Source organism: Pseudomonas sp. MF6776, from assembly GCF_016613125.1.
GTDB lineage: Bacteria > Pseudomonadota > Gammaproteobacteria > Pseudomonadales > Pseudomonadaceae > Aquipseudomonas > Aquipseudomonas iridis.
The window spans coordinates 1-55,837 of record NZ_JAENSQ010000006.1 but is presented as its reverse complement, the minus strand read 5'-3'; the positions used below and the strand labels follow the sequence as shown (position 1 = coordinate 55,837).

The window sequence follows — 55,837 nt, the reverse complement described above, 5'->3', positions numbered from 1 at the left end:
CAGAGTCTGAAAGCTGCAAGTTTCACCGTTGTAAATTGAAATATGTAATTCCGTGATAGCTCAGTCGGTAGAGCAAATGACTGTTAATCATTGGGTCCCAGGTTCGAGTCCTGGTCACGGAGCCAATTTCAAACCGGGGTATAGCGCAGTCCGGTAGCGCGCCTGCTTTGGGAGCAGGATGTCAGGAGTTCGAATCCCCTTACCCCGACCATTTTTGGGTCGTTAGCTCAGTTGGTAGAGCAGTTGGCTTTTAACCAATTGGTCGTAGGTTCGAATCCCACACGACCCACCATTTTTGAAACCAGTTAACGCTGGGATCGAATCTTAAGATCAGAGGCCAAAAGCGCTGATCGAAGAAGGCGATCGAAAGGTCGCCTTTTTTTTACCGGGGTATAGCGCAGTCCGGTAGCGCGCCTGCTTTGGGAGCAGGATGTCAGGAGTTCGAATCCCCTTACCCCGACCATATTAAAAATCCTCGTATCGAAAGATACGGGGATTTTTTTTGTCCGGCATTTATAAGCCCAACAGCAACAGTGTTTGTTTGGGGCGTAAAAAAGCCGCGTTTTCCAAAGGAAGACGCGGCTTTGTCTTCGGCCGACTCAGGCGCCGTCTTGATCTTTCAGGTGTTCGAACAGACCTTTGGGCATTTTCTTGCCGTTGGCTTCGAAGTTGGCTTTCACGTTGTCATACGCCTCTTGCTCATCGATGAAGCCGTCATGGTTGGTGTCGATCTTGTCGAAGTCGGATTTCGGCGCGACTTTGATGAACTCGGCGCGCGAGACTTTGCCGTCGCCATCGCTGTCAGTCTTGGCCATCGAGGCGTCGCCGCATTTGCCCTCACCGCATTTGCCTTCCGGGGTTTTTACCGAGGTTTCTGCTGAAGCGACCATGTAGCCCTGAGCCAGTGGCTGCGCGGCGAATACCGAGCCGGACAGCATCAGACCTCCCGCCAGTGCAGCGCCGAGCAGGCCAATGGATTTTTTGCCGAGAGTCGAGTGATGGGACATTGCATTCTCCTACGGTTGCACAGCGCAACCACACGTTAAGGGCGATCAGCCGGAGCAGGTTTGCTCAGGTGGGGCCATTAGGCGGTGGCGGTGTATCGCGTCTGTGTCGTGGAGCGGGGCGTTTGTAAGCGAAGGTGGGTAGAGCGGGGCGGGATACAGTCAGACACATCTCTGCAGATCACCCTCAAACCCTGTAGGAGCATTCGAGTGAAACGAGGCTGCGATCTTTTGATCTTGATCTTTAAAAACCAGGTCAAAAGATCGCAGCGTGCCGCATCTCCTACAGGTATTGCATCAGTGCAGCTTCAGACGCGGCTCAGTCCCGCGACCGATCTTGCTGCCCAGCATCAGCATTGCCGTGCGGAAAGGCCCGTACAGCGCCATCTGGTGCATGCGATACAGCGACACGTAAAACATCCGCGCCAGCCAGCCTTCGAGCATCACGCTGCCGGTCAGGTTGCCCATCAGGTTACCCACAGCCGAGAAGCGCGACAGCGAAATCAGCGAGCCGTAGTCGGTGTATTTGTACTCCGGCAGGGTCTTGCCTTCGATGCGCAGTTTCAGCGACTTGGCCAGCAGTGACGCCTGTTGGTGCGCGGCTTGCGCACGCGGCGGCACGTTGCGGTCGGAGCCCGGTTGCGGGCATGCGGCGCAATCGCCGAACGCGAAGATGTTTTCGTCGCGGGTGGTTTGCAGGGTTGGTAGCACTTGCAGTTGATTGATGCGGTTGGTTTCCAGGCCATCGAGATCCTTGAGGAAACCCGGTGCGCGAATGCCCGCTGCCCAGACCTTCAGGCTGGCCTTGATCTCGTTGCCATCGGCGGTAATCAGGCTGTCGGCCGTCACTTCGCTGACCGACGCGTTGGTCATCACGTTGACCCCGAGTTTCTCCAGCGTCTTGTGCACCGGCCCGCTGATGCGCTCCGGCAGGGCAGGCAGCACCCGTGGCCCGGCTTCGATGAGGGTGATGTGCATGTTTTCCGGTTTGATGCGGTCGAGGCCGTACGCCGCCAGTTCATGCGCCGCGTTGTGCAGTTCTGCCGCCAGCTCGACGCCGGTAGCACCGGCGCCGACGATGGCCACGCTGATCTGCTGGATCACATCGGTTTGCCCGGCATGGGCACGCAGATAGTGGTTGAGCAGTTGCTGGTGGAAACGCTCGGCCTGTTTGCGGGTGTCGAGGAACAGACAGTGCTGCGCCGCGCCCTGCGTGCCGAAATCGTTGGTGGTACTGCCGACTGCGATCACCAGCGAGTCATACCCCACTTCGCGGGCGGGCACCAGTTCGACGCCGTTTTCGTCGTAGGTGGCGGCCAGCTGGATTTTCTTCGCGGCACGATCAAGCCCGCTCATGCGCCCCAGCTGGAACTCGAAGTGGTTCCATTTTGCCTGGGCAACATAGTTGAGTTCGTCTTCGGAGGAGTTCAGCGATCCAGCCGCCACTTCGTGCAACAGCGGTTTCCAGATGTGCGTCAGGTTCGCGTCGACCAGCATCACACTGGCCGTGCCGCGCTTGCCCAGAGTCTTACCCAGGCGGGTAGCCAACTCCAGACCGCCGGCGCCGCCGCCGACAATAACAATACGATGGGACATAGGGATAACTCGCAAGGTTTTTAAAAGAAATCGGTGCGATTACCCGAGCGAGCGCGATGCAGCTCATAGCGTCAGGTAACTGATAAATCGGCTCAACAGGCCCAGACCAATGGTCACTGCCAGCACCAGCACCAGGAGCATCCACGGCCGGAAAGGCCGGCGCTCGACGCGGTGTTGGGAAAGTTGCAGGTACTCTTCGACATGCTTTTGGTCTTCGGGTTTCAGGCGGCTGGTCATAAAGGCCTCGTCAGGTAGACGTTGCTGAATGTGCAGAAGCTACAGCGGTTTTCAACCGGGGTTGAACGCAGCATAGCCGCTGTCCGGAACCGGTTCGACACAGAGGCTATCGTCGAGGCGAATGATGCCGCTTTGTAACACCCGCGCGGTGATTCCGCCATGCCCGCGCACCGCTTGAAAGGTGCCGGGGCCGAGGTTGTTCTGCAGGCGTGCGCAGGGCTGGCACCAGCCGGTGGTTTCGAAAATCGCCTGACCGATACGAAAGCGCCTGCCCTTGAGGCTGAACAGGTTGATCCCACTTATAACGAGATTGCGCCGCAGATCTTCAGGTTTTACTGGTTGATCGTGCGGGCGTCCCATCAATGCGCTGATCACGGCCAGATGTTCCCACTGAATCAGCGTCACTTGCCGTGCGTTGCGCACGCCGGGGCGGGCGTGGTCACCGGTCAGTCCGGCTTCAAGGCGTGCTTCAACGGCATCGAGTTCGATCATCGGTCCACGGGATTCGGGGCGCACGCCGATCCAGCGCACGGTGCCGGTTTGCGGGACATCGGCGATCAATTGCTGAAGTGGTGTCACAGGCTGATCCCTACATCGAAGACGATGCTGCGCCCCAGGTTACTGCGCAGAAAGTCCGGTGCATCGGGGTGCGCAAACAGCACGCGGGCGAACGTCGGACCCACGAGGGACAGCGAACGCCAGCCCTGACGCAAATATTCGGTCGGCGGCGGAAAGTGGCTGTTGAGGTCCAGCACTTCGCGCTTGAGGCTGGCGAACGCGATGATGTCCAGCTCGCCCAGATCCATGCCGCGCTCCTTGTAGTTGTGGGCTTTTTTACGCAGCGTCGGCGCGAGGCGCAAGAGGAATTCATTGGCCGGAATCCGCTTCGGCTTGGCTTCGCGGCGCACCAGTTGACTGAGGGAAAACGCGCTGCGCCGACGTTGCAGTTCATCACGCCATTCGTCGTTAAGCCTGCGCCCCTCGTCGAGGACGAAGAATACTTCGAAGTTGGCGTCACGAAACAGCACGTCCGGCGGCTCGCCGGCAGGCGCGAACTCGTCGGCGCGATAAGGAATGTTCAGGCCTTGCAGCAGGCGCTGGCAGACCCAACGCTCACGCTCCCATTTGCGGGCATTGGACAGGAATGCGTTGGCCTGCTCGGCCGCGATGGTCAGCAGGCGTAAGTAATCTGAGTCATCCATAGGCCAAGCTTAGCGTTCAAGTGTGATCGAAGTAGTGGCCAGGAAAACTCTTCCCGGTTACGTCATCCCCAGCCAGTTTGGCAAGGCCAGCGAAATCCACGGTACATAGGTTATCAATATCAGGAACAGTAACAGGATAACCAGCCAAGGCATCGCCGCACGGATGGTGGCACCCAGCGACATGCCTGTCACCGCCGACGTGACGAACAGGTTCAGCCCCACGGGCGGGGTAATCAGTCCGATCTCCAGGTTCACCACCATGATGATGCCCAGGTGGATCGGGTCGATCCCCAACTGCGCGGCAATAGGAAACAGGATCGGCGCCAGGATCAGGATGATTGCCGAAGGCTCCATGAACGCCCCCGCCACCAGTAACACGATGTTCACCACCAGCAGGAAAGTCACCGGCGTCAGCCCCGCGCCGATGACCCAGGCGGTGATCTGTTGCGGAATTTGCTCGGTGGTCAGCACATGAGCGAACAGCATGGCATTGGCGATGATGAACATCAGCATGATGCTCAGCTTGGCGGATTCCAGCAGCACTTTCGGGGTCTCACGGAACGTCATGTCCTTGTAGACGAACAGTGCAATGAATGCCGAGTAGACCGCCGCGACTGCCGCCGCCTCGGTGGGGGTGAACATTCCTGAATAAATGCCGCCCAGGATGATGACCATGAGCAACAGGCCCCAGATGGCTTTGCGTGCTGCCGTAAACCATTCACGAACGGTGGCACGAGGCATGGCAGGCAGGTTTTTCCTGACAGCGACGATATAGATGGCCACCATCAGCACGGTACCCAGCAGCAAACCCGGTACGACACCGGCCATGAACAGCTTGCCGACCGAGGTCTCCGTCGCAGCGGCATACACCACCATGACGATGGAGGGTGGAATGAGAATGCCCAGCGTACCGGCATTGCACACGATGCCGGCACCGAACGCCTGTGGATAACCGGAGCGGACCATGCCCGCAATTGCGATGGAGCCCACGGCCGCGACCGTTGCAGGGCTTGAGCCGGACAGCGCGGCGAACAACATGCACGCGAGGACGGCTGCGATGGCCAGACCGCCGCGAATATGACCGACACACGCATTGGCAAAGTCGATCAGGCGTCGCGCCACGCCGCCAGTGGTCATGAACGCGCCGGCCAGCAAAAAGAACGGGATCGCCAGTAACGTGTAGTGCTCGGATGTCTCGAATAACTTGATGGCCAGTGAGCGCACGGAGTCGGGGCTGAACAGAATGATCGTCATCGAACCGGCCAAACCCAGGGAAATGGCGATCGGTACGCCGATGAACATCAGCACGAACAGGGCGACGAAGAGGAACAGAATGGTCATTTCTTGTCATCCTTATGTTCGGTCAGTTTCATCGCTTCTGCGGCTTCATCGGCCAGGCCCAGACCGGTTTGACGGTGTTGCACGATGCGCACGAGGATTTCGGCAAAGCGAATGAACACCAGAGCGAAACCGACAGGCACGATCAGCCCGATGTGCCACTGCATAATGCCGTAGTGACCGAGATCCTCGGCGCCGATACCGGCGATGAACAACGTCTGAATCCATTCGAAACTGCTGACACTGAGCAGCCCCGCATAGGCAAGACAGCACAGGCAGGCAATGATGGCGATGATGCGCTGAGCCGGTTTGCTGGCCAGCTTCACCAAGGCATCCACGCCGATATGCCCGGCAGTGCGCACGCCATAGGACAAGCCAAAAAAGATCAGCCAGGCAAACAGGGCTTTGGTCAACGCGATGCTCCACGTCATGGCCTGGGCCATCCCCATGATGCTGTCGCCAATCGCGAATAACGGTTCACTTGCGCCTTGCCATTGCTCGGCGAAGCTGTAGAAAACGCTATAGAGGTTGTTCAGGATGACGTAAACGAACGTCACCAGCGTCATTGCCGCCAACAGGAAAACAATGAAGCCTTCCTCGAAGTGGTCCCAGATGCGCCGCAAGGCATTCATGAGTAACTGCTCCCGATCGAGTGAGCACAATGAAACAGGTGCCGCCCTTTTGAGGCGGCACATGCGGGCAGATTTACTGAGCCTGGTTTGAGGCGTCGGCGGCCTTGATCAGGTCGGCGCCGATAGCACCTTCGAACTTCGCCCAGACCGGCTTCATTTTTTCACGCCACTCGCCACGTTGTTCCGGAGTCAGCAGGATGATTTCAGTGGTTTTGGCGTCGACGATATGCTGTTTGGCGTCCTGGTTGAGCTTCTCGGCGTCTTTGTTCACCTGGGCAGTAACCTCGACGATTATTTTGTCCAGTTCGGTTCTCACATCCGGCGGCAGGCCATTCCAGAACTTGGTGTTGGTGATCAGCATGTAGTCGAGCAAGCCATGGTCGGATTCGGTGATGAACTTCTGCACTTCGTGCATTTTCTGACTGAAAATGTTCGAGTAAGGGTTTTCCGCGCCATTCACGACACCGGTCTGCAAGCTCTGATACACCTCGGCGAAGCTCAACTTGCGCGGGTTGGCTTTCACTGCTTTGAATTGTTCATCCAGTACGGCCGACGCCTGTACACGGAATTTCAGACCCCGGGCATCGCCCGGTACAACCAGCTTCTTGTTGGCGGACAGCTGCTTCATGCCGTTGTGCCAATAAGCCAGGCCTGTGATGTTCTTGCTTTCCATCGACTTGAGCAGTTCCTGGCCTTGAGGGCTGCGCTGGAAACGGTCGACGGCCGAGATGTCGTTGAACAGGAACGGCAAGTCGAATAGCTGCAATTTCGGTGTGTATTGTTCGAACTTTGCCAGCGACGGAGCAATGAGTTGCACATCGCCCAACAGCAGCGCCTCCATTTCCTTGCCGTCGCCGAACAATGAAGAGTTCGGGTAGACCTCAACCTTGACCTTGTCCTTCAGGCGTTCTTCGACGAGTTTCTGGAATAACAGGGCGCCTTGACCCTTGGGCGTTTGCTCGGCGACGACATGGGAAAACTTGATAACGATTGGATCGGCCGCCAGCGCCAGGCCCGATACGCCCAGCGCAAGTGCGCAGACGACTGCGTTGCGCAATGATTTAAGCATTGAGATGTTCCTCTTGTTTTAGTTCTCGTGCGGTTCATGGCTGAAAAGCGTTTGCACGGTGGACAAGAGGAGTCTAGGCAATAAATCGCAATTGGTTGTCCAGACTGGTATTTCAAGAAAACCGGTGTGAACAGCACCAGGACGGTGAGTATCTCCAGCCGCCACGCGCAGTAGCGTGACACGGCGAGTCGCAAACGGCGGTATAGACTGAGAACTGTCTCGACGGGAGAACCGCGTGAAAAATATAACAGTGTTGCTGCTCGATCTTTGGCTGGCGCGGCCCCAGGCGTCAGCGAAGGATCACCTATGATCGGCGCCGAACTGCTGTCATCCACAAGCCTGACGCTCGGATGGCTGATCTATCTGCCGGTGCTGTTCTGGGCGATTGTTCGTGCTCCTTGGGTCGAATTGTTCAGTGATAGCCGTCGCCAGCATCTGTTGTTCGGCACGGTGTTCGCGCTGTTTCTGTTGTGGCTGGTGCGCCGCGATTTCGATACCGGGGTGGCTTATCACTTCATCGGCATGACGGCGGTGACATTGCTGCTCGACTGGCCGCTGGCGATTCTCGGCGGGCTGGTGGCGCAAGTTGGTCTGGTGCTGCTCGGGCGCCAGGATCTCGCGGCACTGGGGGTCAACGGTGCACTGTTTATTCTGCTGCCGGTGCTGGTTACCGAGTGCGTGGCGATCCTCGTCGAGCGCGCCCAGCCTCGCAATCCCTTTGTGTACATCTTCTGCTCCGGGTTTCTCGCCGCCGCGCTGTCGGCGCTGTTGTGTCTGCTGCTGAGCCTGACATTGCTCTGGTACGACGGCCTGTTTGCCATGCCCGAATGGCTGGAAGACTTTATCGGCTACCTGTGGCTGATCATATTCCCCGAGGCGTTCATCAACGGCATGGTGGTCAGCGCACTGGTGGTGTTCAGCCCGGAATGGCTGGAGACGTTCAATCGCACGCGCTACCTTTCGGCACCCTGGAAGGACGACGATCCCAAGTCTTGATCCACATCAAACCCGCCACGCGCGCGGCATTTCATGCTCGGCCAAATTCCTTCAGGAGCGGCAGCATGAGTGTTTACGAGTGGGCGCGGCAGGAAACCCGCAAGAGTCTGGAGATGGCGCAAGAGGTGGGGTTCGATCCGGGGTTGAGCCTGCGCGCCTTGCTCAGTGCGGTGGTGCAACAGAGCAAGACCGTGCGCAACGCCGAAGACCTGGCCGACGAGTTGCGCTTTCTGGCGGAAAACCTCGACGACGATCAGGACTACGGCTTCATGCGGCCCTGAAGGGATCAGTGGCGCGGATCGAAATCGCCGGAAAACAGTTCATCCTCGGCGTCCGGTGCGACCGGGATCTTGTGCTCTTCCGAGGCCCAGGCGCCCAAGTCGATCAGTTTGCAGCGATCGGAGCAGAACGGCCGGAATTTGTTATCCGGAGTGAATTCCACGGGGGCGCCACACGTTGGGCATTCTACGGTCGGGATCTGGCTCATGATTGGCCTCCACTTAAAGTCAGGTAAAAGTCATGCAGGCGCTCGACCTCGCTGTGCAGCCAGGCGAGGTCGCGGTCGTTGACCACCACGTCGTCGGCACGGCTCACGCGGTCTTCACGGCTCGACTGGGCCTTGAGGATCGCCTGAACCTGCTGTTCGCTGGTCTGGTCACGCTGCAAGGTGCGTTCGATCTGCAGTTGTTGCGGAGCGTCGATCACCAGGATTCGCTGAGTCATTGCGTATTGCCCGGATTCGATCAGCAGTGGCGAAACAAGAATCGCATAGGGCGATTTTGCCAGCGCCAGATGATGGGCGATTTCCTCGGCGATCAACGGATGCAGCAGGGCTTCGAGCCAGCGGCGCTGCTCCGGGACTTCGAAGATCAGCTTGCGCAGGGCGGCGCGATCCAGCGTGCCGTCAGCCAGTAACACGCCGGCGCCGAAGTGCTCGGCAATCCTGGCCAGCGCCGGGCGACCCGGTTCGACCACCCAGCGTGCTGCGTGATCAGCGTCGACCACATGGACGCCAAGGTCGATGAAGTGCTGGGCCGCGGCGCTTTTGCCGCTGCCGATGCCGCCGGTCAGGCCGAGAATCCAGGGTTTTTCCACAGGGGTATTCATTTCAAACCGACAAACTGCCAATAGAAGTCGGTTATTTGACCACCCCAGAGCAAGGCAATCCAGCCGGCAATTGCCAGATAGGGGCCGAAGGGGATCGGCGTCGAGGTTTTCTGCTCGCGCACACGCAGCAAAATCACCCCGAGAATCGCTCCCACCAGCGAAGACAGCAGGATCGTCAGCGGCAGAATCTGCCAGCCACCCCAGGCGCCGAGCAGCGCCAGCAGCTTGAAATCACCGTGACCGATGCCGTCCTTGCCGGTCAGCAGTTTGAACAGCCAGAAAACCGACCACAGCGCCATATAACCGGCCACCGCGCCCCACATTGCATCGTGCAGCGGCACGAACAGCCCGAAACTGTTGACGATCAGCCCCAGCCACAACAACGGCAGCACCAGCACATCGGGCAGCAATTGATGCTCGGTGTCGATCAGACTCATCGCCAGCAAGCCCCAGGTGAGGAAGATCAACAGACAGGCCGGCCAGCCAAAACCCACCTGCCAGGCGATAAACGCCGAAAGCAGTCCACAACTCAGTTCGGTCAGCGGATAGCGTTTGCTGATCGGCGCTGCACACGCGGAGCAGCGTCCGCGCAGGCACAGATAACTGAGCAGCGGGATGTTTTCCCACGCACGAATTCGATGTGCGCAGTGCGGGCACTCGGAGTGCGGCAGCATCAGGTTGTAGGTCGGCAGCGGCGTTTCGCCGGGCAGACCGAGCACGTCCTGCGCCTGCTGGCGCCAATCGCGCTCGAGCATTTTCGGCAGGCGCCAGACCAGCACATTGAGAAAGCTGCCGACGATAAGACCGAGCAGCAACGCCGTGCAGACGAAGGCCAGTGGGTAAACGGCAAAGAGTTCGTCGATAGGCATGTCAGATCGCTGAGCCGAGTTGGAAGATCGGCAGATACATCGCCACCACCAGACCGCCGACAATCACCCCCAGGACGACCATGATGAACGGCTCCATGAGGCTGGTGAGGTTGTCGACCATATTATCCACTTCGTCCTCGTAAAACCCGGCGACCTTGTCGAGCATCTCGTCCAGCGCGCCGGACTCTTCGCCGATGGCGGTCATCTGCACCGCCATGTTGGGAAAAACCCCGGTGGTGCGCATGGAAAAATTCAGCTGCATACCCGTGGAAACATCCTGGCGGATGCGCAATACCGCGCGCTTGAAAACCACGTTGCCCGTGGCGCCGGCCACCGAGTCGAGCGCTTCCACCAACGGCACGCCGGCAGCAAATGTGGTCGACAGGGTCCGGGCGAAGCGTGCAACGGCTGATTTGTACATCAGCGTGCCCACCAACGGCAGCTTCAATAGCCAGGTGTCTTTGCGATCGCGCATGGCCTGGGATGTTTTCAGCGCACGGCGGGTGCCGAAAAAAGCGGCCACCAGCGCAACGAGTATCGCCCACCACCATTGCTGCATGAATTCCGAGAGGCTGATGACCAGCAGGGTGAAGGCCGGCAACTCGGCGCCAAAACCGGAAAAAACCGACTCGAACTGCGGCACCACTTTCACCAGCAGAATCCCGGTCACCACGGCTGCAACCAGCACCACGGCGGTGGGGTAAGTCATGGCTTTCTTGATTTTGGCCTTGAGGGCTTCGCTTTTTTCCTTGTAGGTCGCGACCCGTTCCAGCAACGTGTCGAGGGCGCCGGACTGTTCGCCGGCATCCACGAGGTTGCAATACAACTCATCGAAATACTGCGGCTTCTTGCGCAGGGCGTTGGCGAAACTGTTACCGGCGGCGATCTCCTGTTTCACCTCGTCGACCAGTTTGCGCATGGCCGGGTTTTCGAAGCCCTCACCGATGATGTCGAACGACTGCAGCAGCGGCACGCCAGCCTTCATCATGGTCGCCATCTGCCGCGTGAACAGGGCGATGTCCCGGGGCTTGATGCGTTTGCCGAAGCTAAAAAGCGAGGCAGTTTTTTTACGCACCTTGCCCGGATTGATCCCTTGCTTGCGCAGTTGAGCCTTGATCAGTGCCGGGTTCTGCCCGCTTAATTCACCGCTGAGTTTGCTGCCTTTCCTGTCCGTGCCTTCCCAGGCGTAGACGCTGATTTTCGCTGCCTTGACCGCCATGTTCAGTCCTTGGTGACCCGGTTGATTTCTTCCAGGCTGGTAATGCCTTGCATGGCTTTGCGCAGGCCTGAGGTACGCAGGTCGTCGAAGCCGTCGCGGCGCATCTGGATGTCGATTTCCAGCGAGTTGCCCTCGGCCATGATCAGTCGTTGCAGGTCTGCTGTGTTCTTCACCACTTCATAAATCCCCACGCGTCCCTTGTAACCGCCATTGCAGTGATCGCAACCGACTGGCTCGTAGATCGTGAAACTGCCGATGCGTTCCTCGGGGAAGCCTTCCTTGATCAGGGTTTCGCGCGGAATCTCGATGGCTCTCTTGCAGTGGCTGCACAACTTGCGCGCCAGCCGCTGGGCGATGATCAGGCTGACCGAAGTGGCGATGTTGAAGCCGGGGATACCCATGTTGTGCAGTCGCGTCAGGGTTTCCGCCGCGCTGTTGGTGTGCAGTGTCGAAAGCACGAGGTGGCCGGTCTGCGCTGCCTTGATCGCGATCTCGGCGGTTTCCAGATCGCGGATCTCGCCGACCATGATCACGTCCGGATCCTGACGCAGAAACGAGCGCAAGGCCTGGGCAAAGTCGAGCCCCTGCCTGGGGTTGACGTTGACCTGGTTGATGCCTTCCATATTGATCTCCACCGGGTCTTCGGCGGTGGATATGTTGATGTCGACCGTGTTGAGAATATTCAGCCCGGTGTACAGCGACACCGTTTTGCCCGAGCCAGTGGGGCCGGTGACCAGAATCATCCCTTGTGGCTGCTTGAGGGCTGCCAAATACAGGTCTTTCTGCTCAGGCTCATAGCCGAGGGCGTCGATGCCCATTTGCGCGCTGGAGGGATCGAGAATCCGGATCACCACTTTCTCGCCCCACAGGGTCGGCAGGGTATTGACCCGGAAGTCGATCGACTTGCTTTTGGACAGGCGCATCTTGATCCGCCCGTCCTGCGGTTTGCGCCGTTCGGAGATGTCGAGGCTGGCCATGACTTTCAAACGTGCGGCGATGCGCCCGGCCAGTTGGATCGGCGGCTTGGCCACCTCGCGCAGAATGCCGTCGGTGCGCACCCGTACCCGGTAGTTTTTTTCGTAAGGCTCGAAATGCAGGTCGGAGGAGCCGCTTTTGATCGCATCGAGCAGCATCTTGTGGACGAAACGCACCACCGGCGCATCGTCGGCGTCTTGTCCGCCGATGGCGTCCTGCTTGTTGTCGTCGATCGATTCGACATCGAGGCCGTCGAGATCGACGTCGGCCATGTCTTCGAGACCGGTGCCGTGAGTGTCGAAGAATTTTTCGATGGCATCGCTGAGCTTGTCGTCCTCCACCAGGATGGCTTCGGTGCTCAACCCGGTGCTGAACTGGATGTCGTTGATTGCCTGATGATTGCTCGGGTCGGAAATTCCCACGAACAGCTTGTTGCCGCGCCGCCACAAGGGCAGGGCATGATGCTGGCGCACCAGTTTTTCACTGACCAGGCCTTTGGGCTGGGTTTCCTTGTCCAGGCAATTAAGGTCGAGGAACGCCATGCCGAAGTGCTCGGAGGCGATCTCGGCGACCTGCGCGCTCTTTACCAGTTTGTTCTGCACCAGATAGCTGACCAGCGACAGCCGATTGCGCTGGGCCTGTTGCCAGGCCTGCTGGGCACTTTTTTCCGTGAGCAGTTCGGCCTGCACCAATTGCTTGGCCAGACCGCTCAGAGCGATGTCATTCATGGGGATTCCGCACGCTTGCAGTTCATGACTTATAGCCTAGTCAAGTGACAGCGCCAAACACGGTCGGCGCAGGTGACAAAAAGTGTCAGATAGTGCGGTTGCGGGCTGTAGGAAACTGCGTAGAGCACTGCTCGCGCTTTGTGAGCAGGGCTTTCAGGCGCTTGGCATGGGCTATGCTCTGCTCTTCTCAGATCATGAGATTTCGACTCATGCATGGAGCATTTCTATGAAAAAACAACAAGGTTTTACGCTGATCGAGCTGCTGATCGTTGTGGCGATCATCGGGATTCTGGCGACTATCGCCCTGCCGCAGTATTCGAAATATCAAGCGCGATCCAAGGTGACGGCGGGGCTGGCAGAAATCAGTGCGATGAAAGTGCCATTCGAGGACGTCATTAACCAAGGTACTGATCCCACACTGACTAACGTGGCGGGCAGTGCGACGGTTACCACCTCAAACTGTTCGGTGACCGCGTCGGGCACCGCTTCTTCGGGTGCCGGGAGTATCGTTTGTACGATCAAAAATGCGCCAGGCCCAGTATTGGACAAAACCATCACGCTCACTCGGTCCTCTGGCACCGGCGCGGGTCTCTGGACTTGCGGCACTACCGTTGCACCTGACTATTCGCCAAAAGGCTGTACTGCTAGCGGTACATAAGGCTTTCATTGTTTTTTGGTTAAGTGCCCCGCAATGCGGGGCATTTTTCATTGCGCAGCGCTTCACAAAAGCTTCAATAATTTCAGCGCCTTAGGAACTTTTCAAAAAGCCGCAACTTGCATGTGAATATTCAGCCACTCATGCATTTTGCATGAATCCGGAAATTTACCTTATTTATAAGTTGTTGATTTATAAGGTTTTTATGTCATCTGAAAAGTTGGCACAGCGTTCGCAATATCTACGGTAACCCTGCTGACAAGACATCCAGCAGACTTTCCAGAAAAACAGGAGTTACTCGTATGAAGAAGTTCGCTATCACTGCCGCTGCTGCAACCGCGCTGACCCTGACCATGGCTTCCGGTGCATTCGCACAATCGGCTCAGGCTACTCAGGCTCCAATGACTCTGGCAGCCGGTGAAGTCACCGAGATGAAACAAGATACTTCCGATACCTGGATCACCACTAAGGTCAAAGCTGACCTGGTCACCGAAAAAGGCATTCCAGGTACCGACATCAAAGTAGAAACCAACAAAGGCGTTGTGTCGCTGTCGTCGACTACTGCTGTAACCGAATCGCAGAAAGACGTAGCTGTTGCCATCGCCAAGAAAATCAAAGGCGTTAAAGCGGTATCCGCTGACGGCCTGAAAGCCGAGTAAGGCATGACTTCTCGCCTGGACCGGGAGAAGGGGCGACAGACGGGCCGAGCAATACGTCTGCCGCAACTTTAGAGTTCATGCGAACGATCACACGGATGTGATCATTACGGGCCCCGACACTTTGTGTCGGGGCCCGTTTTATTTGGCACGCAACAAACAATGTGGGAGCGAGCCTGCTCGCGAAGTGCTCTGTCAGCCGACGAAGATGTCGACTGACGCGTTGCATTCGCGAGCAGGCTCGCTCCCACATGAGTTTGGTGTCGGGTCAATTACCGCGTTTGCTATTGATCTGCTTCAGACGATTGCCTTCAAAGCGCAGGTATTGATACATGCCGTTGTTCGGGCCGTAGGTCCATTCCTCGACCTGAAACTCTTCCCGCCGATTGGCGCTGCGCTTGTAACCCAGTACATCGCGGCTCACGGGCTCGCCACACTTGTTCAGCACCTCGCTTGCGCGGTCGCCAAGGCTGATCAGTTGGCTGCCGCAACGCAATGTATCGGAGGCTGACGCCTGGCCAGCAACGAATGTCAGTGCCATTGCCGCCAGCCATTTACGATGGGTCATTCGGCATCCAGGTGCATTTGCGTCACCACCCGACCGTCGCTTTCAGCCTCGCCCAGATTGGTGTCGATGAAGTACACGCGGTCGTCAGCCAGTTGGCCCTTGTCCACCAGAAAATCCTTGATGCTGCTGGCACGGTCCTGGCCCAACTGACGCAGCAGCACATCGCTGGAACTCCAGAACTGGATTACGCCTTCGCGCATTTTCGCTGTGCGTTCTTCCTTGCCCAGATCCTTCCATTCGGCCGGCGGCTGAGTCTTCAGACGAGTGCGATAGATGCCTTCGAGCAGTGGGCCTTTCTCGCTGTCCGGCACGTCAATCAAGGATGCCTGAGACGGGACTTTATCGCCGCGGCGCTGGAGCATCTTGTAGTAGTTGTATTGGTATTCACGTTCCAGGCGCTGTTCGGCAAGCAATGGGCCGTCGCTGCTTTTGGCGGCGACGCCCTCGATTTCCAGGCGCAGGGCCGGACGCTCCTTGAGTGCCTGGGACAGCTTGATCAGCGCCCCCTCGGCATCCTTGTTCAACTCGCTGGAGCCCGGCGCGAAGGACACCGTGCCGAGATCCTGGGAGCCGCCACCGCTGACCAAACCGCCAATCATTTTGAATGGCGCCGCAGCTGCTTTGACGATCAGATTGCGCAGGGTCTGCCAGACAATCGGCATCACGCTGAATTGCGGATTGTTCAAGTCGCCCGTCACGGGTAACTCTATGGAGATTTTGCCGTCGACGTCTTTGAGCAACGCGATTGCCAGTTTCAACGGCAGGCTTGTCGCGTCCGGACTGTCGACTCTCTCACCCAGTTGCAGTTGCTCGACCACCACTTTGTTCTCGGCCTTCAGTTGGCCCTTGGTGATCAGGTAATGCAGGTCGAGGTTGAGCCGGCCCTTGCGGATGCGGTATCCGGCGAATTTGCCGGAGTAGGGTGTCAGGGTGGTCAGCTCGACCCGTTTGAAACTGGTGGTGATGTCGAGGCTGGCCATCGGGTCGAAAGGATTGACCGCGCCCTTGATGGTCACCGGTGCATAGCGGTCAACCTTGCCTTTGATGTCGACAGTGGCCGGTTTCGACTGTCGACTGTCGATGGTGCCGATCTGGCCGTTGAGTTGCTGGACGGCGGTGGCGAAATTCGGCGTCAGGCTGAAATCGGCGAAGTTGGCCGAGCCGTCGTTGATGGCGATACCGCCGATGCGAATGCCCAATGGTTTGTCTTTGCTGGCCGGTTTGGCGGCGGCGGTTGTCGTGCCGCTGTCGGCAGGCTGCGGAATCAGCAGATCATCGATGTTGGTGGTGCGGTCATCGTTGATCATGAAGCGCACGTACGGCTGTAACAGGTTGACCTTGTCGATCGACAGGCTGTCGCCATGCTGATAGTTCAAGCCTTCCACAACGACTTGCTGCCACTTGAGGAAGTCGCGGGTTTTCAAGGTGTCGAGGGTGTGCAGTTGATCGATCTGCGCGCGGCCGGTCACGCTGAGCGCCAGCGGTTCGGTGCTCTTGAGGTTGACCTTGAGGTCACTGCCGAGCATGCCGCTGCGCAATTCGAGACGAATGAACGGATTGATGTAGGACTGCGCAACACGCAGGTCGATGTCCTGGGTTTTAACGTTGAGCTGGGCGTTGACCGGCGCCAGATTGACCGTGCCATCGGCGAGGATCTTGCCCTGCTTGCCTAACCCGGTATCGAGTTTGAGCTTGAAGGGTGATCCGTTGAGGCTGTCAAAATCCTGCAGGTCGACGTTCAGCGGGGTGACATCCAGTGTCACCGGTGGATTGGCCGACCGGTCAGCCAGATGGACGGTGTAGTTGCGCAGCTGCACATCTTTGAGCAGTACTTGCCATGGCTTGTCCGGCGCGCTCGGTTCAGGTTTTGGCGAGTCGGCGGTCGCAGGCGTGCTGGCCGGTTCGGCGGCGGCTTTGGCGGCGGGTTTCGAAGGCTGGCTGGCGAACAGTTTCTGCCAGTCCAGTTGCCCGTCAGCCTCAAGGGCGGCCCAGGTTTCCAGTTTCTGGCTACGAATCTTGCCAACCACCACTTGCTGTTTCGCCAGGTCCACCGAGGTCTCGCTGACATCAAGGCGTTCAAGTTTCGCCAGTGGGCGCCCGTCGGGTGCCTTGATCGCGAACGGCGCGATGCTCACTGCAACGTTGTTCAGTTGCAGCTCGGTTTGTTTCGACAGATTGAGTTTGTATTCGGTGCTGAGGTTCATCACGCCGTTTTCAAGAACCAGGGGCACCGCGTCTCGTACGTAAGGCCAAAACGCTTTCATATTGCCGTCAGTGATTTTCAGCGTGCCTTCGGAGGTGATCGGGATCAGGCTGAAATTGCCGCTCCAGTCGATTCGGCCACCGTTGGGACCGATCGCGACCAGCGTCATGTCGGCGCTGTCTTCGGGCAGAGTGCTGAGATTTTTCAGCTCGAAGTTGAGATCGTCGTAGAGGAATTCGATGGGTTCGCTCGGGCGCACATCCTCAAAGTGCACGACACCGTTGGCGAGTTTGATCTGGTCGATGCGCAGAGGAAACGGTTTGGCATCGGGATCGGCGGGTGTCGGTTCACTGGCAGGTATGTTGAACAGACCGAGCAGGTTGAGCTTGCCGTCTTTGGCGAAGAGGATTTCGGTCTTCGGTTTGTCCAGTTCGATGTTGGACAGATGGACTGCTTTCGTCCACAGGCTATCGAGTTGCAGGTCGGCGTACAGGCGTTCAAAACCGACCTGTTCTTTGCCGGGCTCGCCGATGACCAGGCCCCACAAGGTGACTTCAAGGCTGAACGGATTGAGTTCGATGCGCTGGATATGCGCAGGCACCGCTGCGTAGTTGGCCAGTTGCTGGTTGGCAACACGCAACGCGATGCCCGGTAAAATCAGAAACCCGAGCAAGCTGTAGAGGGCCAGAGCGGTCAACAGTGCGCCAATCGCGCGAATCAATCCTTTGGGCATGTGCGGCTTCATCTGTCGGAAACGGAGTGCCTTGGAGTATGGCACGCGATTCTGGTTCCGAAGTACCTGGTGTAGAACAGGATTGTTCAGATTCTTCGGAAAACATAAAACACTGTGGGAGCTGGCTTGCCAGCGATGACGGCCGATCATTCGACATAGATGTCGCCTGGTCCACCGCAATCGCTGGCAAGCCAGCTCCCACAGGTTGTTCGCCGCAAAGCAATGTGATCAGAGTTGCAGGATCAGGGTTTTCAACGGCGGCTGTTGGTCCAGCGACGGAAAATCCGCGCCCGGGGTCATCACGCTCCATTCGCGCACCGGGCGCCCGGCCTTCTCGGCGCAGCGCAGGACCTGTTCGCGCCAGTCGTCCATGCTGACTTTCGCCAGGTTGTTGCAGCAGATCAGCACGCCGTTGTCGGCGGTGGTCAGCAGGGCCGGTTTGAGCAGGCTTTGATAGTCGCGCAGCAGGTCGACGGTGCCGAACGCGCTCTTGGCCCAGGCCGGCGGATCGAGCAGTACCAGATCGTACTGGCGCTGTTCCAGGCGCTGATAGCTCGGCAGTTTCTGCCCGCGTCGTTGACTGATGGGCAGACCGGCCAGTTGGCGGATGGCCGGAAAGTAGTCGGACTGGACGAACTCCATTTCCGGCAACTGCGGATTGAGCAAACCGTTTTCGCGACCAACGGCGAGGTTGCCTTCGGCAAAATCGAGGTTACACACTTCACGGGCGCCACCGGCCGCGGCACTCAGGCCAACGCCGCAGGTGTAGGCGAACAGGTTGAGCACGCTTTTGCCTTTGGCGTGATCCTTGACCCAGCCGCGGGTGTTGCGCAGGTCGAGGAACAGCAGCGGATCCTGCCCGGCATGGCGTCCGCGTACACGGTAATTGAGGCCCCATTCGTGACCGACCAGATCCGCCAGCGCGGCGTCGTCAGCGCGGTAGACGTGGTCTTCGCGGTCGATACGCGAGTTGCCGCGGGAGCGGTCGTTGTAGACCAGCAAAGTCTCCAGACCCAGAGTCTGGTTGACGATAGCGTGCAGTTGCAGCAACTCGTCACGCTCCAGCGTCTGGTGAAAGCTTTGCACCAGCAATTGCGGGCCGTAACGGTCGATGGTCAGGCCGCCGGCGCCTTCCTGGCTGCCATGGAACAGGCGATAACAATCGGTGCCCTGGCTGTGCAGTACAGAGAGCAAGTCCTGACGTTGATCGAGGGCGGCGCGCAGCGCCTGATTCAAGGAAGACATGCGGGCGCCTTGCTGGAGAGAATTGGGGCGCGGGAGTTTAGCAGTTACTGAGCTGCAAGCTCTAAGCTTCAAGCCTCAAGCTCAAAACTTGCAGCTTGCAGCTTGCAGCTCTGAGCGTCAGCGAAGCAGCCCCATCCGCCGCTTTGCCCGTTGCACCGAGCCATTGCGCATCGCCCAGCGTAGCATCGGCGCGCTGCGCTTGACGCTGGCGCGGATCAGTTGGCGTTGCAGCGGATTCTGTCGGGCGTCGAGCATGTCGCTGGCCCAGTCTGGCAACAGATCGATGCCGGCCTTCATCATCAGATCGCCAAATGGCCGCGCCATCAGGCTGGGGGCCGGGGCTTCGAGCAGCAGGCGCAGGACTTCGCGGCTGCGCTCATCGCAGAGCAACTGCGGGCGCATGCGTTGCAGATAATCCGCCACGGCCTGCCGCGATTTCGGCACATCCCGGGCGCCGAGGCGCTCGGCGACCACGGCGATTTCTGCGTAATACCGGTCCTGATCGGCCAATGACAACTGTGGATTGCGATAACGCAGATGCGCCGCGAGAAAGTTACTGACTTCCGCCACATGCACCCACGTCAGCAAATCCGGATCGCTGGCCGCATAAGGCCGGCCATCTGGCGCCGTGCCGACGACTTGCAGGTGAATGGTGCGGACTTTCTCGATCAACCAGTCGGCGTCGCGGCGTGAACCGAAAGTGGTGCCGGAGACAAACTGACTGGTGCGGCGCAAACGTCCGAGCATGTCTTCACGAAAGTTCGAGTGGTCCCAGACCCCGGCCAGCGCCAGTGGATGCAGCGCCTGCAGCAATAGCGCACTGATGCCGCCGATCAACATGCTGCTGAAGTCGCCGTGCACCTGCCAACTGACCGAGTCGGGGCCAAACAGCCCCGGGTCGCCCTTGGGGTTTTCCAGATCGAGCTGGCCGAGGGACAGACCGGTCAGGCTCATGAGTTGGTTTTCGATACGACTGCGGATGAATTCCATGAGCACTCAGTGAGGGAGTGGGGCGCGCTCGGTTGGCCGCGCCCGCAAGGGTTACTGATTGAGGCGCGTGTCGATCAGGCCTTGCACCACGCTCGGATCGGCCAAGGTCGAAGTGTCACCGAGGCTGTCGAGTTCGTTGCAGGCGATCTTGCGCAATATGCGCCGCATGATCTTGCCTGAGCGGGTTTTCGGCAAGGCCGGCGCCCACTGGATCAGATCCGGTTTGGCGAAGCTGCCGATCTCCTTGCTGACGTGGGCCAACAGTTCTTTTTTCAGCTCATCGCTGGGCTCGGTGCCGTTCATCGGTGTGACGAAGGCGTAAATGCCCTGACCTTTGACGTCATGTGGATAACCGACCACCGCTGCCTCGGCGATGCTGTTGTGCAGCACCAGCGCGCTTTCCACTTCGGCGGTGCCGATACGATGGCCGGAGACGTTGATCACATCGTCGATACGTCCGGTGATCCAGTAATCGCCGTCCTCGTCGCGACGGGCGCCGTCGCCGGTGAAGTAGTAGCCGGGGTAGGGCTTGAAGTAGGTATCGACCATCCGTTGCGGGTCGCCGTAGACACTGCGGATCTGTCCCGGCCAGCTTGATTTTATGGCGAGCACGCCGCTGCCGGCGCCTTTGATCTCTTTGCCGTGTTCATCGAGAAGCACCGGCTGCACGCCGAACATCGGTTGCGTGGCGCAGCCCGGCTTGATCCGCTGCGCACTGACCAAGGGGCTGAGCATGATGCCGCCGGTCTCGGTCTGCCACCAGGTATCGACGATGGGGCAGCGTTGTTCGCCAACCACGTTGAAATACCATTCCCACGCTTCCGGGTTGATCGGCTCACCGACGCTGCCGAGTAATCTGAGGCTCTGTCGGGAAGTTTCCTTCAACGGTTCGGCACCTTCGCGCATCAACGCGCGCAGTGCCGTCGGTGCGGTGTAGAAGATATTGACCTTGTGCTTGTCGATGACCTGCCAGAAGCGCGAGCTGCTCGGATAGCTCGGCACGCCTTCGAACATCAGCGTGGTCGCGCCATTGGCCAGTGGCCCGTAGACAATGTAGCTGTGGCCCGTCACCCAGCCGACGTCGGCCGTGCACCAGAACACTTCGCCGTCGCGGTAATCGAGCACGTATTTGAAGGTCATCGCCGCTTGCAGCAGATAGCCGCCGGTGGTGTGCAGCACCCCTTTGGGCTTGCCGGTGCTGCCGGAGGTATAGAGGATGAACAGCGGGTCTTCGGCGTCCATCGGTTCCGGTGGGCAGTCGTCGCTGACGTCGCGCACAGCCTGGTGATACCAAAGGTCCCGGCCTTCGACCCAATCGACCTTGCCTTGGGTACGCTCGACCACGATGACAGTGCTGACATCCGGGCAACTTTGCAGGGCTTTGTCGACGTTGCTTTTCAGCGGCACGAATTTGCCACCGCGCACGCCTTCATCGGCGGTGATCACGGTACGGCAATCGGCATCAAGGATGCGGTCGCGCATGGAGTCAGGAGAAAAACCGCCAAACACCACCGAATGAACGGCGCCAATTCGGGTGCAGGCGAGCATGGCGTAAGCCGCCTCGGGAATCATCGGCATGTAGATGCACACCCGATCGCCTTTCTTCACGCCACGGCTTTTCAATACGTTGGCCAGTCGGCAGACGTGGTGATGAAGTTTTTTATAGGTGATTTGCGCCGATTCGGCAGGGTCGTCGCCTTCCCAGAGCAGGGCGGTTTGATCGCCGCGCTGTGCTAAGTGACGGTCGATGCAGTTGTAACTGACGTTCAGTTTGCCGCCGGCAAACCAGGCGGCTTCACCGGTTTTCAGGTCGTAGCGCTGAACGGTTTGCCACGGTGTGCTCCAGTCGAGGAAGCGTGTGGCCTGTTCGGCCCAGAAACTGCTGGGGTGTTCAATGGATTCGCGGTACAGGCGCTGATAGTCGTCCTGACTCAACTGAGCAGCCCGGCGGACGGCATCGGCTTGGGGGAACGTGCTGATATCGAACATGACGGTTCCTTATTCTTGTTGTGCGAAGAATAAAGATGCGCCGAGCGGTCAACAGGTTCAAGTCATCCACAAACAACTGTGGGAGCGAGCCTGCTCGCGAATGCGGAGTGTCAGTCAACAAAGAGGCTGAATGACAAACCGCATTCGCGAGCAGGCTCGCTCCCACAGTGGATAAGTGTTGCCCGCAGGATCTGTGGGCAACACAGTCAAATCAACCGCGGTGACGACCGCGGAAGTAGCTGATCAAGCCCTGGGTAGACGGATCGTCAGCGTTGGTTTCGTCGCTGCCGACCAGGCGATTGTAAACGCCCTTGCCCAATTCCTTGCCCAGTTCCACGCCCCACTGGTCAAAGGCATTGATGCCCCAGACCACGCTTTGCACGAACACTTTGTGCTCATACATGGCCACCAGTGCGCCAAGACGACGCGGGCTGATGCGTTCGACCACAAGGGTGTTGCTCGGACGGTTGCCCGGGATCACCTTGTGCGGAGCAAGTTTGTGCACCTGGTCTTCGCTCATGCCCTTTTCGCGCAATTCGGCTTCGGCTTCCGGCAGGGTCTTGCCGAGCATCAGCGCCTGGCTCTGCGACAGGCAGTTGGCGTACAGCCACTGATGGTGGTCGGCCACCGGGTTGAAGCTGACGATTGGCACGATGAAGTCGGCCGGGATCAGTTGGCTGCCTTGATGCAGCAGCTGGTGGTAGGCGTGCTGACCGTTGCAGCCGACGCCGCCCCAGATCACCGGGCCGGTATCTGTCGAGACCGGGGTACCGTCCTGACGCACGCTCTTGCCGTTGGACTCCATGTCCAGTTGCTGCAAGTGCTTGGTGATGTTGCGCAGGTAATGGTCGTACGGCAGGATCGCGTGGCTTTGCGCGCCCCAGAAGTTGCCGTACCACACGCCGAGCAGCGCCAGCAGCACTGGCATGTTCTGTTCGAACGGCGCGGTCTGGAAATGCTGGTCCATGGTGTAGGCACCGGACAGCAGTTCCTTGAAGTTGGACATGCCGATGGCCAGGGCAATAGGCAAACCGATGGCCGACCACAGCGAGTAACGGCCGCCAACCCAGTCCCACATCGGGAAGATGTTTTCTTCACGAATGCCAAACGCCACGGCCGCGGCGTTGTTGCTCGACACAGCGATGAAGTGACGATACAGCTCGGCTTCCGAACCGCCCTGAGCCAGGTACCAGGCGCGTGCGGCCTGAGCGTTCTTCAGGGTTTCGAGGGTGTTGAACGACTTCGACGAGACGATGAACAGCGTGGTTTCGGCGCGCAGCTTTTGTGTCAGTTCATGGAACTCGCTGCCGTCGATGTTTGCCAGGTAGTGGCAGCGCACGCCTTTTTGCGCGTAGGACAGCAAGGCTTCGGACACCAGCTCAGGGCCGAGGAACGAGCCACCGATGCCGATGTTGACCACGTCAGTGATCGGCTTCTCGGTGTAACCACGCCACAGACCGTCGTGGATGCGGCCGACCAGATCGGTGATCTGATTCAGTACCTTGTGCACTTCCGGCATCACGTTGACGCCGTTGACCGACAGCTTGTCGCCGACCGGACGGCGCAGGGCGGTGTGCAGCGCTGGACGCTGTTCGGACGTATTGACGATTTCGCCGTCGAACAACGCTTTGATCGCGCCCTTCAGATCGACTTCATTGGCCAGGTTCACCAGCAGGTCGCGGGTCTGGGCGTTGATCAAATTCTTCGAATAATCGAGAAACAGCCCGCAGCTGCTGAGAGTGAACTGATTGAAGCGCTGCGGATCGGCGTTAAAGGCTTCGCGCATGCTGAAATCCTGCATGGCTTGGCGGTGATCTTTCAACGCTTGCCAGGCGGGCAGAGCGGTAACGTCTTGAGGATTGAGGTAATACGCCATCGCTGCGGTTTTCCTTTTTACTTGAACGGCCTTTTGAACACTGAACAGGCCTGCACGCCATGTTTGGGCGTGGGCCAACTGCGTTGTCACGGTTTCTGGACACAGGGCGAATACAGTAAACCTCGCGCTGCAATCTGTCTTGACTTTGTCTGACCCGATCCCTGTACTTTTTTAACATTGATACCGGGAACGAGGCGACAAACGGCCAATACACACCAGCAGTGGAGCGAAAACAAATGTGGGAGCGAGCCTGCTCGCGAATGCGGTGTGTCAGTCAACAACCAGGCTGAATGACACACCGCCTTCGCGAGCAGGCTCGCTCCCACTGGGTATTGCGGTGATGCTTACGTCGGCGTATCGAGATTCAGGTGCAGGTTATCGATCAACCGCGTAGTGCCGAGGAACGCTGCCACCAGAATCACCAGATCACGGTCTTCAGCCGTCGCCGGACGCAAGGTCACGGCGTGGCGGATATCCAGATAATCCGGGCGCAGGCCAGCGGCTTCGAGCTGCTGCAGTTGCGCGCTGATCAGCGCCGGGAAATCCCGTTCACCTTGCTTGATCGACTCGGCAATCGTGCTCAGGGTGCGATAGACGACCGGGGCTACGGCGCGTTGTTCTTCGCTGAGGAAACCGTTGCGCGACGACAGTGCAAGGCCATCGTCAGCGCGGACTGTCGGTTCGCCGATGATCTGGATCGGCATGTTCAGGTCATGCACCAGCGCGCGGATCACCGCCAGTTGCTGGAAATCCTTCTGACCGAAAATCGCCAGATCCGGCTGAACCATGTTGAACAGTTTGCTGACCACTGTCGCCACACCTTCGAAATGCCCCGGACGGCTGGCGCCACACAGACCTTCGGAAAGTTGCGGCACGCTGACCCGGGTTTGCCCGGCCATGCCATCGGGGTACATTTCTTCGACGGTCGGCGCGAACAGCAGCGAGCAACCGGCTTCCAGCAGTTTTTCCTGATCCGCCGCGAGGGTGCGCGGGTATTTGTCGAGGTCTTCGCCGGCGCCGAACTGCAGCGGGTTGACGAAAATGCTCGCGACCACGAAATCCACGCGTTGCGTGGCTTTGGTCACCAGCGCGACGTGGCCGCTGTGCAGGTTGCCCATGGTCGGCACGAAGCCGATGCGCTTGCCTTCGCTACGGGCGCGGGCTACGGCAGCGCGCAGTTCGCGTACGGTTTTGACGGTGTTCATGCAGAGAATCCGTGTTCGATGCCAGGGAACGTGGTGGCTTTGACTTCGCTGACGTAAGCCTTGAGGGCCGAATCGATACTGTCCTGACCGTGCATGAAGTTTTTCACGAACTTGGGTACGCGGCCGGAGATCGACAGACCGAGCATGTCGTGCAGCACCAGGACCTGACCATCGGTGGCGCTACCAGCGCCGATGCCGATGACCGGAATCTTCACTGCCTGACTGATTTCCGCAGCCAGTTCGCTCGGTACGCATTCGAGCAGCAGCATGGCCGCGCCAGCCTGTTCCAGTGAAATGGCGTCAGCACGCATCTGCCGCGCCTGGTTCTCGTTGCGGCCCTGCACTTTATAGCCACCGAGAATGTTCACCGCTTGCGGGGTCAGGCCCATGTGCGCGCAGACCGGGATACCGCGTTCGGCGAGCAGACGGATCGACTCGGCCAGCCACAATGCACCCTCGACCTTGATCATGTGCGCGCCGGCCTGCATCAGCATGGCGGCGTTGGTCATGGTTTGCTCGAGAGTGGCGTAGGCCATGAACGGCAGGTCGGCCATGATCAGGGCATCGCGGTTGCCGCGTTTGACGCAGGCAGTGTGATAGGCCATTTCTGCGGTGGTCACCGGCAGGGTGCTGTCGTGACCTTGCAGGACCATGCCGAGTGAGTCGCCCACCAGCAACACTTCGACACCGGCCTCGTTGCAGGCGTGGGCGAAAGTCGCGTCATAGCAGGTCAGCATGGTGATCTTTTCACCTTTCTGCTTGAGGCTCTGGAGCGTGGTCAGGGTGATGGCTGGCATGTAAAAAATCCTCGTTCAGGCGCTCTGGAAACTACTGCGAGTAACGCGCGTGATTCTTCATCTACTCAGGCGCACGGTCTTTTGTCGTGCTTATAAGGCCTGGATTGCGCCCGTATGTGCCGGGTTGGCGGCAGCGGGACGCCTATAGTCGTGAGGAGCCAAGCGGAAGTCAATTGTGTGTGTTACCGCGTTGTTACGAGGGGAGTGTTACCGGCGTTACTGATGCGATTCAGCGGCGCGGCGGGGCTGATTCGCGGGGTTTTTGTCGGACAAAAATAGCGATGCCGCACGCTATCCATGTAGGCGCTGCCGAAGGCTGCGATCATTCGATCCTTGGGGTTCTAAAAACAAGAACAAGATCAAAAGATCGCAGCCTGCGGCAGCTCCTACAGGGGGGATTTGTTTCAGGCTTGGGCGAGGCGTTCGAGGCCGACGAACGGGCAGGCGGCCAGCAGACCGGCAAGGCTACGGCCATCGGCAAGAAGCAAATCGGCTGGAGCCAGTTCGGCCATCGGATACAGGACGAACGCGCGTTCCTGAATCTGGTAGTGCGGGACTTTCAGTCGTGGTTCGTCGATCAGTCGATCACCGAACAGCAGAATATCCAGATCCAGCGTGCGCGGACCCCAGCGCTCCAGACGTTCGCGGCCCTGATCGTTTTCGATGGCTTGCAGCGCGTCGAGCAGATCCAGCGGGGCCAGTGCGCTGTCGAGCGCGGCGACCGCATTGGTGTAACGCGGTTGGCCCGGCAGCAGCGAGTCGCTTTGATAGAAGGCGGAAACGCCGACGAGTGCGGTCTGCGGCAATTGCCCCAGCGCGTCGACCGCGCTGCGCAATTGTTCGGCAGGGTCAGCGAGGTTGCTGCCCATGCCGATGTAGATGCGTTCCATGCCTTACTCGCCTGTGGCGCTCGGCGCACCGGCGCGCTTGCGCTTGGAACCGCCGCTGCGACGACGTTTGCGCGGAGCACCGCTGGCATCGTCACCCTTGCCGCTGAGGTCGCGGATCATGTCGCGACGTTCGCTGTCGTTGGCATCCTGATAGTCAGTCCACCATTCGCCCAGGCCGTCGGTCTGCTCGCCAGCGCTTTCACGCAACAGCAGGAAGTCGTAACCGGCGCGGAAGCGCGGGTTGTCGAGCAACAAGTCGGCACGCTTGCCGCTGCGCCGTGGCAGGCGCTCCTGCATGTCCCAGATCTCGCGGATCGGCATGGTGAAGCGCTTTGGAATCGCAATGCGCTGGCACTGTTCGGCGATCAGCTCGTGCGCGGCTTCCTGCATTGCCGGAATCGGCGGCATGCCACGCTCTTGCAGACGCAGAACGCGGGCCGGCAGGGCGGGCCACAGCATCGCGGCAAACAGGAACGCCGGGGTCACCGGTTTGTTCTGCTTGATGCGCAAGTCGGTGTTGGTCAGCGCTTCGCTGATCAGCGTGTGGGTGTAATCCGGGTTGTGATCCAGTGCGTCGGCGCTGGCCGGGAACAGCGGGGCGAACAGTTGCAGATCGACCAGCATCTCGAAGGTGATCGCACCGTGTCCGGAAAGGAACAGCTTGAGCACTTCTTCGAACAGGCGCGCCGAGGGGATCTCGCGCAGCATCGGTGCCAGTTCGCGGATCGGCTGAACGGTGTGTTTTTCGATGCCGAAATTGAGCTTGGCGGCGAAACGCACGGCCCGCAGCATGCGTACCGGGTCTTCCTGGTAACGCTGCTTTGGATCGCCAATCAGGCGGATCAGGTGATTGCGAATGTCGTGTACGCCGTTGGCGTAATCGAGAATGCGTTCGCTGACCGGATCGTAATACAGGGCGTTGATGGTGAAGTCGCGGCGTTGCGCGTCTTCTTCCAGAGTGCCGTAGACGTTGTCGCGCAGAATCCGCCCGCTTTCGTTACGCGAAGACTGATTACTGTCTTCATCGTCTTCGTTTACGGGGTGATTGGCGCGGAAGGTCGCGACTTCAATGATTTCGCGACCGAAATGGATATGCACCAGTTTGAAGCGGCGGCCGATGATCCGCGCATTGCGGAATTCGGCGCGGACTTGCTCGGGCGTGGCGCTGGTGGCGACGTCGAAATCCTTGGGCGTGATACCCAAAAGCATGTCACGCACGCAACCGCCGACCAGATAGGCCTGGTAACCGGCGCCCTGCAAGCGTTCGACAATATTGACCGCGTAGCGGCTGAATTGCGTTTTCTGCAGCGAATGTTGACCGCTGTTGAGCACTTCAGGGGTGCTACGGATGTGTTGCGTACGACGCACGGGAGTTCGGAATGACTGGAACAACTTCTTCAGCATGGGATGCACTGTTTGAAGGAATGTTCGGCCATACCAAAGAATGACCGCATGATGGGCGCAGATTCTAGCATTTAGTCAGGGGATGGTGTAGGAGACAGCAGATTCGAGCTGAAAGCCGCAAGCTACAAGGGTGAAGCGGGAGTAAAAGGGCGATTTTTACAGATGGGAGAAACTACAAGGGGAGCCGAAGCTCCCCAAGAAAGTAGTTGCGTGCTCTTTTTTATTATTGATTCGGGCTTCTTGTTTTTGTTGAGTGCCCTCGCCATGAAGCTTTTCCTTCATGACCCTCCCAATCGGGAGCCAAGAGCAAACGGATTGCTTTGGTCGCTGAATTGCAGTGATCTCTCGATCCAACCAGTACAGGCTCTGTCTTAGGACAGTTTTTGTTGTTCTCGGCCTGGTCGTGGGGCAAGCCCCAAATACAACGCCTCTCCAAAAGAATCAGTTAGCTGCGCCTCTCGCCGTCTTGTTTTTATTGTGCGTGAGTCGATTCGTCTTATTTTTATTGTCTTGTGCATTGCTTGTTATTGTTCTTGTACCAAACATATAGCAGGGGGCGTGCCAACTTTTGCGAGGCCCAATAAAACAAGGGGTTAGGTCGATATAACCGTTTTGTCGGGACGAAAAAAAGCCGGGGTTTCGTTACCGATAACCCCGGCTTCTGTTACGTGAATGGACTGAGGTAACAGTTTTTTCACATCTTTAAACGTTACCCGCACACTCGACAGGTAACGTTCAGCTCTCGCTGGCAACCCCGGTCTTGCGCCGTGGAATGCCCAGACGCTGACGGCGTTCCCACAGGCATTTACGGCTGACGCCCAGTTTGCGCGCCAGTTCGGTCTCGGTCATGTGGTCTTGATGCTCGAGGACGAAGTGCTGGAAGTAGTCCTCCAGCGACAGATCTTCAGTCGGCTCGTGGCTGCTGTTGCTGGCGTTACCGCTCGTTTGCGGTGGCAGGCCGATGAACTCGTCGTCTTCCAGATCGCTCAGCTCGATGTCGATGCCCAGCAGCTCCGCGGAAATCTCCGGACTCTCGCTGAGAATCACCGCGCGCTCCACAGCATTTTCCAACTCACGCACGTTACCCGGCCAGGAATAGTGACGGATGGCCTGTTCGGCATCCGCGGCAAATGTCAGGTCGGTACGGTTGATGCGCGCGCTCTGGCGGGCGAGGAAGGCGCTGGCGATCTCGTTGACGTCAGCACCGCGCTCGCGCAGGGCCGGCAGTTTCAATGCGATCACGTGCAGGCGGTAATAAAGGTCTTCGCGGAACTGGCCGATTTTCGCCAGGCTCTTGAGGTCCCGGTGAGTCGCCGCGATCAGGCGCACATCGACCTTCTGCGACTGCACCGAACCCACCCGGCGAATTTCGCCTTCCTGCAACACACGCAGCAAGCGGGCCTGGGCTTCGAGTGGCAGTTCGCCGATCTCGTCGAGGAACAGCGTGCCACCGTCCGCGGCTTCGACCAGGCCAGCGCGCCCGGCGCTGGCGCCAGTGAACGCGCCTTTTTCGTGGCCGAACAGTTCGGACTCGATCAGGCTTTCCGGGATGGCCGCACAGTTCACCGAGATCATCGGCGCCTTGGCGCGTTTCGACAGGTTGTGCAGGGCGCGCGCCACCAGCTCTTTACCGGTGCCGGACTCGCCCTGGATCAGCACATTGGAATCGGTCGGGGCGACTTTGCGGATCTTGCTGTAAAGATCCTGCATGGGCGGGCACGAGCCGATGATGCCGATTTCGCCATTGCTGTTGTCGACGGCGGACTTGCCGCCGCTATTGGCGGTTTTGGCGGTAACAGTCTCACCGGCAGCAGGCGCCGATTGACGATCACGCAAGATTCGCGCGACAGCCTGGAGCATTTCATCGTGGTCGAAAGGCTTGGCGATGTAGTCCACCGCGCCCATCTTCATCGAATCCACCGCCGAGCGCAGGCTGGCGTAACTGGTCATGATCAGCACCGGGGTGCCTTGGCCAAGCTTGATCAGCTCGGTGCCAGGGGCGCCCGGCAAGCGCAGATCGCTGACGATCAGATCGAACGTAGGAATGGTGAAGCGTTCTTGTGCTTCCTGCACTGAACCGGCTTCGCTCACCTGGTACTGGTTACGTTCCAGCAGGCGGCGCAAGGCGGAGCGGATAATTGTTTCGTCTTCGACGATCAAAATGTGCGGCATTGATTCGATACTCTCGACGGTCTCAGTTCACAGCGGACGTCGCTTCGACATGACGCGGTAAGGTCACCCGGATACGGGTGCCGCGTTGGCTTTGTACATCAGCCGGGCTGTCGATGGTGATTTGTCCATAATGCTCTTCAACGATGGAATAGACCAGTGCAAGGCCCAGACCGGTGCCTTCGCCAGGATCCTTGGTGGTGAAGAAGGGTTCGAACAATCGGTCCATGATGTTCTTCGGAATACCGCTGCCTTCGTCCTCCACGATCAGATCGACCGTGTGTTCGCCGGCTTCACTCTTGACCCGCACCGCGCTGTGCGGCGGGGAGGCGTCACGAGCGTTGGAGAGCAGATTGATCAGCACTTGGGCGAGCCGCTGCGGATCGCCTTCGACCCAGTGATCGGGATCGCAGAGGTTGTAGAACTGCACTTCGAAATTGCGCCGGTTCAATGCCAGCAGACCGATCGCATCCTGCGCGACTTCGGCCAGACAAACGGGCTCGTCGCTGTGCTGATGGCTGCCAGCATGGGCGAAGCTCATCAGCGACTGGACGATGCGTGACACGCGTTTGGTCTGTTCAAGAATCTGCCCGCTGATTTCGGTCAGCTCGCTATCGTCTTCGCGTTCTTCGCGCAGGTTCTGCGCCAGACAGGCGATGCCGGTGATCGGATTGCCGATTTCATGGGCCACGCCCGCAGCAAGACGACCGATGCTGGCCAGGCGCTCGGAGTGCACCAGTTTGTCTTCGAGCATCTGGGTTTCGGTGAGATCTTCGACCAGCAGCACCAGACCGCTGTTGCCGGGGGCCAGCGGTTCGTCAATCGCTGCTTTGTGCAGATTGAGCCAGCGCGTCTGGCCGTCGAGGGCCAGGTGTTGTTTGTGCAAGTGCTCATCGGGCAGGTTGATGAAGCCCTGGAGCAATTCTTTCCACGGATCGCCAATGGTACTCAGGCGCGAGCCGACCACGCGTTGCGCAGCGATCCCGGTGAGTTCTTCCATGGCCTTGTTCCACATCAGGATCTCCTGATCCTTGGCCAGCGAGCAGACGCCCATCGGCAGTTCCTGCAAGGTCTGGCGGTGGTAGCGGCGCAGCGCATCGAGTTCGGCAGCCAGACCTGTGAGGCGCGAGTGGTAATCCTCGAGGCGGCTTTCGATGAAGTGAATGTCTTCGGTCACGTAGTTTTCGCCGCCGGCCTTGTACGGCAGGAAGGTTTCGACCATGTCCTGAGCGACGCTTGGGCCCATCAGACCGGAAAGGTTGGCTTCGATACGGTCGCGCAAACGACGCAAGGCGTACGGGCGGCGTTCATCGAACGGCAGATAAAGATCACGCAGCGCCTGTTCGACTTCTTTCTGCGCAGCCTTGGCGCCCAGCGGTTTGGCCAGTTGCGTGGCGAACTCCTGTGGCGAGGCGGCATGCAGTTCGCGGCGTTGCGGGCGACGCACGTTGTCCACCGCGCAGGCTTCGGCAGCGGACGCTTCCTCGGGGCTGGCGTTGGTGAACAGCGAGATCAGGGTGAACATCAGCACGTTGGCGGCCAGCGAGGCGATCGCCGCCATGTGCCAACTGGTGTCGTCCAGCACGTAAATCATGTTCAGCAGCGGGATGTAGAAACCTTGCAGATTGCCGACCAGCGGCAGGAGCATGGTCACCACCCACACCAGAATCCCCGCCAACAGACCGGCGATAAAACCGCGCCGATTGGCGGTCGGCCAGTACAGCACCGACAACACGCCCGGCAGGAATTGCAACGTGGCCACAAAAGCAACGATGCCCAGGTTGGCCAGATCCTGGCCGGCGCCGAGCATCAGATAGAAGCCGAAACCGGCCATGATGATCGCGACGATCAGCGCCCGGCGGGTCCACTTCAGCCAGCGATAGATATTGCCTTCGGCGGGCGGCTGATAAAGCGGCAGCACCAGGTGGTTCAGCGCCATGCCCGACAGTGCCAGGGTGGTGACGATGATCAGGCCGCTGGCCGCCGACAAACCACCAACGTAGGCGAGCAATGCCAGCGGCTTGCTGTTGGCGGCAATGCCGATGCCGAGGGTGAAATATTCCGGGTCGGTGGTGGCGCCGAGCTTGAGGCCGGCCCACAAAATCAGCGGCACTGCCAGGCTCATCAGCAGCAGGAACAGCGGCAAACCCCAGCTTGCGCTGACTAATGAGCGCGGGTTGAGGTTTTCGGTGAAGGTCATGTGATACATGTGCGGCATCACGATTGCCGAAGCGAAAAACACCAGCAGCAGCGTGCGCCACGGGCCTTCCTGCAACGGCGTGTGCAACGCGGCGAGGGCGGTCTGGTTTTGCAGCAGCCACAGCTCAAGCTGTTGCGGGCCGTCGAATACGCCGTACAGCGCATACAGGCCAACGCCGCCGAGGGCGATCAGTTTGATCACCGATTCGAAAGCAATCGCGAACACCAGCCCTTCGTGCTTCTCGCGAGTGGCGATATGCCGGGAGCCGAAGAAAATCGTGAACAGAATGATCAGCGCGCAGAACGCCAGCGCCACGCGGCTCTGAATCGGCTCGCCGGTGAGGATGCCAATGGAATCGGCCACCGCTTGAATCTGCAACGCCAGCAGCGGCAGCACGCCGATCAGCATGAAAATCGTGGTCAGCGCCCCGGCCCAGGTGCTGCGAAAGCGGAAGGCAAACAGATCCGCCAGCGACGACAGTTGATAGGTGCGGGTGATTTTCAGGATCGGATAGAGCAGCACCGGCGCCAGCAAAAATGCGCCGGACACCCCGAGATAACTGGACAGAAAGCCGTAGCCGTACTGATAGGCCAGGCCCACCGTGCCGTAGAAAGCCCAGGCACTGGCGTAAACCCCCAGCGATAACGTGTAAGTCAGCGGATGGCGAATGATCGCCCGTGGAATCATTCCACGCTCACTGATCCAGGCTACGCCAAACAGTGCGGCCAGGTAGGCGGCGCTGATCAGGAGCATCTGGGTCAGGCTAAAGCTCATCGGCATCTTTTTGGCTCTGCAGGATGAAGGTCACGACAATCAGGATCAGCCAAAGCAGATAGGGGCGATACCAGGCGCCCGTAGCGTCGATCCACCAATCCATGATGGCGGGCGAAAACAGATAGATCCCCACGACCAAAAGCAGGACCAAGCGATAGATGTACATCCCGGCCTCTCTTTTTTATGCGCGTGCCCGAAAACGTGCGGCGATGGTAACGGATGGCAGCGCGACTGCAAGTGTCGTCATAGCAGTTGCGCTTCGGGCAGGGTCAGTGTGCGCGGGATCCGGGTGGCATCCCAGTGCGCGCTGCCCCACTTCAGCAGTTCCTGCGGCGTGGCGTGTTCGAGTTCCGCGCCGGGGTTTTGCCCCAATGCACGCAAGGCCCGCAGCAGCAACGGCGTGGCTTGATCCGCCTCAAGCGGCGGCGAGCGGTAGGACTTGCCGAGTTTGTTGCCGTCCGGTTGGGTGATCAACGGCAGGTGCAGGTAGCGCGGTTGAGGCAAGCCCAGCAGTTCTTGCAGATAGAGCTGGCGCGGCGTGGAGTCGAGCAGATCGGCACCGCGCACGATATCGGTAATGCCTTGCCAGGCATCGTCGAGCACCACGGCCAGTTGGTAGGCATAGAGGCCGTCGCGACGGCGGATCACAAAGTCGCCGACATCGCGGCCCAGATGCTGGCGATATTCGCCCTGCACCCGATCAATGCAGTGATATTCCAGCTCCGGCACGCGCAGGCGGATCGCCGCGTCTTGCTGGTCGTGGCCGGCGTTGCGGCACAACCCCGGATAAATCCCGTGATAAGGCTCCAATTGCTTGCGCGAGCAGGTGCAGGCGTAGGCCAGGCCGTGATTGAACAGGCTGTTGAGCACTTGGGCATAAGCGTCGTGTCGATCGCTCTGGCGCACCATGTCGCCATCCCATTCAAAGCCGTAGCTTTCCAGGGCCTTGAGGATCGCTACCTGCGCGCCGGGCTCTTCGCGCGGCGGGTCGAGGTCCTCCATACGCACCAGCCAGCGGCCGCCGACCGAACGCGCGTCCAGGTAAGAGGCGAGGGCAGCGACCAGCGAGCCGAAGTGCAGGTGGCCACTGGGTGTCGGGGCGAAGCGGCCGATGTAGGCGGGGGAAGTCTTGGCAGTCATGAATGCGATAGTACTTTTGAGGACTTGCGGCGGCCACTGTGGGAGCGAGCCTGCTCGCGAAAGCGCAGTGTCAGACAATTAAATGCTGAATGACACACCGTTTTCGCGAGCAGGCTCGCTCCCACAAAAGCAGATAGCAAACGGCAGAAACAAAAACGGAGCGTTCGCACGCTCCGTTTTTCGTTCAGGTCGATATTACTTGCCGACCTGCTTTTCCTTGATTTCAGCCAGGTTCTTACAGTCGACGCACATGTCGGCGGTAGGACGGGCTTCGAGGCGCTTGACGCCGATCTCGATGCCGCAGGATTCACACCAGCCGTAATCTTCGTTCTGGATCAGATCAAGCGTCTTGTCGATCTTCTTGATTAGCTTGCGCTCGCGATCGCGGGCGCGCAGTTCCAGGGCGAATTCTTCTTCCTGGCTGGCACGGTCGGCCGGGTCAGGGAAGTTGGCCGCTTCGTCTTTCATGTGGTCGACAGTACGGTCGACTTCCTGCATCAAGTCCTGCTTCCACTTGTTCAGGATCTTGGTGAAGTGGGCCCGCATTGGGGCGCCCATGTACTCTTCGTCTTTGGCCTGAACATAAGGTTCGAAACCGCTGACGGTCGGATTAGCCTGTTGCTTTGCTTGGGTGGGCATGAAATGGACCGCCTCTACTCTTGTAATCCATTGCGCAGGATTGCTCCATCACCGACACCTGCCGGCCCTGCGGCTGCAAGCGGGCGAACTTACCAGATCAATTCGGCCCGCGCTACTCCCGGATGTCGAGGCTGCGGCCGACGGTGCCTGGAAATGTTTGCCAAGCCGTGTCTGGCGGTGTTGAAGACCTGTTCAATCACTGATTTTAGTCAATCCTGGAGCGTACGTTCTTATCGTTACAGTCCAGCGTTCTTGTGGCTGTGACCGCTACGGGTTCTCGCTCGTTCCGGCAGATGGGTAGAATCGTTTCTTTTTCCCCCGTCGAAGGAAGGCCAATGGCTCAGCCCTACAGTGCGCGCAGTCGTGCGATCGAACCGTTCCATGTGATGGCGCTGCTGGCGCGGGCCAATGAATTGCAGGCTGAAGGGCACGATGTGATCCACCTGGAAATCGGCGAGCCGGACTTCACCACGGCCGAGCCGATCATCCAGGCGGGGCATGCGGCACTCACGGCGGGCAAGACGCGCTACACCGCCGCGCGCGGTATTCCCGAGCTGCGCGAAGCGATTTCCGGTTTTTATCAGTCGCGATACGGCTTGAACATTGATCCGCGGCGCATCCTGATCACACCGGGTGGCTCCGGGGCCCTCCTGCTGGCCAGTGCTCTGCTGGTCGATCCCGGTAAACACTGGTTGCTGGCGGACCCGGGTTATCCGTGCAACCGGCACTTCCTGCGCTTGGTCGAAGGCGCTGCGCAGCTTGTTCCGGTAGGGCCGGAGGTGCGTTACCAACTGACTCCGGACCTGGTCGAGCGGCACTGGGATCACGACAGTGTCGGCGCACTGGTGGCCTCGCCGGCCAACCCGACCGGGACGATCCTGACCCGCGATGAACTCGCCGGGTTATCCACAGCCATCAAGGCGCGACACGGGCATCTGGTGGTGGATGAGATCTATCACGGCCTGACTTACGGCACCGATGCGGCCAGCGTTCTGGAAGTTGATGACAGCGCTTTTGTGCTCAACAGTTTCTCCAAATATTTCGGCATGACCGGATGGCGTCTCGGCTGGTTGGTCGCACCGGATGCGGCAGTCAGTGAATTGGAAAAACTCGCGCAGAACCTCTACATCAGCGCACCGAGCATGGCCCAGTACGCGGCGCTGGCGTGTTTCGAGCCGGATACCATCGCGATTCTTGAGGAGCGCCGAGCCGAATTTGGCCGACGTCGAGATTTCCTGCTGCCGGCATTACGCGAGTTGGGGTTCAACATCGCAGTAGAACCGGAAGGCGCGTTTTATCTCTACGCGGATATCAGCAAGTTCGGCGGCGATGCCTTCGCGTTCTGCCGTCATTTCCTCGAAACCGAGCACGTTGCGTTTACCCCTGGGCTCGATTTTGGCCGTTATCAGGCCAGTCACCATGTGCGATTTGCCTACACGCAAAACCTCCCTCGCTTACAGGAAGCGGTGGAGCGGATTGCCCGTGGCTTGAAGAGCTGGCAAGCCTGATGCGGTTTTATCCTCCTCTGGAAGAGGCGCGACTGATCCGTCGATATAAGCGTTTTCTCACCGATATCGAGACCGTTAACGGCGAGTTGCTGACTATTCACTGCCCGAACACCGGTTCGATGCTCAATTGTCAGGTCGAGGGCGGGCAGGTCTGGTTTAGCCGATCCAACGACCCGAAGCGCAAATTACCCGGCACTTGGGAAATCGGTGAAACCCCGCAAGGACGCTTGTTCTGCGTGAATACCGCTCGAGCCAATGGATTGGTTGAAGAGGCGTTGCAGGCCGGCGTCATTACCGAGTTGAACGGTTTTACCGCGTTGAAGCGAGAAGTGGCTTACGGGCAGGAAAAAAGCCGCATTGATTTTCGCCTCGAATACCCGAGCGGCCCGGCTTACGTGGAAGTGAAAAGCGTCACGCTGGGTTTCGATGGCACGAACGTGGCGGCGTTTCCCGATGCTGTCACCCAGCGCGGCGCCAAGCATTTGCGTGAGCTGGCGCATCTGGCGCGGGATGGGATTCGTGCTGTGCAGCTGTATTGCGTGAATCTCAGCGGAATTGAGGCAGTGCGTCCGGCCGAAGAAATCGATTCGGCCTATGCCGAGGCGTTGCGTGAGGCGGTCGCCTGTGGTGTTGAGGTTTTGGCTTACGGGGTTCGCCTGAGCCATGAAGAAATGGTGATCGACCGCCGCCTCGATGTGCTGCTCAACGGTTAAACATCTATCCACAGGCCTTGCGCATCTTCGCGGCAAGGTATGGCCGTCAGCGATTGTCCGGCGCAGGGCCCGGAAACGCATTCACCGTCCTCGATCAGAAACAGTGCGCCGTGAGTGGCGCACTGGATCAGGCTATTGCTCGGGTCGAGAAACTGGTCGGGTTGCCATTCCAGCCCTACACCGCGGTGCGGGCAGCGATTGAGATAGACATACGCCTGACCGTCGCGACGCACGGCAAACAGTTTTTTTCCGTCGACATCAAAACCGCGGCTGCCGGCCTCGGCCAGATCGGCGCCCGCGCAGAGAAACTTCATGGCTATCCTCTAGTGTCGTGTCGGGATATGTCCGAGCTTGACGTTTAAATGCAAACAATTATCAAATGGCGGCCTTCACCCGAAGGCGCCGGACAGATGCCGAGGATACTTGGCCTGACATCCTGACGCCCGGGAAAACCTTGTTCAAGGAAGCTGTGTATGCGCCTGAGTACCCGCGTTGCTGTGCTGTGTGTCGGACTTTTCGTCAGTCACCAGGCTGCAGCGGCTGATTTGCCGCAACGTTGGGTCAGTGCCGGCGGTTCGCTGTCGGAGTGGGTCAGTGCGCTGGGTGGCGAGTCGAAACTGGTCGGCGTCGATACCACCAGTCAGCATCCGCAAACGTTGAAGGCTCTGCCGAGCATCGGCTATCAGCGCAGTCTGTCTGCGGAGGGCATCCTCAGTTTGCGTCCGGACATTCTGATCGGTACCGAGGAAATGGGCCCGCCACCGGTGCTGGCGCAGGTGAAAGCGGCCAAGGTTCAGGTGGAATTGTTCTCGGCTCAACCGGATCTGCCGACACTGGAGAAAAACGTCTCCCATCTGGGCCAGCTACTTGGAGCGGAAAAACAGGCCACCCAACTGCTGCAAAGTTATCAACAGCAACTCGACGCGCAAAAAACGCGGGTGACTGAAGCGCAATCCAAACAAGAGGCGCCGGGTGTGCTGCTGTTACTCGGGCATGCCGGTGGCAAGCCGCTGATTGCTGGCAAGGACACCGCCGCTGACTGGCTGCTGCAACAGGCAGGCGGGCGTAATCTCGCCACCCACACCGGGTACAAGCCGTTTTCCGTGGAATCCCTCGCCAGCCTTGATCCTGAAGTGCTGGTGTTCTCCGACCGAGCGTTAACCGGTGAGGCGGCCAAAACTGCGTTGTTCAAGGAAAACCCTATTCTCAACTCCAGTCGCGCGGCCAAGGCCGGGCGGGTGCTGGAGCTCGATCCAACCCTGTTGGTCGGTGGGCTCGGACCACGTTTGCCGGCAGCGCTGAAAACCCTGTCTGACGGTTTTTACCCGGCCAAGAGCGGCCAATGACCACGCTGGTAAAACCCCGCAGCCTGTTTATCGGCCTGACACTTCTGTGTCTGCTGGCGATCTGGTTGTCGTTGGCGTTGGGGCCGGTCAGCCTGCCACTGTTCGATACGTTGCGCGCGGCGTTGCGCATGATCGGCGTACCGCTGGCACCGGAAGGGCTGGAGCAGGCTGAGCTGATTCTCGGGCAGATTCGTCTGCCGCGAACCTTGCTCGGGCTGGCGGTCGGCGGCGTGCTGGCGTTGTCGGGGGTCGCGATGCAGGGACTGTTTCGCAACCCATTGGCAGACCCGGGTCTGGTCGGCGTTTCCAGTGGCGCGGCGCTGGGCGCGGCGATTGCGATTGTCGGCGGTTCTTTTTTTGGTGGCTTGCCGGAATGGTTCGGGCCTTATCTGTTGTCGGCGTGCGCGTTTCTTGGTGGGCTCGGTGTTACAGCACTGGTTTATCGTCTCGGTCGGCGCAATGGGCAAACCAATGTCGCGACCATGTTGCTGGCGGGGATCGCGCTGACGGCACTCGCCGGTTCGGCAGTTGGCCTGTTCACTTATCTGGCAGATGACGCGACCCTGCGTACGCTGACGTTCTGGAACCTCGGTAGCCTCAATGGCGCCAGTTATGCGCGGCTGTGGCCGTTGCTGATCATCAGCGCCGCTGTTGCGCTGTGGTTGCCGCGTCGGGCGAAGGCACTGAACGCCTTGTTGCTGGGTGAATCCGAGGCCGGGCATTTGGGCATCGATGTTGAACGGCTCAAACGTGAACTGGTTTTTTGCACGGCGCTGGGTGTCGGCGCGGCAGTGGCGGCGGCGGGGATGATCGGGTTTGTCGGGCTGGTGGTGCCACATCTGGTGCGATTGCTGGCCGGCCCTGATCACCGGGTCTTGCTGCCGGCCTCGGTGTTAGCCGGGGCGAGCCTGTTGTTGCTGGCCGATCTGGTGGCGCGACTGGCCCTGGCGCCGGCGGAGTTGCCGATCGGTATCGTCACGGCGTTTATCGGTGCACCGTTCTTCCTGTATCTGCTGCTGCGAGGGCGTGCCTGATGTTGCGTACGCACAATCTGCACATCCGCCGTGGTCGTAAAACCGTGCTCAGCGGTATCACCCTTGAGCTTGAACCGGGTGAAGTACTCGGTGTGCTCGGTCCGAATGGCGCCGGAAAAAGTACCTTGCTCGGCGCTTTGTGCGGTGAGTTGACGGCCAGTGAGGGAGAGGTCTTGCTCGACGCGCACGTGTTGAGCCACTGGACCGGCACCCAACGCGCGCAACGCCTGGCCGTGTTACCGCAGGTGTCGACGCTGGATTTTGCCTTTCGCGTCGAAGAAGTGGTCGGCATGGGGCGTTTGCCTTATCAAAGTGGCCGGGTGCGCGATGACGAGATTGTCGCCGCGGCACTGGCGGCCGCAGACGCCGGGCATCTGAGCGGTCGCAGTTATCTGGCGTTGTCCGGTGGCGAACGGCAGCGCGTGCATCTGGCGCGGGTGCTTGCGCAACTCTGGCCGGGGCAGGCGGGGCAAACGCTGTTGCTGGATGAGCCGACCTCGATGCTCGACCCGCTGCATCAACACACGACGTTGCAAGCGGTGCGCGAGTTTGCCGATCGTGGCGCCGCCGTGCTGGTGATCCTGCATGATCTGAATCTGGCAGCACGTTATTGTGATCGCGTGTTGCTGCTTGAAGGCGGGCGTCCGGTAGCATTGGACACGCCGCAACAGGTATTGCAGCCGGAAACGCTCAAAGCCGTGTTCGGCCTTGAGGTATTGGTGCAGCCGCACCCGGAGCGTGGGCATCCGCTGATCATCGCCCGCTGATTTTCTCATCGAGGTGATCGCATGCGTGGGATGTGGCTTTTGGCTGTGTTGTTGCTCGCCGGGTGTCAGCATGTTGCTGCGCCGCCGCCGATCGGTGGTCAGATTCGTGATCTGCACAGCGGTCAGGTGCTGACCGCGCAGCAATTGCTCGCGCGTCTCGCCGAACCCGATCGGGTGATCGTCGGTGAGCAGCATGACAACGCCGACCACCACGCTGCGCAGTTATGGCTTTTACAGTCGCTTGGTGAGCTACGGCCGCAGGGCAGCCTGCTGCTGGAAATGCTCACGCCGGATCAACAGGCCAAAGTTACTGCGGTTCGCCAGTCCGCGTCGCCTCCCTCTGACCTTCCCGGCGCATTGGCCTGGCAGGAAGGTTGGGACTGGAATCTCTATGGACCGATTGTCCGCTTCGCCCTCACGCAACCGTATCCGCTGCTGGCCGCCAACCTGGATAACGGCGAAATCCGCGCCTTCTATCGTAATCCGCCGGTTTTGAGTGGCAAGCGCAGCAATGCTGACGCAGTGAAAACGAATTTGCTGGGGCAGATCAGCGATTCTCACTGTGGTCTGCTGCCTGATTCACAGATGCCGGCGATGCTGGCGGTTCAGCAGCAGCGGGATCGACGCATGGCAGAGGTTTTGCTGTCGGCGCCGACTCCGTCCTTGCTGCTGGCCGGTGCGTGGCATGCGCGCAAGGATGTCGGGGTGCCGCTGCACGTCGTGGATGTGAGCGAGTTCCGAGCACCGACGGTGCTGATGCTGGCAGAGCAGGGCGATGAGGTGACTGAGGCGATGGCCGATTACGTCTGGTACACCCCGGCCACCCCGAAGCGCGATTACTGTGAAGAGATGCGTAAACAGTTCGGCAAATGACTTTTCCACAGGCAAAAAAAAGACCCGGTAAGAACCGGGTCAAATAACCGTGATTAGCCTGATGAGGAGATAATCTGAGAGTCCGAACCAAGGGCTTTTCAGAATATCGACTGATCTCGCGACCAGTTGTGATAATCATAGCGATTCTCATTACCATGTCAATCGCTGATTCTGCATTTATTCGATCTGATCTCTGCAATGGCTCGAACGTCCCGTAAATAAAGGAGTTCGCGCTATCCTTTGTCAGCCGTCAAACGGGCGATCTGTTGGTTCATTTGGCCGATGCGCCGCGCCATGCTCGCGATCAGGCTGTGGGCGATCTTCGGATTACTGCTGGTCATGCTCAAAAATTGATCCCCGGGAATCAGCATGACTGTGCAAGGTTCTCGCGTGATCACCGTAGCGTTGCGCGGCTCCCCGGTGAACAGCGCCATGGCGCCGAAAATTTCGTCCTTGGGAACCTCGCCGACCTTGTGTCCGTCGACAAAGGCTTCGGCGTGCCCCTCGATGATCACGAACACGTGATCGGCGGGGTCGCCTTGGTGAATCAGGGTTTCCCCGGCCTCGACCCGCTTGAAACCGTTGGTACTGCGAAACTCCCGCGGTTTCAGTTCGGCCACGGCGTGGGCGAGGAGGGCCATTTGTCCCAGCAGATACTCGAGAAATAGCTCCGCACGGCTGGCGTCTGCAAATAAATGCTGGAAGACATCACTGCGCCGATAAGGCAGCAAACGTAACGGCCCGTCACTGCGCAAGCGGCAATCGGCCCAGGCGTCACTCTGCTGGAGGCCGATCAAGTCGCCTTCCTGCCAATAGAACAGTGCGCGCGAACCGATGAAACCATTGATCACCCCTTCAGCCAGTAGAAACACCTGATCGTCGGGCAACTGCGCCGACAGGTCATCAGTCGCTTCCAGCTCAATTGCCGGCCCGCACGACAAGAGGCCTTCCAGCCACCGTGCAGGCAGATTCTGCAAACGGTTGATCATTGCGTCGGCCAATGCCGATTGTTCCCCAAGCAGGTACATGGCAGTCAGCGCCCGTTCAGTTCTTGTGGCGTGTGGAAATGGCTTCGAGCTGCTTGTTCAGGGCGTCCTTGCGTTCGGCGGGGATGTCGTTCCAGTGCACATCCATCAACGCGCCTTCGATCGCATACAGCAACACCTTCGACGCGCGAAACCCGCGGGTGCGCACGGCCCGGTAGGCGTCCACTGCGCCCAGGCGACGCAAGTCCGAGGCGCTGTGGATGCCCACGGCATGCAGCCATTGCGCCGACGTCTTCCCAAGATTCTTCAGGTGTTGCAGTTCATCATTCATCAAGCCTCCTTGCGACGGCCGAATGGTGCGTGGGCGAGCTTCTCAGGAGTGTAGCCATCAGTAGGAAAAGCGTGGTTGTTTGGTCGGATTCAACGCAAAAGCTTCTAAGAAACGACAACCGGAGGGTGTGAAAGGCCTGCGAACGCAGAAAGAAGGGGGCAAACAAATATCAAATGTGGGAGCGAGCCTGCTCGCGAAAGCGGTCTTACTTTCACGATCAGGGTGACTGACACTCCGTCTTCGCGAGCAGGCTCGCTCCCACAGGGTGGGTGTGGTGTCAGAGATATCAGCGAGTGCGATAACGCAGGCGTGTGCCGAAATTCATCGACATCAGAATCTCGTCAGCACTCAGTTCCGGCGGGAAGTACGCTCCGGAAATCTGCGCGTGGGCCAGGCTTGCGCCTTCAAGCGACGCGTTGCGGAAATCAATGCCACGCAAATCGGCAGAACGGAAATACGCGTCCCGGAAATCTACGCCATCGGCGTTCAATTCGCGCAAATCGAGGCCACGGAAGTCGCCACCGACCATGTCGATCGGGCCGTCTTGTGGGCGTTCCTTGTTGAAACCTGTGATGTCATCTTTATGCAGCAAGGCATACAGCGGGGTGTCGAGAAGTTTCGGCTGGCTCATGTCACATCACCTGTTGGTTTTATGACGCCAGTATAGTGCCACTATTTAGCGGCCGTGAAGCGAGCGAGGGCTTCACGGCCGAAATAGTTTCTTACAGGCCTGGCAGGCGCTGACGGATCTGCGCGACAACGGTGTCCAGTGTCCCGGATTCATTGGTCTGAACGCGTTTGCTGCGCAGAATCTCTTCTGGCGTCAACGCTTCGCGGTTGGCCTGTTGTGCTTCGATCACAGCCAACGTGGCGTCGGACGGATCCTGTTTATCGGCCTGACGAATCGCCAGCCAGCTCTCGATCACTGCTTGCGGGGCGTTGCAGTCGAGGATCAGGAACGGTGTGCCAGTCGCTTCAGCGATTTTTGCGGCGTTATCGCGCTGCTCACGCTTGAGGTAAGTCGCATCGATAACCACCGGGAAACCGGCGTGCAGGATGACCTCGGCAATTTCATGCAGGCGCGAGTAGGTTTTGGCGCTGGCGTCGGCGCTGTAAATGCCGGCCTGCACATCGTTGGCCACGGTCTGCTCGCCGAACAAACGCTTGCGTTCAACGTCGGAGCGCAGACGAATTGCCCCCAGTGCTTCGACCAGGCGCATGGCCACGTGGCTCTTGCCGACAGCGGAAACGCCGTGGGTAATCGCCATGAAGCGCGAAGGAATGGTGCTGTAGCTTTCCGCCAGGTTGGCGTAGTTGCGGTACTGGCGCAGGGTAGTGGCGCGCTGCACCGGAGTCGCGTCCGCCGGCATGCTGAACAGGGCCACTTTGGCGCGAACCAGTGCGCGGTAGGCTTTATAGAAGTTCAGCACTTCCAGGCCTTGGTAGTCGCCGGTCAGTTCCAGGTATTGGCTGATGAAGCGGCGAGCCAGCGACTTCAGGCCGCGGTCTTCCAGGTCCATCGCGAGGAAACCGGTGTCGGCGTAGACGTCGGTGAAGCGGAATGGCTCGTTGAATTCGATGCAGTCGAAGATCACCACTTTGCCGTCGATGACGGTGGCGTTGCCCAAGTGGATGTCACCATGGCATTCACGGGTGAAACCTTCGGCCTTGCGCTGAGCGAACAGCGGCTTTAGGCGCTCGAAGCTGCTTTCGGCCCAGGCTTTCAGAGCCTCGAGTTGCAGCAAATCGTTTTTGTCGCTGAGGAACGGCAGAATCTGTTCGAAGTTTTGCGACACCGGTGCCATCACGCTGTCCGGGGTGCCGGCGTCGTGTTCAGCCGGGACTTTCGGCGCGTTGAGGTGGAAGTGGGCAATCTGCTCGGCCATTTCATCGATGTGTTGGGTGGTCAGCTCGCCGTTGGCTTGCAGGGTGCTGAGCAAGCCGGACTGTGGAAACTGGCGCATTTTCAGCACGTAGTCGATCGCTGGGCCATCGCCGCCCAGTTGCGGGGCGTCGACGCTGCCCGTCACCGGCAACACTTCCAGATACAAATCCTCGGTCAAACGTTGGTTCAGACGCAGCTCTTCAGCGCAAAAGTGTTCGCGTTGATCGAGGCCGGTGAAGTCGAGGAAGCCGAAATTCACCGGCTTCTTCACTTTATAAGCAAAGGGGCCGGTGAGGATCACCCACGAAATATGGGTTTCGATGACCTGGAACCCTTCGACGGGGTGCGGATACAGGGCCGGGTTTTGCAGGGCAGCGATCAGGGACTGGCTCACGGGCGATCCTTCAGAGACTGGGGGAAATTCGAGGTCGCCATTATGGCCGCTCGCCCGCCTGACGCAAACCTCGGAGCGCTCCTGTTGAGTCTGAATAAAGTGCGTATAATCCGCCGCCATGACTCGAACTCGATCTCCCCGTACCAAGAAAAAACCACCTTCCAAGGGCCTGCGCCCATGGATGGGTTGGGCCATTAAACTCAGTCTGGTCGGCCTTGTAGTGCTGGCCGGCTTCGCCGTTTACCTCGATGCCGTGGTGCAGGAGAAGTTCTCCGGCAAGCGTTGGACCATCCCGGCCAAGGTATACGCGCGCCCGCTTGAGCTGTTCGTCGGACAGAAACTCAGCAAGGAAGATTTCCTCACCGAACTCGACGCACTCGGCTATCGCCGCGAAGCCGTGAGCAATGGCCCCGGCGCTGCCGCAGTCTCCGGAAACACCGTTGACCTGAATACCCGTGGCTTCCAGTTCTATGAAGGCCTTGAGAAGGCGCAACCCGTGCGCGTGCGCTTCTCGGGCGATTACGTGGCCGAGTTGTCGGCGACCAACGGTTCGAAACTGTCCGTGGTACGTCTGGAGCCGGTTCTGATCGGCGGGATTTATCCGAAGAACCTCGAAGACCGCATCCTGATCAAACTGGATCAGGTGCCGCCGTATCTGCTGGAAACCCTGGTCGCCGTCGAAGACCGGGATTTCTACAGCCACTGGGGCGTGTCGCCGAAGTCGATTGCCCGGGCGATCTGGGTCAACACCTCTGGCGGCAAGATGACTCAGGGTGGCAGTACGCTGACCCAGCAGTTGGTGAAAAACTTCTACCTGACCAACGAACGCAGCCTGAGCCGCAAGCTCACCGAAGCAATGATGGCGATGTTGCTGGAGCTGCATTACGACAAGAAGGAAATCCTTGAGGCGTACCTCAACGAAGTCTTTGTCGGTCAGGACGGTCAGCGCGCCGTGCACGGTTTTGGTCTGGCCAGTCAGTTCTTCTTCGGTCAGCCATTGTCCGAGCTCAAACTGCATCAGGTCGCGATGCTGGTGGGCATGGTCAAAGGCCCGTCTTATTACAACCCGCGCCGCAATCCTGAGCGTGCACTGGAACGTCGTAATCTGGTGCTCGACGTGCTCGAGCAGCAAGGCGTAGCGACTGCCGAGCAAGTGGCCGCCGCGAAGAATATGCCTCTGGGTGTCACCACTCGCGGCAAACTGGCCGATAGCTCCTTCCCGGGTTTTATCGACCTGGTCAAACGTCAGCTGCGTGAAGACTATCGCGACGAAGACTTGACTGAAGAAGGCCTGCGGATCTTCACCAGTTTCGACCCGATCCTGCAGATGAAAGCCGAGGCGTCGGTCAACGACACCTTCAAGCGTCTGTCCGGTCGCAAGGGCTCCGATGATGTGGAAGCGGCGATGGTCGTGACCAATCCTGAGACCGGCGAAGTCCAGGCCATGATCGGCAGCCGCCAGGCCAGTTATGCCGGTTTCAACCGGGCACTGGACGCCGTGCGGCCAATCGGCTCGTTGATCAAACCGGCGGTTTATCTGACTGCGCTGGAGAAACCGAGCCAGTACACGCTGACCAGTTGGCTGTCGGATGATCCGTTGTCGGTCAAAGGCGCGAACGGTCAAGTCTGGAAACCGCAGAATTACGATCGTCGTTCCCACGGCACTGTGTTCCTGTATCAGGGCCTGGCGCATTCCTACAACCTGTCGACCTCGCGCCTGGGTCTGGAAGTGGGCGTGCCGAATGTCCTCAAGACGCTGGCCCGTCTGGGGGTGACCCGTGAGTTCCCGGCGTTCCCGTCGATGTTGCTGGGTGCGGGCGCGATGACGCCGATGGAAGTGGCGACCATGTACCAGACGCTGGCCAACGGTGGTTTCAATACGCCGATGCGCGGCATTCGCAGCGTACTGACCGCCGAAGGGGAGCCGCTCAAGCGCTATCCGTTCCAGATCGAGCAGCGGTTTGATCCGGCCTCGATCTATCTGATCCAGAACGCCATGCAGCGGGTGATGCGCGAAGGTACCGGCAGCTCGGTTTATAACGTGTTGCCAAAGACTCTGACGCTGGCCGGCAAGACCGGTACCAGTAACGATTCGCGCGACAGCTGGTTCGCAGGTTTCAGTCAAGACTTGCTGGCAGTGGTCTGGCTGGGCCGTGATGACAACGGCAAGACGCCGTTCACCGGCGCGACCGGTGCGTTGCAGGTCTGGAGCAGTTTCATGCGCAAGGCCGATCCGCTGCCGCTGGATATGCCGCAGCCGGACAACGTCGTGCAGGCATGGGTTGATTCGCGTACCGGGCAAGGTTCTGACGCCAACTGCCCGGGTGCGGTGCAGATGCCGTATATTCGCGGCAGCGAACCACCACCCGGCCCTGCGTGTGCAAGCGAAACGCCTGCATCTGGCGAGTCGGTGATGGATTGGGTCAAGGGCTGGATGAATTAAGCAAAGAGGGTTTCAAGTGAACAAGTGGTTGATTCCAGCGGTGACCGCCGTGGCTTTGCTCAGCGGCTGCTCTACCGTTCAGCGTGGTTCGATCCCTGTAGTGGATTCGGGCACAGCCGTGTCCAACAGCGAGCGCATTTCCGCCAATGGCGGTTTCCGTCAGACGACGGTCAAGCGTCCTGTGCAGGGCCAGCCTCAAGCCATCCCGCAAGGCGATACCGGCGTCGTAGTGATGGTGCCGGGCGGTGGCGCGACAACGTCGGCACCGATCAGCGCGGCGCCAATTGTGCCGGGCCCGGCATCCGGCGGTATTACGCCGGGGCCATATAACCCGTCGCCAGTCGAGTCGGCACCGATCAACTCCGGCAGCTACAGCATGCCCTCGACACCGAGCGGCATTCCTTCGGCCAGCAGTGGCGGTGGTTTGTCGGCGGACGAGCAACTGGATGGTCCGGTGCTCGCCTTGTTGACGACTGCTCAACAGCAACAGGCCGGTGGCGACCTCAACGGTGCGTCGTCGAGCCTTGAGCGCGCGCAACGTGTCGCCCCGCGTGAGCCGCAAGTGCTCTATCGTCTGGCTCAGGTGCGCATGGCTCAAGGCGATGCGCCACAGGCCGAGCAATTCGCCCGTCGTGCGTTGACCATGGCCGGCGGCCGTCCGGACTTGCAGGCCAACCTGTGGGAAATCATCGCTCAGTCCCGTGAGAAACAAGGTGATTCCGCTGGCGCTGCTCAGGCCCGTCAGAAGGCCAAGGTAACGCTGTGATGGATGCGCGCTTCCCGAAAATCGCCGATCAGTTATTGCTGATCGAGCGTGAGCTGCGTACCCAGGGCTGGTGGGATGAGGTCTCGCCGTCGGCCGAAGCCTTGAGCAGTGTCGAGCCGTTTTCGGTCGACACACTCGAGTTCGAGCAGTGGCTGCAATGGATCTTCCTGCCCCGCATGAAGATGATCCTTGAACAGGATCTGCCGCTGCCGAACGCCTCGGGCATTCAGGAAATGGCGGAAATGGTCTTCGCCCAGCGCAATCTGCAGGGCAAGGATCGACAGCTGCAGCTACTCCTTAAAGAGTTTGATCTGCTGATCACCGCTTCCCGCTGAACCGAAAACTGCCAGGCTTTACTGGCAGTTCTCTCTGATCTGTTTCTGCGCTTCGACAATGCGCTCCTGCCGTTGTGCATCATCCAGCCGCCGCAATTCTCCCCCCACGTCCTCTCGCAAACGCGGATTGTTCTGCAATTGCGCAAGATTCGTCCGTGCCTGCTCACAAAATGCCTTGAGCTGCGCTTGTTGGTCGTCGACCTGTTTCTTGACCTTGTCGTCGATGGCTTTCTGATCGCCCAGCACACCGCTGCCCGGCATGGCTGCGGGTTTTGCCGGGGCCGAGGAGGGCATGTGTACCGTGGTGGATGGTTGGCCTGGCGGAGGTTGCGCATCAAAGTGCGTGACACCTTGGGCATCGACCCATTTGTAAATCTGAGCGGCTGTGCACCATGGGCTGAGGCCGATCAGCAGGGTTAACAGAACCATTCGCATGCTGATTCCTTGGCAAAATTGCGCAATTGACGCTAACAGAGTAGCTGTTTTCAGGTTTTTTCTTGCGTTCTCATGTGCTTACCCACAATTAACCACAGAGACGGCTTGACTTGGAGAGGACGAAACAGAAGAATCCAAAGTCCGCTGTAGAGGGACTGCCAGAAGCAGACCCACTCGGTAGATCATGAGGCGCATACCCGCGCCGACCTGTTACACCCGCAACGCGTTACCTCGCGCTGGGTGGGAAAGGCCCGCAACACTTGGGACGATCCCAATACTTGCTCAGTCAGTGCTGACGTAGTCGGCGACCACCGTCGCTCATGCTCTGCCGAGAAGTAAACCTATTAAGACCCGTCCCATTTTCGTGGGCGGTATTCTGGCGTTTTAGAGGTGAACAACGTGGAGCTTTTATCTGGCGGTGAGATGCTCGTCCGCTTCTTGCGTGACGAAGGCGTCAAATATATCTACGGGTACCCGGGTGGTGCTCTCCTGCATGTTTACGATGCCCTGTTCAAAGAACCGGAAGTGACTCACATCCTGGTTCGTCACGAACAAGCGGCAACCCATATGGCTGACGGCTACGCCCGTGCCACCGGTAAAGCCGGCGTGGTATTGGTGACTTCCGGTCCAGGCGCCACAAACGCCATCACCGGTATTGCTACGGCCTATATGGACTCGATTCCAATGGTGATCATTTCCGGTCAGGTGCCAAGCACCATGGTCGGCACCGACGCGTTCCAGGAAACCGACATGATCGGTATCTCCCGGCCGATCGTGAAGCACAGCTTCATGATCAAGCACGCCTCGGAAATCCCGGAAGTCATGAAGAAAGCGTTCTACCTGGCGCAATCCGGTCGTCCTGGCCCGGTCGTGGTCGATATCCCGAAAGACATGACCAACCCGGCCGAAAAGTTCGAATACATCTTCCCCAAGAAAGCCAAGCTGCGCTCCTACAGCCCGGCCGTTCGTGGGCACTCCGGGCAAATCCGTAAGGCAGCAGAAATGCTCCTGGCGGCCAAGCGCCCAGTGCTGTACTCCGGCGGCGGCGTCATTTTGGGCAACGGTTCCGCTCCGCTGACCGAACTGGCGAAAATGCTCAACCTGCCGGTGACCAATACGTTGATGGGCCTGGGCGGTTTCCCTGGCACTGATCGTCAGTTCATCGGCATGCTCGGTATGCACGGCAGCTACACCGCTAACCTTGCGATGCACCATGCCGACGTGATCCTGGCGGTTGGCGCACGTTTCGATGACCGAGTGATCAACGGCCCGGCGAAGTTCTGCCCGAACGCCAAGATCATTCACATCGACATCGACCCGGCTTCGATTTCCAAGACCATCAAGGCCGACGTGCCTATCGTTGGTCCGGTGGAAAGCGTCCTGACCGAAATGGTCGCGATCCTCAAGGAAATCGGCGAGACCCCGAACAAGGAGTCCGTGGCCAGTTGGTGGAAGCAGGTTGATGAATGGCGCGGTGATCGCGGCCTGTTCCCTTACGACAAGGGCGACGGCAGCAAAATCAAGCCGCAGACCGTTATCGAAACCCTGTGCGAAGTGACCAAGGGCGATGCCTATATCACCTCCGACGTGGGTCAGCACCAGATGTTCGCTGCGCAGTACTACACGTTCAACAAGCCTAACCGCTGGATCAACTCCGGTGGCCTGGGCACCATGGGTTTCGGTTTCCCCGCAGCCATGGGCATCAAGTTGAGCTTCCCGGACGACAACGTTGCCTGCGTCACCGGCGAAGGCAGTATCCAGATGAACATCCAGGAACTGTCGACCTGCCTGCAATATGGCTTGCCAGTGAAAATCGTCATCCTGAACAACGGTGTTCTGGGGATGGTTCGTCAGTGGCAGGACATGAGCTATGGCAGCCGTCACTCGCACTCCTACATGGAATCGCTGCCTGACTTCGTCAAGTTGGCTGAAGCTTATGGCCACGTCGGCGTACGCATCACCGAATCGAAAGATTTGAAGTCGAAGATGGCAGAAGCGTTCGCCATGAAAGATCGTCTGGTGATCATCGATGTCTCGGTTGATACCAGCGAGCACGTCTACCCGATGCAGATCAAAGACGGCTCCATGCGCGATATGTGGCTGAGCAAGACGGAGCGTACTTAATCATGCGGCACATTATTTCCTTGCTTCTGGAAAACGAACCCGGCGCTTTGTCTCGCGTAGTCGGCCTGTTCTCGCAGCGCAACTACAACATCGAAAGCCTGACCGTGGCCCCGACCGAAGACCCGACCCTGTCGCGTCTGACGCTGACCACTGTGGGGCATGATGAAGTCATCGAGCAGATCACCAAAAACCTGAACAAGCTGATCGAAGTGGTCAAGCTGGTGGACCTTTCGGAAAGTGCTCACATCGAGCGCGAACTGATGCTGGTCAAGGTCAAGGCCACTGGCGCCCAGCGCGCCGAGATCAAACGCACCACCGATATTTACCGTGGACAGATCGTCGATGTCAGCGCCAGCGTGTATACCGTTCAATTGACCGGTACCAGCGACAAGCTCGACAGCTTCATTCAGTCCATCGGCACCGCATCGATTCTGGAAACCGTCCGTAGTGGCGTGACCGGTATTGCCCGCGGCGACAAAGTACTCAGCATCTAAACCAAATTAGCGAATGGCCTTAACGGCCTGGATATAGGGGAATTTCATGAAAGTTTATTACGAAAAAGACTGCGACCTGTCGATCATCCAGGGCAAGAAAGTTGCCATCATCGGTTACGGTTCCCAGGGCCATGCCCAGGCGTGCAACCTGAAAGACTCCGGCGTCGACGTCACCGTTGGTCTGCGTAAAGGTTCGGCCACCGTTGCCAAAGCTGAAGCTCACGGCCTGAAAGTGACCGACGTTGCTTCCGCTGTTGCTGCTGCCGACTTGGTCATGATCCTGACCCCGGACGAGTTCCAGTCTGCTCTGTACAAGAACGAAATCGAGCCGAACATCAAGAAAGGCGCCACCCTGGCCTTCTCCCACGGCTTCGCGATCCACTACAACCAGGTTATTCCGCGTGCCGACCTCGACGTGATCATGATCGCGCCGAAAGCACCGGGCCACACCGTACGTTCCGAGTTCGTGAAAGGCGGCGGTATTCCTGACCTGATCGCGATCTACCAGGACGCTTCCGGCAACGCCAAAAACGTTGCACTGTCCTACGCTGCCGGCGTTGGTGGCGGTCGTACCGGCATCATCGAAACCACCTTCAAGGACGAGACTGAAACCGACCTGTTCGGCGAGCAAGCCGTTCTGTGTGGCGGTACCGTTGAGCTGGTAAAAGCCGGTTTCGAAACTCTGGTTGAAGCTGGCTACGCGCCGGAAATGGCCTACTTCGAGTGCCTGCACGAACTGAAGCTGATCGTTGACCTCATGTACGAAGGCGGTATCGCCAACATGAACTACTCGATCTCCAACAACGCCGAATACGGCGAGTACGTGACCGGCCCGGAAGTGATCAACGCCGAGTCCCGTCAGGCCATGCGCAACGCCCTGAAACGTATTCAGGACGGCGAATACGCCAAAATGTTCATCAGCGAAGGCGCAACCGGCTACCCTTCGATGACCGCCAAGCGTCGTAACAACGCCGCTCACGGTATCGAAATCATCGGCGAGCAACTGCGCTCCATGATGCCGTGGATCGGTGCCAACAAGATCGTCGACAAAGCCAAAAACTAAGTCGTCGTCCCTTGTACGAAAAACGCGGCCTCGGCCGCGTTTTTTCGTTTGGGTCGGTGGTTCTGGTATAAAGCTGCATCGTTTGTGGCCGAACTGTCGTCCACAGGCACCTGTCGAATTTTTCCAAACCGTTGCAAGGTAATGTCCATGAGCGAACGTCCCGAAGAGCCGAACAAGGCTTCAGACGCCGAAAGCCTGCTGCCCATCGATGAGCACATCGAAGAAGGGCATGACGCAGAAGGCCGTAAAGTCCGGCATCGTGGTATCTATCTGCTGCCGAATCTATTCACCACTGCGAACCTGTTTGCCGGGTTTTACTCCATCATCAACTCGATGAGCGCGCAGGCGGCGTTGAGCGCTGGTGATTCCGTCAATGCGAGCAAGTATTTCGCGTTCGCCGCAATCGCGATTTTTGTCGCGATGGTGCTCGACGGTCTCGACGGTCGTGTCGCGCGCATGACCAACACGCAAAGTGCCTTCGGCGCCGAGTATGACTCGCTGTCCGACATGGTCGCCTTCGGTGTTGCCCCTGCATTACTGGCCTTCGGCTGGGCGCTGGGTGACATGGGCAAGGTCGGCTGGATGGTTGCCTTCATCTATGTAGCGGGCGCGGCGTTGCGTTTGGCGCGTTTCAACACTCAGGTGGGGACAGCGGACAAGCGCTACTTCATCGGGCTGGCCAGTCCGGCAGCTGCCGGCGTGGTGGCGGGTATTGTCTGGGCGTTCAGCGATTACGGCATCCAGGGTTCGAAGATGTCGTTTCTGGTTGCACTGATGGTGGCGGCTGCCGGCATGCTGATGGTCAGCAACATCAAGTACAACAGCTTCAAGGAGCTGGATTTGAAAGGTCGCGTGCCTTTCGTGGCAATCCTCGCGGTAGTGCTGGTGTTCGCTGTCGTGTTCAGCGATCCACCGCGCATTCTGCTGCTGGTATTCCTCGCTTATGCGGCTTCCGGCCCAATTCAGTATCTATTGCATCTTCGTCGTCACAAAAACGCCGAGTGATGTAATTTCCAGCATACTCCGCAGTCTATGGGTGCATCTGTCCTCCAAAGCTGCGGAGTTGCCATGCTCATCAAAATTCCTAAAGCGTCTGACTGCCATGAGTCGGACGTCACGTCTGAATCTATCTATCTGTCTCGCCGCCAGCTGCTCGGAGCCACCGCGGCCGGCATCGCCGTGAGCAGTCTTCCGCGCTGGGCCAATGCTGACGATGTGGTGCGATATGCCGATGTCGAACCTGGCAAGGCGCCCGCCTGGTTTGCCGAAAAACTCCCCTCTACTCAATGGGGGGCGGTAAACGTCAAGGATGAGGCGATCACGCCTTATAAGGACGCGACTCACTACAACAACTTCTATGAGTTCGGCACCGACAAGGGCGATCCGGCCGCTAATGCCGGTTCGTTGAAAACCGAACCGTGGAGTGTAGTGGTGGACGGGGAGGTGGGTAAGCCGGGGCGTTATGCGCTGGAAGACTTCATGAAACCGTACCAGTTGGAGGAGCGTATCTATCGTCTGCGCTGTGTCGAGGCCTGGTCGATGGTCATTCCGTGGATCGGGTTTCCCATCGCGGCGCTGCTCAAACAGGTCGAGCCGACTTCTAAGGCCAAGTACATTCGCTTTGAAACCCTTCAGGATCCTAAAAGCATGCCCGGGCAGCGATCAGGCTTTGCCTTGATCGAGTGGCCTTATGTAGAAGGCTTGCGTCTGGATGAGGCGATGAATCCATTGGCGATTCTGGCGGTGGGCATGTATGGCCGCGAATTGCCAAATCAGAACGGAGCTCCTCTGCGGTTGGTGGTGCCATGGAAGTATGGCTTCAAGAGTGTCAAATCCATCGTGCGTATCAGTCTTGTCAGTGAGCAGCCGAAAACGACCTGGCAAAGTATTGCGGCGGACGAATACGGCTTCTATGCAAATGTGAATCCGACTGTCGATCATCCGCGCTGGACGCAAGCGCGCGAGCGCAGGCTACCGAACAGTCTGTTCAAGCCGAATGTGCGCGATACCCAGATGTTCAACGGCTATTCGGAAGAAGTCGCTTCTTTATATACAGGGCTCGATCTGCGGAAGAACTACTGATGCGATATCCGGTCTGGCGGGTGAGTGTTTTCATTGCTGCAGCGATTTGGCCATTGCTGTGGTTCTATCAGGCTTTCGCGGATCTGCTTGGGCCGGATCCTGGCAAGGTGTTGGTTGACAGGCTGGGCCTTGGCACGTTGGTGCTGCTGTTGATCACCGTGAGCATGACGCCTTTGCAAAAACTGACCGGTTGGGCGGGGTGGATTGCTGTTCGGCGGCAGTTGGGCCTTTGGTGTTTTGCCTATGTGGTTTTGCACCTATGCAGCTATATGGCTTTTATCCTGGGTTTCGACTGGTCTCAACTGGGTGTCGAGTTGCGCAAGCGGCCATACATTATTGTCGGTGCGTTGGGTTTCCTCGGATTGTTGGCTTTAGCGGTAACCTCAAATCGCTACAGTCAGCGCCGTTTAGGTGCTCGCTGGAAGAAGCTGCATCGGCTGGTATACGTGATTCTTGGGCTGGGATTGCTGCATATGTTGTGGATCGCGCGCGCTGATCTCAAGGAATGGGCAATTTATGCTTTTATAGGTGTGCTGCTTCTATTGCTGCGTGTCCCTCCTGTTGCTCGTCGAATCCCGCGTTTACTGGCTAAAAAGCAGGTTCTGCAACAAAAGCGAAATTAGCGGTTGACGGCAGATTCCAGACGTCTATAATTCGCCCCACTTCCGGCGCAGTCGAAACGGAAAACTCCTTGAGATTCAATGAGTTAAGTAGGTTTCGAGAGTGGGTCGCTTCAGTTCATCGAAGCCTGGAAGGAGTTGAAAGAGCGGTGATGTTTGGCTCTTTTAACGGTTCGATCTTCTCGGTCGAAAGCGGAGAAAAAGAGGTGTTGACAACAGCGAGTAACGCTGTAGAATTCGCCTCCCGCTAACGAGAGATCGGAAGCGCAAGTGGTTGAAGTTGTTGAAGAATTCTTCGAAAACTTCTGAAAATAATCACTTGACAGCAAATGAGGCTGCTGTAGAATGCGCGCCTCGGTTGAGACGAAAGATCTTAACCAACCGCTCTTTAACAACTGAATCAAGCAATTCGTGTGGGTGCTTGTGGAGTCAGACTGATAGTCAACAAGATTATCAGCATCACAAGTTACTCCGCGAGAAATCAAAGATGTAACCAACGATTGCTGAGCCAAGTTTAGGGTTTCTTAAAAACC

Annotated in this window: 53 protein-coding genes and 4 tRNA genes; 23 read left to right on the top strand and 34 right to left on the bottom strand. The window is 58.8% G+C overall.

Annotated elements, in window-relative coordinates:
- Positions 1-49 precede the first annotated feature (49 nt).
- The 4 genes from JJD74_RS08785 to JJD74_RS08770 all read left to right on the top strand — a co-directional run bounded on the left by JJD74_RS08785 (position 50) and on the right by JJD74_RS08770 (position 463).
- Positions 50-125, top strand: a tRNA-Asn gene (locus JJD74_RS08785).
- Positions 126-134: 9 nt separating this feature from the next.
- Positions 135-211 (top strand) — tRNA-Pro (locus tag JJD74_RS08780).
- Between the two features lie 5 nt (positions 212-216).
- Positions 217-292, top strand: a tRNA-Lys gene (locus JJD74_RS08775).
- Between the two features lie 94 nt (positions 293-386).
- Positions 387-463, top strand: a tRNA-Pro gene (locus JJD74_RS08770).
- Positions 464-599: 136 nt separating this feature from the next.
- On the opposite strand, the gene JJD74_RS08765 is transcribed toward JJD74_RS08770, so the two are convergent.
- From JJD74_RS08765 to JJD74_RS08730, 8 genes are all read right to left on the bottom strand, one after another.
- Positions 600-1,007: an HvfA family oxazolone/thioamide-modified RiPP metallophore gene (locus tag JJD74_RS08765; protein ID WP_200613043.1), complete on the bottom strand. Its 408-nt coding sequence runs from the start codon at positions 1,005-1,007 to the stop codon at positions 600-602.
- Positions 1,008-1,301: 294 nt separating this feature from the next.
- Positions 1,302-2,600, bottom strand: a complete 1,299-nt coding sequence (locus JJD74_RS08760; protein WP_200613037.1) for an NAD(P)/FAD-dependent oxidoreductase — start codon at positions 2,598-2,600, stop codon at positions 1,302-1,304.
- Between the two features lie 63 nt (positions 2,601-2,663).
- Entirely contained in the window at positions 2,664-2,837 is a 174-nt protein-coding gene (locus JJD74_RS08755; protein WP_042561123.1) for a DUF3094 family protein, read from the bottom strand.
- Positions 2,838-2,888: 51 nt separating this feature from the next.
- The gene (locus tag JJD74_RS08750) at positions 2,889-3,416 is read right to left on the bottom strand and encodes an MOSC domain-containing protein (RefSeq protein ID WP_042561122.1); all 528 of its coding nucleotides are present in this window, start codon (positions 3,414-3,416) and stop codon (positions 2,889-2,891) included.
- Positions 3,413-4,039, bottom strand: coding sequence for a DUF1780 domain-containing protein (locus JJD74_RS08745; RefSeq protein ID WP_007909887.1), 627 nt, complete (start codon positions 4,037-4,039; stop codon positions 3,413-3,415). The genes JJD74_RS08750 and JJD74_RS08745 overlap by 4 nt, the downstream gene beginning before the upstream one ends.
- A 57-nt stretch (positions 4,040-4,096) precedes the next feature.
- Positions 4,097-5,380, bottom strand: coding sequence for a C4-dicarboxylate TRAP transporter large permease protein DctM (gene dctM, locus JJD74_RS08740; RefSeq protein ID WP_200613034.1), 1,284 nt, complete (start codon positions 5,378-5,380; stop codon positions 4,097-4,099).
- Positions 5,377-6,009 (bottom strand): TRAP transporter small permease, encoded by a 633-nt coding sequence (locus JJD74_RS08735; RefSeq protein WP_200613031.1) that lies wholly within the window; start codon positions 6,007-6,009, stop codon positions 5,377-5,379. Before JJD74_RS08735 ends, dctM begins: the two co-directional genes overlap by 4 nt.
- A 73-nt stretch (positions 6,010-6,082) precedes the next feature.
- On the bottom strand, positions 6,083-7,078 hold the full coding sequence (locus JJD74_RS08730; protein WP_200613028.1) for a TRAP transporter substrate-binding protein: 996 nt from the start codon (positions 7,076-7,078) through the stop codon (positions 6,083-6,085).
- A gap of 306 nt (positions 7,079-7,384) precedes the next feature.
- Here JJD74_RS08730 and JJD74_RS08725 point away from each other — a divergent pair, with 306 nt between their 5' ends.
- Both JJD74_RS08725 and JJD74_RS08720 read left to right on the top strand, forming a co-directional pair.
- Positions 7,385-8,074, top strand: a complete 690-nt coding sequence (locus tag JJD74_RS08725) for an energy-coupling factor ABC transporter permease (protein ID WP_042561117.1) — start codon at positions 7,385-7,387, stop codon at positions 8,072-8,074.
- Positions 8,075-8,139: 65 nt separating this feature from the next.
- Positions 8,140-8,355, top strand: a complete 216-nt coding sequence (locus tag JJD74_RS08720) for a hypothetical protein (protein WP_042561116.1) — start codon at positions 8,140-8,142, stop codon at positions 8,353-8,355.
- Positions 8,356-8,360: 5 nt separating this feature from the next.
- Here JJD74_RS08720 and yacG read toward each other — a convergent pair whose 3' ends face one another.
- From yacG to pilB, 5 genes are read right to left on the bottom strand one after another with little or no spacing between them, the layout of a single operon-like run.
- Positions 8,361-8,561 (bottom strand): DNA gyrase inhibitor YacG, encoded by a 201-nt coding sequence (gene yacG / locus JJD74_RS08715; RefSeq protein WP_042561115.1) that lies wholly within the window; start codon positions 8,559-8,561, stop codon positions 8,361-8,363.
- Positions 8,558-9,181, bottom strand: a complete 624-nt coding sequence (gene coaE / locus JJD74_RS08710) for a dephospho-CoA kinase (RefSeq protein WP_200613024.1) — start codon at positions 9,179-9,181, stop codon at positions 8,558-8,560. Before coaE ends, yacG begins: the two co-directional genes overlap by 4 nt.
- Positions 9,178-10,050: a prepilin peptidase gene (locus JJD74_RS08705; RefSeq protein ID WP_150595329.1), complete on the bottom strand. Its 873-nt coding sequence runs from the start codon at positions 10,048-10,050 to the stop codon at positions 9,178-9,180. Before JJD74_RS08705 ends, coaE begins: the two co-directional genes overlap by 4 nt.
- 1 nt (position 10,051) lies before the next feature.
- Positions 10,052-11,269, bottom strand: coding sequence for a type II secretion system F family protein (locus tag JJD74_RS08700; protein ID WP_042561112.1), 1,218 nt, complete (start codon positions 11,267-11,269; stop codon positions 10,052-10,054).
- Between the two features lie 2 nt (positions 11,270-11,271).
- Positions 11,272-12,972 (bottom strand): type IV-A pilus assembly ATPase PilB, encoded by a 1,701-nt coding sequence (pilB, locus tag JJD74_RS08695; protein WP_200613021.1) that lies wholly within the window; start codon positions 12,970-12,972, stop codon positions 11,272-11,274.
- 226 nt (positions 12,973-13,198) lie between these two features.
- On the opposite strand from pilB, the gene JJD74_RS08690 reads away from it, so the two are divergent.
- Both JJD74_RS08690 and JJD74_RS08685 read left to right on the top strand, forming a co-directional pair.
- Positions 13,199-13,630: a pilin gene (locus JJD74_RS08690; RefSeq protein ID WP_200613018.1), complete on the top strand. Its 432-nt coding sequence runs from the start codon at positions 13,199-13,201 to the stop codon at positions 13,628-13,630.
- Between the two features lie 299 nt (positions 13,631-13,929).
- Positions 13,930-14,286, top strand: a complete 357-nt coding sequence (locus tag JJD74_RS08685) for a BON domain-containing protein (RefSeq protein ID WP_042561109.1) — start codon at positions 13,930-13,932, stop codon at positions 14,284-14,286.
- 265 nt (positions 14,287-14,551) lie between these two features.
- On the opposite strand, the gene JJD74_RS08680 is transcribed toward JJD74_RS08685, so the two are convergent.
- The 15 genes from JJD74_RS08680 to dksA all read right to left on the bottom strand — a co-directional run bounded on the left by JJD74_RS08680 (position 14,552) and on the right by dksA (position 35,105).
- Positions 14,552-14,851 carry a DUF2845 domain-containing protein gene (locus JJD74_RS08680; RefSeq protein ID WP_200613016.1) on the bottom strand — a complete coding sequence of 100 codons (300 nt, stop codon included), beginning with the start codon at positions 14,849-14,851 and terminating at the stop codon, positions 14,552-14,554.
- A complete protein-coding gene (locus tag JJD74_RS08675; RefSeq protein ID WP_200613374.1) occupies positions 14,848-17,799 on the bottom strand; it encodes a DUF748 domain-containing protein in 2,952 nt (983 codons plus the stop codon). Before JJD74_RS08675 ends, JJD74_RS08680 begins: the two co-directional genes overlap by 4 nt.
- Positions 17,800-18,015: 216 nt before the next feature.
- Positions 18,016-19,032 carry a class I SAM-dependent rRNA methyltransferase gene (locus JJD74_RS08670; protein WP_200613000.1) on the bottom strand — a complete coding sequence of 339 codons (1,017 nt, stop codon included), beginning with the start codon at positions 19,030-19,032 and terminating at the stop codon, positions 18,016-18,018.
- Between the two features lie 117 nt (positions 19,033-19,149).
- On the bottom strand, positions 19,150-20,022 hold the full coding sequence (locus tag JJD74_RS08665) for an oxygenase MpaB family protein (RefSeq protein WP_200612997.1): 873 nt from the start codon (positions 20,020-20,022) through the stop codon (positions 19,150-19,152).
- Between the two features lie 51 nt (positions 20,023-20,073).
- Positions 20,074-22,011 carry an acetate--CoA ligase gene (gene acs / locus JJD74_RS08660; RefSeq protein WP_042561104.1) on the bottom strand — a complete coding sequence of 646 codons (1,938 nt, stop codon included), beginning with the start codon at positions 22,009-22,011 and terminating at the stop codon, positions 20,074-20,076.
- Between the two features lie 211 nt (positions 22,012-22,222).
- Entirely contained in the window at positions 22,223-23,887 is a 1,665-nt protein-coding gene (gene pgi, locus JJD74_RS08655) for a glucose-6-phosphate isomerase (protein ID WP_200612993.1), read from the bottom strand.
- A 344-nt stretch (positions 23,888-24,231) separates the two neighbouring features.
- Entirely contained in the window at positions 24,232-25,092 is an 861-nt protein-coding gene (gene panC, locus JJD74_RS08650; RefSeq protein ID WP_200612989.1) for a pantoate--beta-alanine ligase, read from the bottom strand.
- Positions 25,089-25,889 (bottom strand): 3-methyl-2-oxobutanoate hydroxymethyltransferase, encoded by an 801-nt coding sequence (gene panB, locus JJD74_RS08645; protein ID WP_047303260.1) that lies wholly within the window; start codon positions 25,887-25,889, stop codon positions 25,089-25,091. Before panB ends, panC begins: the two co-directional genes overlap by 4 nt.
- 404 nt (positions 25,890-26,293) lie before the next feature.
- On the bottom strand, positions 26,294-26,779 hold the full coding sequence (gene folK, locus JJD74_RS08640; RefSeq protein ID WP_200612986.1) for a 2-amino-4-hydroxy-6-hydroxymethyldihydropteridine diphosphokinase: 486 nt from the start codon (positions 26,777-26,779) through the stop codon (positions 26,294-26,296).
- A gap of 3 nt (positions 26,780-26,782) precedes the next feature.
- A complete protein-coding gene (locus JJD74_RS08635; protein WP_042561099.1) occupies positions 26,783-28,183 on the bottom strand; it encodes a polynucleotide adenylyltransferase PcnB in 1,401 nt (466 codons plus the stop codon).
- A 735-nt stretch (positions 28,184-28,918) separates the two neighbouring features.
- Entirely contained in the window at positions 28,919-30,355 is a 1,437-nt protein-coding gene (locus tag JJD74_RS08630; protein WP_047303255.1) for a sigma-54-dependent transcriptional regulator, read from the bottom strand.
- A 22-nt stretch (positions 30,356-30,377) separates the two neighbouring features.
- Positions 30,378-33,332 (bottom strand): sensor histidine kinase, encoded by a 2,955-nt coding sequence (locus JJD74_RS08625; RefSeq protein ID WP_162184591.1) that lies wholly within the window; start codon positions 33,330-33,332, stop codon positions 30,378-30,380.
- Positions 33,316-33,492, bottom strand: coding sequence for a hypothetical protein (locus JJD74_RS08620; protein ID WP_003176118.1), 177 nt, complete (start codon positions 33,490-33,492; stop codon positions 33,316-33,318). The genes JJD74_RS08625 and JJD74_RS08620 overlap by 17 nt, the downstream gene beginning before the upstream one ends.
- A 77-nt stretch (positions 33,493-33,569) precedes the next feature.
- Positions 33,570-34,466: a tRNA glutamyl-Q(34) synthetase GluQRS gene (gene gluQRS / locus JJD74_RS08615; protein ID WP_200612983.1), complete on the bottom strand. Its 897-nt coding sequence runs from the start codon at positions 34,464-34,466 to the stop codon at positions 33,570-33,572.
- 195 nt (positions 34,467-34,661) lie between these two features.
- On the bottom strand, positions 34,662-35,105 hold the full coding sequence (dksA, locus tag JJD74_RS08610; RefSeq protein WP_042561095.1) for an RNA polymerase-binding protein DksA: 444 nt from the start codon (positions 35,103-35,105) through the stop codon (positions 34,662-34,664).
- Positions 35,106-35,440: 335 nt separating this feature from the next.
- Between dksA and JJD74_RS08605 the strand changes: the two genes are divergently transcribed.
- Together JJD74_RS08605 and sfsA are read left to right on the top strand one after the other, a co-directional pair.
- On the top strand, positions 35,441-36,613 hold the full coding sequence (locus tag JJD74_RS08605) for a pyridoxal phosphate-dependent aminotransferase (protein WP_042561094.1): 1,173 nt from the start codon (positions 35,441-35,443) through the stop codon (positions 36,611-36,613).
- Positions 36,613-37,326 (top strand): DNA/RNA nuclease SfsA, encoded by a 714-nt coding sequence (gene sfsA / locus JJD74_RS08600; RefSeq protein WP_047303250.1) that lies wholly within the window; start codon positions 36,613-36,615, stop codon positions 37,324-37,326. Before JJD74_RS08605 ends, sfsA begins: the two co-directional genes overlap by 1 nt.
- On the opposite strand, the gene JJD74_RS08595 is transcribed toward sfsA, so the two are convergent.
- Positions 37,323-37,640, bottom strand: coding sequence for a Rieske (2Fe-2S) protein (locus JJD74_RS08595; RefSeq protein ID WP_150595344.1), 318 nt, complete (start codon positions 37,638-37,640; stop codon positions 37,323-37,325). The two genes, sfsA and JJD74_RS08595, sit on opposite strands and share 4 nt — an antisense overlap.
- 159 nt (positions 37,641-37,799) lie before the next feature.
- Between JJD74_RS08595 and JJD74_RS08590 the strand changes: the two genes are divergently transcribed.
- The 4 genes from JJD74_RS08590 to JJD74_RS08575 are packed head-to-tail and all read left to right on the top strand — an operon-like array spanning position 37,800 to position 41,346.
- Entirely contained in the window at positions 37,800-38,672 is an 873-nt protein-coding gene (locus tag JJD74_RS08590) for a heme/hemin ABC transporter substrate-binding protein (RefSeq protein ID WP_200612980.1), read from the top strand.
- A gap of 50 nt (positions 38,673-38,722) precedes the next feature.
- Positions 38,723-39,706, top strand: coding sequence for a FecCD family ABC transporter permease (locus JJD74_RS08585; RefSeq protein WP_181818468.1), 984 nt, complete (start codon positions 38,723-38,725; stop codon positions 39,704-39,706).
- Positions 39,706-40,473, top strand: coding sequence for a heme ABC transporter ATP-binding protein (locus JJD74_RS08580; protein WP_115146574.1), 768 nt, complete (start codon positions 39,706-39,708; stop codon positions 40,471-40,473). The genes JJD74_RS08585 and JJD74_RS08580 overlap by 1 nt, the downstream gene beginning before the upstream one ends.
- Before the next feature lie 21 nt (positions 40,474-40,494).
- The gene (locus tag JJD74_RS08575; protein ID WP_200612976.1) at positions 40,495-41,346 is read left to right on the top strand and encodes a ChaN family lipoprotein; all 852 of its coding nucleotides are present in this window, start codon (positions 40,495-40,497) and stop codon (positions 41,344-41,346) included.
- Positions 41,347-41,579: 233 nt separating this feature from the next.
- Here the strand turns inward: JJD74_RS08575 and JJD74_RS08570 are convergent, their stop codons facing one another.
- From JJD74_RS08570 to JJD74_RS08555, 4 genes are all read right to left on the bottom strand, one after another.
- Positions 41,580-42,374, bottom strand: a complete 795-nt coding sequence (locus JJD74_RS08570) for a Crp/Fnr family transcriptional regulator (protein ID WP_200612974.1) — start codon at positions 42,372-42,374, stop codon at positions 41,580-41,582.
- Between the two features lie 16 nt (positions 42,375-42,390).
- Positions 42,391-42,663 (bottom strand): TfoX/Sxy family protein, encoded by a 273-nt coding sequence (locus JJD74_RS08565; RefSeq protein ID WP_042561087.1) that lies wholly within the window; start codon positions 42,661-42,663, stop codon positions 42,391-42,393.
- A gap of 286 nt (positions 42,664-42,949) precedes the next feature.
- Positions 42,950-43,294, bottom strand: a complete 345-nt coding sequence (locus tag JJD74_RS08560; protein ID WP_007909940.1) for a pentapeptide repeat-containing protein — start codon at positions 43,292-43,294, stop codon at positions 42,950-42,952.
- Positions 43,295-43,385: 91 nt separating this feature from the next.
- A complete protein-coding gene (locus JJD74_RS08555; protein ID WP_200612971.1) occupies positions 43,386-44,942 on the bottom strand; it encodes a bifunctional aminoglycoside phosphotransferase/ATP-binding protein in 1,557 nt (518 codons plus the stop codon).
- Between the two features lie 118 nt (positions 44,943-45,060).
- Here JJD74_RS08555 and mrcB point away from each other — a divergent pair, with 118 nt between their 5' ends.
- From mrcB to JJD74_RS08540, 3 genes are read left to right on the top strand one after another with little or no spacing between them, the layout of a single operon-like run.
- Positions 45,061-47,385, top strand: coding sequence for a penicillin-binding protein 1B (gene mrcB / locus JJD74_RS08550; RefSeq protein WP_200612968.1), 2,325 nt, complete (start codon positions 45,061-45,063; stop codon positions 47,383-47,385).
- A gap of 16 nt (positions 47,386-47,401) precedes the next feature.
- Positions 47,402-48,151: a lipoprotein gene (locus JJD74_RS08545; protein WP_047303231.1), complete on the top strand. Its 750-nt coding sequence runs from the start codon at positions 47,402-47,404 to the stop codon at positions 48,149-48,151.
- Positions 48,151-48,486, top strand: coding sequence for a YqcC family protein (locus JJD74_RS08540; protein ID WP_047303230.1), 336 nt, complete (start codon positions 48,151-48,153; stop codon positions 48,484-48,486). The genes JJD74_RS08545 and JJD74_RS08540 overlap by 1 nt, the downstream gene beginning before the upstream one ends.
- 18 nt (positions 48,487-48,504) lie before the next feature.
- Here JJD74_RS08540 and JJD74_RS08535 read toward each other — a convergent pair whose 3' ends face one another.
- Positions 48,505-48,921 carry a DUF4124 domain-containing protein gene (locus JJD74_RS08535; protein WP_200612965.1) on the bottom strand — a complete coding sequence of 139 codons (417 nt, stop codon included), beginning with the start codon at positions 48,919-48,921 and terminating at the stop codon, positions 48,505-48,507.
- A 399-nt stretch (positions 48,922-49,320) separates the two neighbouring features.
- Here JJD74_RS08535 and JJD74_RS08530 point away from each other — a divergent pair, with 399 nt between their 5' ends.
- The 6 genes from JJD74_RS08530 to msrQ all read left to right on the top strand — a co-directional run bounded on the left by JJD74_RS08530 (position 49,321) and on the right by msrQ (position 55,307).
- Positions 49,321-51,045 (top strand): acetolactate synthase 3 large subunit, encoded by a 1,725-nt coding sequence (locus tag JJD74_RS08530; RefSeq protein ID WP_200612962.1) that lies wholly within the window; start codon positions 49,321-49,323, stop codon positions 51,043-51,045.
- A 2-nt stretch (positions 51,046-51,047) separates the two neighbouring features.
- Positions 51,048-51,539 carry an acetolactate synthase small subunit gene (ilvN, locus tag JJD74_RS08525; protein ID WP_003176102.1) on the top strand — a complete coding sequence of 164 codons (492 nt, stop codon included), beginning with the start codon at positions 51,048-51,050 and terminating at the stop codon, positions 51,537-51,539.
- Between the two features lie 46 nt (positions 51,540-51,585).
- Positions 51,586-52,602 carry a ketol-acid reductoisomerase gene (ilvC, locus tag JJD74_RS08520; protein WP_042561081.1) on the top strand — a complete coding sequence of 339 codons (1,017 nt, stop codon included), beginning with the start codon at positions 51,586-51,588 and terminating at the stop codon, positions 52,600-52,602.
- 147 nt (positions 52,603-52,749) lie between these two features.
- Positions 52,750-53,607, top strand: a complete 858-nt coding sequence (gene pssA / locus JJD74_RS08515) for a CDP-diacylglycerol--serine O-phosphatidyltransferase (protein WP_042561080.1) — start codon at positions 52,750-52,752, stop codon at positions 53,605-53,607.
- A 63-nt stretch (positions 53,608-53,670) separates the two neighbouring features.
- A complete protein-coding gene (msrP, locus tag JJD74_RS08510; protein ID WP_200612959.1) occupies positions 53,671-54,684 on the top strand; it encodes a protein-methionine-sulfoxide reductase catalytic subunit MsrP in 1,014 nt (337 codons plus the stop codon).
- Positions 54,684-55,307 (top strand): protein-methionine-sulfoxide reductase heme-binding subunit MsrQ, encoded by a 624-nt coding sequence (msrQ, locus tag JJD74_RS08505; RefSeq protein ID WP_200612956.1) that lies wholly within the window; start codon positions 54,684-54,686, stop codon positions 55,305-55,307. Before msrP ends, msrQ begins: the two co-directional genes overlap by 1 nt.
- The last annotated feature ends 530 nt before the right edge of the window (positions 55,308-55,837 follow it).

Bases quoted from the DNA above. Each gene is read 5' to 3' on its own strand.
- dksA (WP_042561095.1), bottom strand. From the start codon at position 35,105: ATGCCCACCCAAGCAAAGCAACAGGCTAATCCGACCGTCAGCGGTTTC.
- JJD74_RS08690 (WP_200613018.1), top strand. From the start codon at position 13,199: ATGAAAAAACAACAAGGTTTTACGCTGATCGAGCTGCTGATCGTTGTG.
- JJD74_RS08760 (WP_200613037.1), bottom strand. From the start codon at position 2,600: ATGTCCCATCGTATTGTTATTGTCGGCGGCGGCGCCGGCGGTCTGGAG.
- JJD74_RS08605 (WP_042561094.1), top strand. From the start codon at position 35,441: ATGGCTCAGCCCTACAGTGCGCGCAGTCGTGCGATCGAACCGTTCCAT.
- JJD74_RS08720 (WP_042561116.1), top strand. From the start codon at position 8,140: ATGAGTGTTTACGAGTGGGCGCGGCAGGAAACCCGCAAGAGTCTGGAG.
- JJD74_RS08630 (WP_047303255.1), bottom strand. From the start codon at position 30,355: ATGCCGCACATTTTGATCGTCGAAGACGAAACAATTATCCGCTCCGCC.
- msrP (WP_200612959.1), top strand. From the start codon at position 53,671: ATGCTCATCAAAATTCCTAAAGCGTCTGACTGCCATGAGTCGGACGTC.
- JJD74_RS08540 (WP_047303230.1), top strand. From the start codon at position 48,151: ATGGATGCGCGCTTCCCGAAAATCGCCGATCAGTTATTGCTGATCGAG.
- pgi (WP_200612993.1), bottom strand. From the start codon at position 23,887: ATGGCGTATTACCTCAATCCTCAAGACGTTACCGCTCTGCCCGCCTGG.
- JJD74_RS08685 (WP_042561109.1), top strand. From the start codon at position 13,930: ATGAAGAAGTTCGCTATCACTGCCGCTGCTGCAACCGCGCTGACCCTG.
- yacG (WP_042561115.1), bottom strand. From the start codon at position 8,561: ATGAGCCAGATCCCGACCGTAGAATGCCCAACGTGTGGCGCCCCCGTG.
- JJD74_RS08595 (WP_150595344.1), bottom strand. From the start codon at position 37,640: ATGAAGTTTCTCTGCGCGGGCGCCGATCTGGCCGAGGCCGGCAGCCGC.
- pilB (WP_200613021.1), bottom strand. From the start codon at position 12,972: ATGAATGACATCGCTCTGAGCGGTCTGGCCAAGCAATTGGTGCAGGCC.
- JJD74_RS08705 (WP_150595329.1), bottom strand. From the start codon at position 10,050: ATGCCTATCGACGAACTCTTTGCCGTTTACCCACTGGCCTTCGTCTGC.
- acs (WP_042561104.1), bottom strand. From the start codon at position 22,011: ATGTTCGATATCAGCACGTTCCCCCAAGCCGATGCCGTCCGCCGGGCT.
- coaE (WP_200613024.1), bottom strand. From the start codon at position 9,181: ATGAATACCCCTGTGGAAAAACCCTGGATTCTCGGCCTGACCGGCGGC.
- JJD74_RS08725 (WP_042561117.1), top strand. From the start codon at position 7,385: ATGATCGGCGCCGAACTGCTGTCATCCACAAGCCTGACGCTCGGATGG.
- JJD74_RS08665 (WP_200612997.1), bottom strand. From the start codon at position 20,022: ATGGAATTCATCCGCAGTCGTATCGAAAACCAACTCATGAGCCTGACC.
- JJD74_RS08675 (WP_200613374.1), bottom strand. From the start codon at position 17,799: ATGAAGCCGCACATGCCCAAAGGATTGATTCGCGCGATTGGCGCACTG.
- JJD74_RS08565 (WP_042561087.1), bottom strand. From the start codon at position 42,663: ATGAATGATGAACTGCAACACCTGAAGAATCTTGGGAAGACGTCGGCG.
- JJD74_RS08625 (WP_162184591.1), bottom strand. From the start codon at position 33,332: ATGCCGATGAGCTTTAGCCTGACCCAGATGCTCCTGATCAGCGCCGCC.
- JJD74_RS08560 (WP_007909940.1), bottom strand. From the start codon at position 43,294: ATGAGCCAGCCGAAACTTCTCGACACCCCGCTGTATGCCTTGCTGCAT.
- ilvC (WP_042561081.1), top strand. From the start codon at position 51,586: ATGAAAGTTTATTACGAAAAAGACTGCGACCTGTCGATCATCCAGGGC.
- JJD74_RS08745 (WP_007909887.1), bottom strand. From the start codon at position 4,039: ATGGATGACTCAGATTACTTACGCCTGCTGACCATCGCGGCCGAGCAG.
- JJD74_RS08765 (WP_200613043.1), bottom strand. From the start codon at position 1,007: ATGTCCCATCACTCGACTCTCGGCAAAAAATCCATTGGCCTGCTCGGC.
- JJD74_RS08620 (WP_003176118.1), bottom strand. From the start codon at position 33,492: ATGTACATCTATCGCTTGGTCCTGCTTTTGGTCGTGGGGATCTATCTG.
- JJD74_RS08700 (WP_042561112.1), bottom strand. From the start codon at position 11,269: ATGGCGGTCAAGGCAGCGAAAATCAGCGTCTACGCCTGGGAAGGCACG.
- JJD74_RS08580 (WP_115146574.1), top strand. From the start codon at position 39,706: ATGTTGCGTACGCACAATCTGCACATCCGCCGTGGTCGTAAAACCGTG.
- pssA (WP_042561080.1), top strand. From the start codon at position 52,750: ATGAGCGAACGTCCCGAAGAGCCGAACAAGGCTTCAGACGCCGAAAGC.
- JJD74_RS08680 (WP_200613016.1), bottom strand. From the start codon at position 14,851: ATGACCCATCGTAAATGGCTGGCGGCAATGGCACTGACATTCGTTGCT.
- mrcB (WP_200612968.1), top strand. From the start codon at position 45,061: ATGACTCGAACTCGATCTCCCCGTACCAAGAAAAAACCACCTTCCAAG.
- panB (WP_047303260.1), bottom strand. From the start codon at position 25,889: ATGCCAGCCATCACCCTGACCACGCTCCAGAGCCTCAAGCAGAAAGGT.
- msrQ (WP_200612956.1), top strand. From the start codon at position 54,684: ATGCGATATCCGGTCTGGCGGGTGAGTGTTTTCATTGCTGCAGCGATT.
- JJD74_RS08670 (WP_200613000.1), bottom strand. From the start codon at position 19,032: ATGTCTTCCTTGAATCAGGCGCTGCGCGCCGCCCTCGATCAACGTCAG.
- folK (WP_200612986.1), bottom strand. From the start codon at position 26,779: ATGGAACGCATCTACATCGGCATGGGCAGCAACCTCGCTGACCCTGCC.
- JJD74_RS08570 (WP_200612974.1), bottom strand. From the start codon at position 42,374: ATGTACCTGCTTGGGGAACAATCGGCATTGGCCGACGCAATGATCAAC.
- JJD74_RS08535 (WP_200612965.1), bottom strand. From the start codon at position 48,921: ATGCGAATGGTTCTGTTAACCCTGCTGATCGGCCTCAGCCCATGGTGC.
- JJD74_RS08590 (WP_200612980.1), top strand. From the start codon at position 37,800: ATGCGCCTGAGTACCCGCGTTGCTGTGCTGTGTGTCGGACTTTTCGTC.
- JJD74_RS08575 (WP_200612976.1), top strand. From the start codon at position 40,495: ATGCGTGGGATGTGGCTTTTGGCTGTGTTGTTGCTCGCCGGGTGTCAG.
- JJD74_RS08635 (WP_042561099.1), bottom strand. From the start codon at position 28,183: ATGCTGAAGAAGTTGTTCCAGTCATTCCGAACTCCCGTGCGTCGTACG.
- gluQRS (WP_200612983.1), bottom strand. From the start codon at position 34,466: ATGACTGCCAAGACTTCCCCCGCCTACATCGGCCGCTTCGCCCCGACA.
- JJD74_RS08735 (WP_200613031.1), bottom strand. From the start codon at position 6,009: ATGAATGCCTTGCGGCGCATCTGGGACCACTTCGAGGAAGGCTTCATT.
- JJD74_RS08755 (WP_042561123.1), bottom strand. From the start codon at position 2,837: ATGACCAGCCGCCTGAAACCCGAAGACCAAAAGCATGTCGAAGAGTAC.
- JJD74_RS08730 (WP_200613028.1), bottom strand. From the start codon at position 7,078: ATGCTTAAATCATTGCGCAACGCAGTCGTCTGCGCACTTGCGCTGGGC.
- sfsA (WP_047303250.1), top strand. From the start codon at position 36,613: ATGCGGTTTTATCCTCCTCTGGAAGAGGCGCGACTGATCCGTCGATAT.
- ilvN (WP_003176102.1), top strand. From the start codon at position 51,048: ATGCGGCACATTATTTCCTTGCTTCTGGAAAACGAACCCGGCGCTTTG.
- panC (WP_200612989.1), bottom strand. From the start codon at position 25,092: ATGAACACCGTCAAAACCGTACGCGAACTGCGCGCTGCCGTAGCCCGC.
- dctM (WP_200613034.1), bottom strand. From the start codon at position 5,380: ATGACCATTCTGTTCCTCTTCGTCGCCCTGTTCGTGCTGATGTTCATC.